Origin of the sequence: Streptomonospora nanhaiensis (assembly GCF_013410565.1) — a bacterium.
Taxonomy (GTDB): domain Bacteria; phylum Actinomycetota; class Actinomycetes; order Streptosporangiales; family Streptosporangiaceae; genus Streptomonospora; species Streptomonospora nanhaiensis.
In genome coordinates this window covers 680,963-735,352 of record NZ_JACCFO010000001.1, presented here as the reverse complement: position 1 = coordinate 735,352, position 54,390 = coordinate 680,963, and the positions used below count along the sequence as shown (strand labels likewise).

Genomic DNA, 54,390 nt, shown 5'->3' with positions numbered 1-54,390 from the left:
ACCTCTCCGCCGCCCAGTCGGCCAACACGCTGCGCGCCTACCGCTCCGACTGGACCGCCTTCAGCGCCTGGTGCGCGGCCGAGGGCCGCCGGGCCCTGCCCGCCGACCCCGTGGACGTCGCCGTCTACCTCGCCGCCGCGGCCGAGACCGTCCACCCCCACGACCCCGCCCGCTGGGCCCTGGCGCCCTCCACCCTGGAGCGCAAGGCCGCCGCCATCGCCGCCGTGCACGGCGCCCAGGGGCTGGCCTCGCCCACCCGCTCCGACGTGGTGCGCATGACCCTGCGCGGCATCCGCCGCAGCCGCCGCGCCGCCCCCCGCCGCAAGCGCCCGCTGCTCCTGGCCACCCTGGAGGAGCTGCTGGCCCACCTGCCCGCCGCCGACCACCCCGCCGGCGCCGCCCGCCGCCGCGACGCCGCGCTGCTGCTCACCGGGTTCGCCGGCGCGCTGCGCCGCAGCGAACTGGCCGCGCTCACCTTCGACGACGTCACCCTGGAGACCGACTACCGCACCGGAGAGCCCCTGCTGCTGGTGCGCCTGGGCGCCACCAAGACCGACCAGGAGGGCCGGCGCGGCGACCGGGTCGCCCTGCCACGCGGACGCCGCCCCCACACCTGCCCGCTGTGCGCCTTCGCCGACTGGGCCGACGTGCGCGAGGCCCACCGCGACGCCGGCACCCCGGGGGTGCGCGCCCTGCTCGCGGCCCCCGCGCGCGAACCCGGCCTGCACCGCTGCCACACCTACACCGGAACCGACCTGGCCGACGGCACCGGCCGCCCGTTGTTCGTGGCCGTGGACCGCCACGGCCACCTCAAGGACACCGCCCTGTCGGGCCGGGCCGTGGCCGAACTCGTCAAGCGCTACGCCCGCCGCGCCGGGCTGGACCCCGACGACTTCGGCGGGCACTCCCTGCGCGCCGGATTCGCCACGCAGGCCGCCCTGGGCGGGGCGGGGGACCGGGAGATCATGCGCCAGGGGCGCTGGAGCAACGCCCAGACCGTGCACGGCTACATCCGCACCGCCAACCCCCTGGAGGACAACGCGGTGACCCGGTTGGGCCTGTGACGCGCAGGCGCCCGATATATGTCAAGATGCGTGCGTGATCGATGAGTTTCGCGCCGCGTTCCAGGAGCTGATCGACGCCTCGGTCGCGACCGACCCGCAGCGGTTCCCCGCAGCGGTCCACCAGGTCTACCACCTGGCCTCACAGGTCCCGGCCGAGGAGCGGGAGCTGGCGCTGGAGGCGCTGGGCCCCTTCCTGGGCGGCGGCCAGACGGTCCCGAGCATCACCGCCGACCTGGCCGTGGTCGCCGGGGCCCTGGTGGAGATGGGCACCGACCCCGGCTCCTGCGGCATCGAGGTCGTGCGGCTGCTGCGCAGCATGGGCCAGGGCGCCGCCGTCTTCCTCTACGCCTGGGAGCGCACCGGCTCCGGTCCGCCTCCTGAGCCCGACGAGGTGACCTCGGCCGCCGAGGAGCGCGTCAGCGCCGAACTGGGGGAGTCGGCCCCCACCGCCACGCTGTGCTGGTGGACCATCCGCCGCCACGGCCTGGCCGCCAAGACCATGCTCAGCGAGGCGTCGGTGCGCGGCGCCGTGCGCGCCGACGCCGGGCTTCGCGCCGAACTGGTGGCCATCGCCAACCAGCTCCGCTCGGCCCTGCCGGAGTTCGACGAGGTGCGCGAGCTGCTGCGCATGGCCGAGGCGACCTCGGCCCTCGTGCTGGACCGCGCCACCGGCCGGGGCTTCCGGGTGTTCTTCGACGGCATCGGCGACAACTTCCAGCTGCACACCCTGCTGGCCGACGCCCTGATCGGGCCCGAGGGCCGCGGCCTGCCCGGCCGGCGCCCCGACCCCCGCTGGACCGCCTCCTTCCGCGACTCCGCGCCCGACCCCGAGGCCCGCGTGGTCGAGGGCTGGTGGAACCTGGTGGCGCTGGACGGCTCGTGGGTGTGGAACGAGGGCGTGCCCGCCGACATCCCCACCGTCGACGGCGAACGCGTGCTGGTGCTGGAGCCCCAGCCCTACGAGCGCTCCTGGAACGCCGGACGGCGCCACCCCCACGTCCGCGGCTGGCTGGAGGTCGAGGAGGAGATCTCGGCCGAGGAGGCGGCGCGCTGGTGGGGCCGCGCGGTGCCGGGGCAGTCGATGGAGGCCGCGTTCTCCGCCGAGGGCGGCGAGCCGGAGGAGGGCGCCCCGGCGCCCGCCACGGCGGGCGGGCCCGAGGCCGCGAGCGAGCCCGGCCCCTTCGCCGGGTTCACCCCCTCCGCGGCCGAGCCCGCGCCCCTGGGCGGCCCGCTCGCGCCGCGCCACGAGGCCGCGGGCGAGGGCGGTCAGGAGCGTGCCGAGTCCGGCCTGGGCGCCAACCCGTTCGCGGGGGCGTGGCCGCCCGAGCAGCCCGAGGACGCCAACGAGGGCGCCCGGCGGCCGCAGGGGGACACCCCGTCCGCTGAGGCCGCCTCCGGCGGCTCGCGCGCCTCCGAGGAGGCCGGCGCCGGCACCACCGAGCAGGAGACCGGGGGAGGGGAGGGCCGGGTCGCCTGGGGCGAGTGGGGCGAGTGGCCGGGCCGGGCCGCCGCCGGTCCGGCGGGCGCCGACGCCGCCGGGCACGGAGAGCCCGAGGCGCCCGAGCGCGGGCCGCGGCCGTGGGCGGGCGATGACCGCGCCCAGGAGGCCGCGGAGGCGGCGCCGCAGGCGTGGCCCGGCCGCCGGGACGACCCCGACGCCCGCGACGGCGCCGAATCCGGCGCGGCGGAGGAGGACGCCGAGGACGAGGACGGGCCGGACGGCCCGGCGTCGGCGTCCGGGGAGGACGGCGCGGCGCCGACCGGCCGGCAGCCGGGCGCGGCCGCGCAGGCCGCCCCGTCCCGGGAGGGCGGTGAGCCGGTCGCGGGCGCGGCTCCCGACGCCCCTCCGGGCGCGGGCCTGCTCCCGCCGCTGCCGCCGGGGGTCTCCGACAACCGCGGCTGGGGTCCCACCTGGCTGTAGGGCCGGTTTCCGGCGCGCCGCGCGGCCTCGCGCCCGCCGGAGCCGCGGGACGCCGCCCCCCGCGCCCCCCGCGTGGCGGGGGCCGTGGCCGGTCGCCCAGCGCGGTCTGTGGGCGCTCGGGACGGAGCGGTGCTCCCCCCGGCGGCCGGCCACGCCGGACCGATCCCGCCCCCGCAACGCGGGGTACGGACGCGCCCCGCTGCGCCGTATCCCGGAACAACCCCCGTTCCCACCGTGCTCCTCTCCGGCCGCGCCGACGGATGCGGGCTGCGGCGCCGGCCCGCCGGGGCGGCACCGGGAACGCCATCCGACGACCCCTCGGCCGCGCGGGAGCGGCGCCCGTCCTGGACCGGCGCCGGGTGAGGAGGCGCTCGGCGCCCCACGACGGTCCGCATCCGAGCGCCCCGCCCGCTGCGGGCGGGGGAGGCGCCACCGACCGGCGCCGGCGGTCCTTCACCGGTGTCCGCGGTGCGTCGGCGCCGCCGACCGGGGGGTGCGGGGCCCGCGTGGGGGCGGGGGAGGTCCGGGCGCTCCTGCGGTACCCGGGGGCGCAGGCCTCCGCCGCCGCACCTGCGACGCCCCCAGCCGCCGTCCAGGCGCCCGGGGCCGCCCCCGGACGCCCCTTGCCGCCCTCCGCGCCGGAAAGGCCGGCCGGGGCCCAGAGGGGCCGCTGAGGCCGCCTCCACCGGACCCACCCACGCGGCCTCCCTCCCCGACGCCGGGCCCGGCCGGTGCGGCCGCGGACGGGGCACCGCCCTTGCGCGGCCTGTGCGCCGGGGCCGCCGCCGATCAGGCGGGAGCCGCCCCGCCCGCCGCCCGCCGGCTCACACCCGCGCCCTGGCCGCCTCAGCCCCGATCCGGGCGCCGGGCCGGGCACGGGCGCCGCCACCGGCCCGAGGCCCCCGGCGCCCGCGTCCGGCCGGCCCGCGAAGCCGACGTCGTCGCGCGCACGGGGTTCTCCGCCGGCCTTCGCCGCCGGCATCGGCTGCTCCGTCCGCGCCGGGGCTGCTTCTGGAGGCGCGGCGGGACTGCCGGGCGGGTGGCCGAAACCCCCCTCCCCGAGGGGGCACGGCGCCCGCGCGCCGTGTCGCCGCCCTGCGCGGGAGGGGCGGCGAAATGCGGCGCAACCGCGCGCATCGCCGCCTACCGCGCCATTGTGTGCCAACCCCCGGTGCGGCCCCCATTGTCGGCGGAACCCCCCCTTTTTCAACGAAGCGCCGCCGCGTTCGGGGAAAACGCCGGAGAAACGCCCGGTGCCCCCTGTCGGATTGTTCGACGAAAAGCGGCGCGGAAATCCGCGGGAAATCCCGGGGTCCGGGTGTGGCAATTCCCGGGGCGCGGGGGCGGAAATCCGCGCCCGCGCGGCGCTTGGGCCTCAGTCGGCGCCGGCGCCGCGGCGGTGGTGGCCGCCGGGTGCCGGTCCGGTGCCCGGCCGGGCGCCCCGGGGCTCCTCGTAGTCCTCGTCGTAGAGGCCGTCGAAGTACTCCTCCTCGGTGACCTCGTGGCCGCGCTCGCGGCCCGCCCAGCGCGCCGGCACCAGCATCGGCAGGAACAGCGCCAGGCCCAGCGGGAGGTAGGCGCCCAGTTCCAGCAGCGTCACCGCGCCCTCCAGGCCCGGCAGGGCGGGGGCGCGCTCGGCCAGGTCGGGGCGCAGGTGGTGGGCGGCGGTGAGCGCGACCAGGGTGAGGCCGGCCACGCCGGGCAGCAGGGGGGTGAGCCGGGGCAGCGCCAGGGCCAGGCCCACCAGCAGCGCCACCACCGCCAGCGCGCCGAGGGAGACGAGGCCGCCGGTGGTGGTGAAGGACCGCCCCGCGGCGTTGAGGTCGACGAAGCGGGGCAGGACCCAGCCGGTTCCCAGCGCGACCACCGGGGCCAGGGCCAGGCCGACGAGGAATCCCACGAGATGTCGCACGAGCTTCTCCTCAGTGTCGGCGGAGTCGGCGGTGCGCGGGCCCGGCCCTGCCGCGCGGGGCGCGGGGACCGGACGGCGCGGGGCAGCCCCCGCAGGGGTGCCCCGGGCTCGCCACTCCGGTCGGAACTGAGGAAGCACCATAGCGACATTTGTCGCCAAATGGGCAAAGCGGGCACGCTGGGTGACGTATCGCACCGTGACACCGCCAGGGCGCAGCGCCACCCGCGCCCGTCGCGCGCCCGCCGCCTCCGGTCGGCCAAAGCGGAGCCGCCCCGCGCCGCCTACCGTGCGTCACCGCACCGCCCGCCCTCCACCCGTCCTAGGGTGGGGGCGTGAGCGAAGCACAACCACCCACCGACCCGGCCGACGACCCCGAGGTCGTCGAACTGGCCACCCGCGTCTTCGACATGGCCCGGCGCGGCGACACCGCCGCGCTGACCGCCTACCTCGACGCCGGCGTGCCCGTCAACCTGACCAACGACAAGGGCGACACCCTGCTCATGCTCGCCGCCTACCACGGCCACGCCGCCGCCGTGGCCGCGCTGTGCGAGCGCGGCGCCGACGTGGACCGCCTCAACGACCGGGGGCAGTCGCCGCTGGCCGGCGCGGTGTTCAAGGGCGAGGACGCGGTCGTCGACGTCCTGGTCGACCACGGCGCCGACCCGCGCGCGGGCACGCCCTCGGCCCTGGAGGCCGCGCGGATGTTCAACAAGGAGCACCACCTGCGCCGCTTCGGGGAGCAGGGCCCGGCCGCGCCCTGATCCGCGCGGGGCGCCGCCCCGCCGCGCCCCGCGCGGGGCGCGGCGGGGCGGCGCCCTGTAGCCGACGCGCTCGGCCGTCCGCACAGACGCGGCGTTCCACGGCTCGAAGTAGGCCTCGATCCGGAACAGTCCCGGCACCTGCCGGCCGAAGCCCCTCAGAGCGCAGAGGGCGTCGGCCGCGCAGGAGAAGCCACCGCACGCGGCGGGGGCGCATCGCCCCCGCCCGCGGCCGTGGCGACAACCGCCTCAAGCCCAGCCAACGGGCCGACCGCCCTCCAGGTAGGCGGTGCGCCCGGCGGCGTCGGCGGCCAGCGCCGCCTCCACCCGGCGCAGGCGCCCCGGCGGCAGCAGGCCGGGCAGTTCGGCGGGGGTGGCCAGCACGGCGGCGCTCAGCTCCTCGGCGGGCAGCCGCACCCGCGCGAAGCCCTCCTCGTCCACCGCCCCGGCGAAGACGTGCACCAGAGCCGGGCGGCCGTCGGGGTGGCCCGCCCCGGGCAGCCAGTCCAGGCACACCAGCCCGCGCAGCGCCGGGACGAACCCCAGCTCCTCGCCGCACTCGCGGCGGCAGGCCGCCAGCGGCGACTCCTGCTGCTCCACGACCCCGCCCGGCAGCGACCAGCCGGGCTTGTAGGTGGGCTTGACCAGCAGCACCCGGCCGTCGCCGGTGGTCAGCAGCGCGCCGGCGGCGCTGCGCGTACGCGGCAGGGACTCGTAGAAGGCGCGCTCGGCATCCGCGTCGGAGCCGGCCGGGGCGGGGGTGTCAGCGTCGTGGGCCATGGGAGCGACCCTACGCAGACCCGCGGCGGGCGCGCCCGCCGCCCCGCGGGGCCGACCGCGCGTTGGGGCCGGGGGAGGGCTCAGGCCGAGCGGCGGCCGTGCCGGGCCTCGTACCACTTGCGGAACTCCGCGCGCAGCCGCGCCGACTCCGCGGGGTCGTCGCGGCGGTGCTCCTCGTACTCCTCGGCGGAGACGGCGTGGGCGGCGTAGAAGTCGTAGCCGGGGTCGCCGGGGGACAGCACGTCCATGCCGCAGGCGATCACCGGGCCGGCGGGGTCGGCGAAGGACGCGGGGACGTGGATGGTGCCGTCCGGGTAGCGGATGGCGTAGACGCCGCTCACTGTGTCACCCCGTAGTTGTACTCGAAGTACTCCATCACAGCGTAGGCCAGAGAGACGTCTCCGGCCAGGTGCGAGACCAGCAGGTGCTCCTTGTGCGCGGCGGTCAGCGCGAACGCCTCGGCCCACCACTCGTCGCGCTTGTGCCAGTAGGCCGCCTTGAGCAGCGGCAGGCACGCCCGGTGCAGGTCGCGCCACTCCCGCGTCTCCGACATCATGCGGTCGGCCACGTCCAGCACGTGCCCCACCTCGTGCAGCACCAGCGACACCGACTGGTGCGGGCGCCCGCCGATGGCGACGACGCCGTAGCGGTAGATGCCGGTGAAGCGGTCGAAGGTGCGCGAGGCGGGGTCGTCGGGGTCGGTGGGCCGCCCCCGCAGGTGGCCCAGCCCGTCCAGGTCCACCACCGACCCCTCGCCCACGTAGATGCCCTCGACCTCGTCGATCACCCGGTCGGCGATGTGGAAGGGCAGGTTGGCCAAAGCGTCGATGTGGCCGATGACGGTGGGGTGGGGGCGGGTGCCGGCCGCCCACTGGCGGTGCAGCACGGTCTCCATCCGGCCCAGGTGGCGCCGGCCGTCGTCGGGGATGGGGACGACCCCGGGAGGGTGGGGGCCGCATTCAACGCGAGGTCGCACGCCCGCAGAATCTACCCCCCGCCTCCACGGCCCGGGCACCCCGGGCCGCCTTCTGGGCGCCTGGGGCGCCGGGGCTATGCTCTCGGCCATGTCCCCGCTCCCCCCACCGGTCGGATCACCGGCTGCCGGCGCGTCCTGCCATGGGTGAGGCACGGGCGCGCCGCCGCGCCTCGGGCCTGGCCCTGGCCGTGGCCTCGGCCCTGTGCTTCGGCGGCTCGGGCCCGGTGGCCCGCCCGCTGCTGGAGGCGGGCCTGGACCCCCTCCACGTCACCTGGCTGCGCGTGGCCGGCGCGGCGCTGCTGCTGGTACCGCTGGCCGTGCGCCACCGCCGGGTGCTGCGCACCCACCCCGCCCTGCTGCTGGCCTTCGGCGCCCTGCCCATGGCCGGGGTGCAGGCGTTCTACTTCGCCGCCATCAACCGCATCCCGGTGGGCGTGGCGCTGCTGATCGAGTTCCTGGGCCCGGTGCTGGTCCTGGCCTGGGTGCGCCTCGTGCGGCGCCGCCCCGTCTCGCGCGCCGCCGTGGTGGGCGTGGTGCTGGCCGTAGGCGGTCTGTCCTGCCTGCTGGAGGTCTGGGCCGGGGTGCGCCTGGACGCCGCGGGCCTGCTGCTGGCGCTGGGCGCGATGGTCTGCCAGGCCGCGTACTTCCTGCTGGGCGACGCCGCCGGCGACGACGTGGACCCCATGGCGGTGGTCGCCTACGGCGCCCTCATCGGGGCGGTGCTCATCAGCGCCGTGGCCGCGCCCTGGACCCTGCCCTGGCAGCGGCTGGCCGGATCGGTGGAGGTGGCCGGGGCGACCGTCCCGGCCGCGGCCTGCGTGGTGTGGCTGGCGCTGGTGACCACCGCACTGGCCTATGCCACCGGGGTGGGGGCCATCCGCCGGCTGACGCCGATGGTGGCCGGCGCGGTGGCCTACCTGGAGGTGGTCACCGCCATCGTGCTGGCCTGGCTGCTGCTGGGCGAGGCGCTCACCCCGCCCCAGGCGCTGGGCGCCGTCATCGTGGTGGCGGGGGCGTTCGTGGCCCAGCGGGCCGTGCCCGCCCCCGCCCCGGCCCCGCCCGACCAGGGCTCAGGCCCCGCCGGCCGGGGCGGCGCCTCCGCCGGCGCCGTCCGCGGCTGAGCCGGCCGACTCGGCGGGCGCGCCGGTGCCCAGGGGCTCGCGGGTGACCGGCGTGCGGCCCAGGCGCCGGCGCAGCTCATAGGCCACCAGCGTCACCGCCAGGGCCCCCAGCGTGGCGGCCAGCGGCAGCCGCTGCTCGGGCAGCAGCGCCATGGCCGCCATCACCGACAGCAGCCCCGCCAGCACCGCCCAGCTCACGTAGGGGAACCCCCACATGCGGAAGGTCAGCCGCTCGGGCTCCTGGCGGCGCAGCCGGCGCCCCAGCACCAGCTGGGAGACCACGATCGTGATGAACAGGACGAGCAGGATCGCGCCGATGGAGGCCACCAGGAACGGGAACACGGTCGTGGGCCACACGTAGTTGCCGATGACCGAGGCGTAGCCCACGGCGGTGCCCAGCAGGATCGCGCGCGTGGGCACCCCGCGCCGGCCCACCGTGGAAAGCCCGCGCGGAGCGTCGCCCTGGCGGGTGAGCACGTGCAGCATCCGCGAGGAGGTGTAGAGGGCGGCGTTGAGGACGCTGAGCACGGCCACGAACACCACGACCTCCATGATCAGCGGCGCGCCGGGGACCCCGACCTCCTGCATCACCGACACGAACGGGCTCTCCAGCACCTCGGCAGTGTCCCAGGGCAGCACGACCACCACCACCAGGATGGAGGCGACGTAGAACAGGGCGATGCGCCAGAGCACGTTGGTGGCGGCGCGCGCGACGTTGCGCTCGGGCTCGGCGCTCTCGCCCGCGGCGATGGTCACGATCTCCACCCCGCCGAAGGAGAACAGCACGACCACGGTGGCGGCCAGCACCGCGCCCCAGCCGTTGGGGGCGAACCCGCCGTGGGCCCACAGGTTGTCCACGGTGGACCCCTCGGCGCCGGGCCACATGCCCAGGGCGAACAGCCCGCCCATGATCAGAAAAGCCACGATGGTGGCGACCTTGATCAGCGAGAACAGCGACTCGGTCTCACCGAACGCCCGCGCCGACACCAGGTTGGCCCCGGTCATCACCAGCAGCAGGAGCAGCGACAGCAGCCACCCGGGCAGCGGCACCCACCCGGCCAGGGTGGCCGCGCCGGCCACCGCCTCGGCGGCCACCAGCACGCTGTACATCCACCAGTACAGCCACCCGATGCAGAACCCCGCCCGCGGGCCCAGCGCCATGCGCGCGTAGTCGGAGAAGGAACCGGCGGCCGGGCGGGCCACCACCATCTCGCCCAGGGCGCGCAGCGTCAGCAGCACCAGGGCCCCGGCAAGGGCGTAGGACAGGATCGCGGCGGGGCCGGCGGCGTTGATCACCGCGCCCGAGCCGATGAACAGCCCGGCGCCCACCGAACCGCCGATGGCGATCATCGCCATGTGGCGTCGGCGCAGCGTGTGGGCGAGTCCGGCGGTGCGGGTGGGCGCGGGTGCGGGTGTCTGGTCGGCGGTCACGGCCACCGAGGGTATCGGCTCCCACTCCTGGTGCGTACGCGCACCCCGCCGCCGGGCGCCGGCGCCCGGGCGCGGGGGAGGGGCGCCACCCGCCGCCTCCCCCGGCCGGGGGAGGCGGCGCGCCGCGCCGGCGTGGCAGGATCGTCGCGTGGACCTGCCGCGGCGCCTGGCCGCACCCCTGCTGAGCACGGCGACCTACGCGCGCTGGGCCCACCTCGTCCTGGGCGGGGTGGTGCTGCTGCCCTACGCCGTGGCCGCCGCGGTGCTGGTGTCCCTGCTGCTCACCGGCGGTACGGCGCTCATGGACCCCCAGGACGCCGGAATGACCTCGCTGGTGCTGGGCCTGCCCCTGGCGCTGGCCGCCGTGGTCGCCACCGCCTGGATCCCCGGGGTGCGCACCATGGAGGGCCACCTGGCGCGCGCCCTGCTGGGCGGGCCCATGGCCGACCACCAGGCGGGCGAGCCCGCCACCTGGCGCGGCCGCGTGCGCACCGGCCTGTGGCTGCTGGTCCACCTGGTTGTCGGCTTCGCCGTGTGCCTGGGCACCATGGTCGGGCTCACCGAGGCGGCGGGCCTGGCGATGGCGCCGCTGGCCGCCCAGCCCGAGCAGCTGATGCCCATGGGGGCGCGGCTGCTGGGCGGCCCCCCGGTGGCGGGCGGGCGCCTGTGGGCGGCGCCGCTGCTGGGCGCCGCCGTGCTGGCGGCCGTGGTCTACGCGGTGGCGCTGACGGGTGCGGGCATGGCGCGCCTGGCGCCGGTGCTGCTGGGCCCCTCGCCCGCCGAGCGGCTGGCCGCCGCCCAGCAGCGCGTGGAGGCCCTGGCCGAGCGCAACCGCCTGGCCCGCGAGCTGCACGACTCCATCGGCCACGCCCTGTCGGTGGTGACCCTGCAGGCCGGCGCCGCCGCGCGCGTGCTCGACGCCGACCCCGCCTTCGCCCGCTCGGCGCTGGAGGCCATCGCCGAGCAGGCCCGCACCGCCGCCGCCGAACTCGACCACGTGCTGGGGCTGCTGCGCGAGGAGCGCGCCGGCACCACGCCCCAGCGCGACCTGGGCGATCTGGAGCGGCTGCTGGAGGCCACCCGCGCCACCGGCACCCGCCTGGAGGCCCGGGTCGAGGGCGACCTGGCGCGGGTGCCCGGCGTGGTTTCCCGCGAGGCCTACCGCGTCTGCCAGGAGGCCATCACCAACGCGCTGCGCCACGGCGGACAGGTGCCCGTCTCCCTGCGGCTGCGCGCCGCCGAGGGCAGCCTGGAGGTGGAGGTCGCCAACCCCGCGCCCGCGCGCTCGCGCGCTCCGCGCCGCGGCGGCGGGCGGGGCCTGCGCGGCGCCCGCGAACGGCTGCGGCTGCTGGGGGGCACCCTGTCGGCCGGCCCCGACGACGACGGCCACTGGCGGCTGCGCGCCGCCGTCACCTGGAAGGACACCCGATGATCCGGGTCGCACTGGTCGACGACGAGGACCTCATCCGCGCGGGGCTGCGCGCGCTCATCGCCGCCGAACCCGACCTTGAGGTGGTGGCCGAGGAGGCCGACGGCGCCGGGGTGGTGGACATGGCCCGCCGCCACCGGCCCGACGTGGTGCTGATGGACGTGCGCATGCCCGGCCTGGACGGCATCGAGGCCACTCGCGCGCTGCTGCGCCGGCTGGATGACCCGCCCACGGTGGTGGTGCTGACCACCTTCGAGAACGACGACTACGTCTACGGCGCGCTGCGCGCGGGGGCCAGCGGGTTCCTGCTCAAGCGCAGCCGGCCCGAGGACATCCTCGACGCGGTGCGGCTGGTGGCCCGGGGCGACTCGGTGCTGTTCCCGGCGGCCATCCGCCGGCTGGCGGCGGCCCTGGCGCCGGAGCCGGGGCCCCAGGCGGGGCGCATCCAGACCCTGACCGAGCGCGAGGCGGCCACGCTGCGGCTCATGGCCCGGGGGATGTCCAACGCCGAGATCGCGGCGGCGCTGGTGGTGGGGGTGGAGACGGTCAAGACGCACGTCTCCAACATCCTGGCCAAGCTGGGGGTGCGCGACCGCACCCAGGCGGTCGTGGCGGCTTACGACTGCGGCCTGATCCGCCCGGGCGCGGACGCGCGCTGACCGGCGTGTCCCATTTGTGAATCTACGCCGTAAAGGCGGCTATTTGACTTTACTGCCGGACATCTGCTCCGCCCTCCGCCACCGCGCCAACGGCACCCGCACCTCCTACGGCGCCCGCGCCACCGCCTCGGCGTCGACCTCGGCCGGACTCAGGCGCGGCACGTGCACCAGGGCGTCGCAGGGCGGCGCGGGCGTCCACCCCGGTGTGCTCACCCCCGAGGAGGCCGCCGACCTCGTCCTCCGCGCCGCCCTGCGCCTGATGAGGCGTTGGCGCGGGCGCGCCAGGCGCGCGGGTTGGTCCGGCGGTGTGCGGCGCCCTACGCTGGCCCTGCCCCGGTCCCGCCCCCCGCGGACCGCCCGCGGCGGGGATCCCCCTGACACGGAGGACACCCGACGATGCCCCCTCGACCCACGCAGACCGCCACCCTGCGCCTGGCCCACACGGGCCGCGGCAACGACATCTCCAACGCCTCGGCCACCCAGGTGGACCGCCCGGCCACCGGCTGGGCCACCCACCCCCTCACCTGCCACGCCTGCGGCGAGCAGTTCACCGTCGAGGTATGCAGCCTGGCCGAGCTGTCCACCGGAGTGCGCCGCCGGCGCGTCCTGCAGGGTCTGGCGGGGCTGGGCGCCGGCGCCGTCCTCCTGGTGGTCTCGCTGCTCCTGGCGCCGGTGGCCGTGCCCGCCTCGGTGATCGTGGCAATCTTGGGCGGCATGGCGCTCGTCGTGGCCGCGGTGCACCTGGCCATCACGCCCTACTACCAGGGCATCGGCCCGCTGCGGCGCGTCTCCGACGGCCGCGCCCTGCACCTGCCGGGCCTGGCCGACCACCGGGTGTTCTAGCCGCTGAGGAAGTCGGCGCGGCGGGCCAGGGGAGCGCGGCGCGGGGGATACCGCCTCCAGTGCCGGAGGTGCCTACGGCGGATGGAGAGGCGGGGGAGAGGGCGCCCGCGCCGCTCGGTGCCGCACCGGGGGAGCGGGGGGGGCTCCCGGGCAAAGGGCGGGAACGGGAGCCCGGCAGAAGGCGTCGCGGGGCCGGTCGCGTGCCGGAGTCAGCGGTGACCGGTCTCAGGCATTTACAAATCTACGCCGTAAAGCTGCCGGTTTTAGAATAAAACCCTAAAAAACAAAAACCAACCACCATCGCCAGCGCCACCGGTCCTCACACTGCGGAACTTCATCAATTCGAACCGTAGTCACCATCGCGGCGATCGGTGTGGGACCGGAGGGCCTGCTCTGCCGCGAGGCCGCGACAGCCCCTCAGCCCTGGGGGAGCAGCGCCTCCGCGGCCCGGCGGGCGGTGCGGGCGGCCTCGGGGGCGCCCAGCACGGTGAACGCGACCGTGGCGCCCTCGTGCAGGATCAGCAGAGCCTCGGCGAGCGCGTCAGGGTCGCCGGCACCGGCCTCGGCGGCCAGGTCCCGGTACAGCCCCCGGGTCCACTCCTTCTGCTCGCGCGCCACCCGGCGGCCGGGGTGGTCGGCGTCGGGCAGTTCGGCGCAGGCGTTGACCATGGCGCAGCCGCGCGTGCCGTGCTCGGCCAGCCAGGCGCCCAGGGCGTCGAAGGTGGCGAGGATGCGCTCGCGCCCTCCGCCAACCCCCGCCAGGTGACCGGTGAGGTAGGCCCGCCACCGCTCGTCGCGTTCGGTCAGGTAGGCCACGACCAGGGCGTCCTTGGAGCCGAACCGGTCGTAGACGGTCTTCTTGGTGATGCCGGCGCGTTCGGCGAGCAGGTCCATGCCGACGCTGTTGATGCCGCGCGTGTAGAACAGCTCGTGCGCGGTGTCCAGGACGCGGCGCGCGGCCGGGGTCAGAGGGCGCGCGGCGGGCGGGGTGGGCATGGGCGGCCTCGCGGTCGGTGCGGCGGGTGCGGGATGCGGTTCACCGCGAGTATACCGACCGGTGGGGTTAGGTCGGGTGGTGCCGACCCGCCGCCCCCGACCCGCGCTCAGCGCTCGTCGGCCTCGGGCGGCGGGGGAGTCCCGCGCGACAGCCGCCCCGGCGGCACCGGGCGCGCCCGGGCGTGGCGCAGCCGCAGCAGCGCCACATCAGCCGCGTCGGTGATGATCTTGGTGAAGTTCTCCGGCTGGTCCAGATTCACCATGTGCCCGGCCCGCGGCACGTTGATCAGCCGCCCGTCCGCGCACGCGTCCAGGAACCGCTTCTCGTGGATGCGGAAGTGGTCGCGCGACCCGTTGACCAGCCACACCGGCCCCGGGTAGGACCCCAGCGCCCCCAGCACGTCCATGTCGGTGATCTCGTCGATGGCGTCGCGCGCGGCCTCCATGGCCAGCCCGCCGTCCAGGACGGCCTGGGCGCCCTCGCCGCGCAGCATGAGCCGGTGGAACCGCTCGTTGACGGACTGGCCGCGGTCGGGCAGCCGGTCCAGCAGCGCGGTGGGGATCCGGTACACCTGACTGAGGGTCTGGTCGGGCCGGGCGGTGCACCCGGCCGCCACCAGCCCCGCCACCCGGTGGGGGATGGCCGCAGCGGTGGCGATGGAGACGAACCCGCCCATGCTCAACCCCACCACCAGGGCGCGCGGCCCCAGCGACTCCACGGTGTTGACGACCGCCTGCACGGCGCTGCCCAGGGTGAAGGACTCGCCGCGCCGGGTCCCGTGGCCGGGCAGGTCGCAGGCGATGGCGCGGCGCCCCTGGCGGGTCAGCTCCTCCAGTTGGGGCCGCCACATGCTGGCCGAGATCCGCAGCCCGTGGACGAGCACGATCGGCAGGTGCTCGGGCGGCTCCTCGGCGGCGGCCGAGCGCTGGGCGGCGGGTTCGGGGGCGCGGGCGGCGCGCGGGTCGGCGGTGCTCATGGCGCGTAGGTGACGGTGACGGGGGCGTGGTCGGACCAGCGCCGGTCGTAGGAGGGGGCGCGCTCCACGCGGGCCGCGGCGGCGGTGGCGGCCAGGGCGGGGGTGGCCAGGTGGTAGTCGATGCGCCATCCGGTGTCGTTGTCGAAGGCGCGGCCGCGGTAGGACCACCAGGAGTAGGGGCCGTCGGTGTCGGGGTGCAGGGCGCGGACGACGTCGACGTAGCCGGCCTCGTCGAGGAGGCGGTCGAACCAGGCGCGTTCGGCGGGCAGGAAGCCGGAGTGGGTGCGGTTGTTGCGCCAGTTTTTGAGGTCGGCCTGGCGGTGGGCGATGTTGAAGTCGCCGCAGACCAGGAGGTGGCGGCCCTGGGCGGTGAGGTCGCGGGCGCGCTGGGCCAGGTAGGGCAGGAAGGCGTCCATGAACCGGTGCTTCTCGTCCTGGCGGGGGGTTCCGGCGTCGCCGGAGGGCAGGTAGAGGCTGGCGAGGGTGAGGGGGCCCAGGTCGGCTTCGAGGTAGCGGCCGGAGTGGGTGAACTCGGGGGCGTCGAATCCGATGCGGTGGGTGCGGGGCCGGTGGCGGGTGTAGAGGGCGACTCCGGCGCGGCCGCGGTCGGCGGCGGGGGCGAGCAGGAGATGCCAGCCGGGCGGGTCGGCGAGGTCGGGGGGGAGTTGGTCGGGGGTGGCCCGGGTCTCCTGCAGGCACACGGCGTCGGCGTCGGTGGCGGCCAGCCAGGCGGTGAAGCCTTTCTTGGCGGCGGCGCGCAACCCGTTCACGTTGACCGTGGAGATCGTCATCGTCGCGGACACGTCGGCAAGGGTAGCCAATGGGGGCGGTGGGGCGGTGGTCAGCGGAGGGCGGGGTCGGTCTGGGTGGGGGCGGCGGGCTGGGTGAGCCGGCGCAGGGCGGTGTAGGTGCGGTTGGCGCGGGCGGCTTCGCGCTGGGCGGCGGCGGTGGTGTCGATGTAGGTCTGGGAGGAGGTGATGGAGGTGTGGCCGAGCAGGTGCATGATCTCGGTGACCGAGGCGCCGTCTTCGGCCAGTCGGGTGGCGAAGGTGTGGCGCAGGGCGTGGACGAGGGTGCCGCGGGCGACGCGGTCGTGGATGCCGGCGTGCTTGTAGCACTGGCGGACGAGGTATTGCAGGCCGCCGCGTTGGAGGGCGTTGCCGCGGTTGTCGACGAGGAGGGGGTCGGAGCCGCGCAGTCGGGTGGAGAAGCGCTGGGTGCGGGTGGCGAGGTAGTCGTCGATGAGGGCTTCGAGAGGGGGTTCGATGGGCAGGGATCGGGTGGTTCCGCCTTTGCCGTGGACGCGGATGCGGCGTTCGCCGGGGCGTCCGGAGATGGAGTCGATGCGCAGGCTGAGCATTTCGGCGGAGCGCAGGCCGGTGAGCAGGGCGAGGGCCAGGACGGCGAAGTCGCGCTGGGGCCAGGGGTCGCGGGCGCGGCGGCATCCGGCGGCAAGGGCGGCGAGGAGTTGTTCGGGGGTGTCTTCGCCCATGAGGGGTTTGGGCTGGTGGGGTTTGAGGCGGGGGCGGTCGACGGCGGGCATGGGGTTGCCGTCGACGGTGCCTTGGGCGACGAGGTGGCCGAAGAACCCGTTCCAGGTGGACCAGGCGCGGACGACGCTGGAGGGGGCGCGGTCGGCGGCGAAGGCGGCGAAGGCGCGGCGCAGGAGGGGGGCGGTGAGGTCGGTGAGGAGGAGTTGGTCGGGTGGGGTGTTGTGGGTGTGTGCGGCCAGGCGCAGGACGGTGGTGAGGTCGCGGCGGTAGGCGGCGAGGGTGTGGGGGGAGGGCTTGGCGGGTTGGCGGGCGATGAGGTAGTCCTCGACGGCCTCGGCCGCGGTGGTGGCGGGGTGGGGGCTGGCGGTCATGTGGCCCAGCATTCCCGATGGGGGCGGGGGGTTCACGTGTGGCGTGCCGGTGGTGGCGAAGATCGCGTGGGGCGGGTCAGGGGATGCGGGTGGCGGCCCAGGTGGAGATGGCGTGGAGGGGGCGTTCGAGGGGGCCGCGGCCCAGGAGGAGCCGCCAGAGGGTGGACAGGATGAGGGAGCCCCACAGGACGGTGGCGGCCAGGTCGGCGGTGAGGAAGGCGAGGGGGGTGGCGTCGAGGAGGGCGGTTTCGGCGGCCCACAGCAGCAGGACGTGGGCGACGTAGACGGTGAGGGCGAGGGCGCCGACGGCGGCGATGGGGTAGCAGACGATGCGCAGCAGGTCGCCGAGGAGCAGGCACAGGCCCAGGACGGCGATGGCGGTGCCGCCGGCGCCGAGGATCTCCAGGGGGGTGCCGCTGTGGGGGAGCGCGGTGAGCAGCCATACCCAGTCGTGGGTGGGGATGGTGCCGGTGAATCCGGTGGCGAAGGCGGAGGCGGTGTCGGGGTGGCCGCCGTGGTCGGCCATGGCGGCGGCGTTGTAGGTGGCGTCGAGGCGTTGGCGCCCGCCCATGAGGTCCATGGCGGCCCAGGAGGCGGTGTAGGCGAGGGCGGCCAGGGCGGTGCCGGTGGCGGTGAGGGCGGCGCGCACGCGTGTGGAGCGCAGGTCGAGGCGGCCGATGGCCAGGCCGGCCAGGACGTAGGGCAGCCAGGTGAGGGCGGGGTAGGAGCCGGTGAGCAGGAGGTCGATGACGCCGCTGCCGGAGAGGGCGACGAGGGGGTCGTAGGTGTTGACGGCGGCCGCGGCGTCGCGGAGGGGGCCTTGGTCGATCATGCGGCGCAGCCAGAAGGAGGCGAGGGGGCCGGCGAGGGCGAGGGCGGCGGCGCATCCGGCGACGATGCGCCAGCGCTCGTCGATGAGGGGGACGGCGAGGACGAAGTAGACGGCGTAGTAGGCGAGGATGACGGCGATGGGGGTGTCGAGCATGGTGAGGGCGACGCCCAGGGGGAGCATGGCCAGGCCGCGGATGAGGACGCGCCACAGGGCGATGCCCATGGTGTGGCCGGTGGCGGGGGTGGAGCCGCCGGAGATGAGGGCGATGGAGACGCCGGCGAGGAGGGCGAAGAGGGCGGCGGCGCGGCCGGAGACGAGGTCGGTGAGGGGGTTGGTGCCGTCGGCCAGTGTCCAGCCGATGCCGACGTGGATGACGAACATGCCCAGTACGGCGAGGCCGCGGGCGAGGTCGATGCCGTGCAGCCGCGGGGGCGCGGGGCGGGTGGGCGTGGTGGCGGGTGGGGTGCGGGTGGGCGTGGTCCGCCGGGGCGGGGGTTGGGGTCGGGGCTGCGCCGGCGGGGGTGCTGTGTTGTGGGGGGTGGTGGCGCCGGGTGCGGGGGGCAGGGGCGCGGCGGTGGGGACGTCCTGGTCAGCGGGGGAGTGGCCGTGGGGCGGGGTGTCGTCGGCGGCGCGGTCGCCCGGCGAGGTGCTGGTGCTGTTGGACACTCCTTGAGGATCCCCCGGTGGGGCGGGCATTACTGGGTTTTGGCCGAGTCGTGACCGGTTGTGGCCGATACGTGGTGGTGTGGGGGTGGGGGGTCAACGCGGGAGGGGGAGTGGACGTCGGCGGGGCCGGGTGCGGGTGCGGGTGCGGGTGCGGGTGTGGTGCGGGGGCCGGGTGGGTGCACGAGGGCGGGGGTTGAGGGGCGGCGTCGGGTGGCGGGTGCGAGGTGTCGGAGTCGGCCGACAAATCCCCGCGAACTCCCCCAAATGATGCATAACGCATTTTATGCATCAAATATGGGCAAGGTGCCGGTCAAGGGCGGGTGGTCGCGGGCCCGGTCGGGGACCGCCGCGCGCGCGGGCCCGCCTGGCCGCGGGAAGGGCGTGTGGCGGGCGGGGCGGAGGCGGTGGCGGACCCGGATCGGCGCGGCCGGACGGAGGGCCGGCCAGGCCGGCGGCGGAGCCTCGGACCGGATCGGCCTTGGGCATCCAGGGAGATCCAGGAACCCGCCGGAGTCCGCGTTCGGTCCGCCGGTGGCTCTGGGTGTTCTCAGGGCGTCGGCGGTTGGCGTTTTCGTGCCGTGCGGACGGCGGCGCGGCGGACCGGCGCCGCCGGGTACGCGGGCGGGTGTCGGAGGCTCGCGTGAACCCCTCTCCGCACAGCTGTCCAAAACGCCGATAATGTACATTATGTCAAGTAGCGGTCTTTTCCGGGGCCTTCCGTCCTCCCCCGACCACGCCTGCCGGTGCCGAGTTTGCGGCGGGCCGGAGCGCGAGCCGGGCGCCCGCGCCGTCCATCTCTCCGGGCGCGCCTGGCCGGTGTCCTCGACGCTGCTGCGGCGCCGGCGGTCATGGACCGCCCCGGCCCCCCGCGGCGTACCGCCGTGTGCCGCGCCGCGCCGCATCGTCGCGGCTGGGACGATGCGGCGCGCGACCCTGCCACGGGCGCGGTCGTCCGCGCCGGTTCGGCTCCGTGCGTCCCCGACCCCGGCACGGGTGAACCGGGGCGGATCCTTCGCCGGTGGTCCGCCCGGCCCGCGTCCCACAACCGGCGGCGCCTCGCGCCCGCCGGGATGGGGGAAGACCGCGCGGCCGCTCCCCCGCCGTCGCGTGCCCGGTGGCGGTCGTGCGCCAGTGCGCGCGGCCCTCGTGGGAATCGTGGTACTCCCCCGCGTCCCGCCGGGCCCGGACCTCGCCCCCGCGGCCGGCCGCGCCCACCGCTCCCCTCTATTCCGCATAACGGAAAACCGGTGGTCCCCTGTCGCCTCTTACCCGCCCGGCGGCCCGCCGGGTCGGGGCCGCCCCTCCCGGCCACGGCCCGCTCCGGGGTGCCTCTCCCCCGGCGGACTCAGCGGCCTCAGACGCGGGGCACGTGCACGCTGAGCACCGCCGAGCGGCCCGAGCGCACCGCCTCCAGGGCCTCCTTCAGGGCGCCGGGCAGCTCCTCGGCGCGGGTGAGGGTGCGGGCGTGGGCGCCGCCGGCGGCCGCGGCGATGCCGGGCAGGTCGGCCTCGGGTTCGAAGGAGACGTTGAAGTCGTCCTCGCGGGCGGCGACGCCGTCGGGGTGGACGCCCAGCGTGGAGAGCTTGGGCGACTTCCAGCCGCGGTTGTCGAAGATGACGGTGAGGGTGGGGGTGTTGTAGCGGCGGGCCACCCACTGGGCGGAGGCGGGCACGCCGAACAGGTAGGAGCCGTCGCCGACGAGGCTGACGACCAGGGCGTCGGGTCGGGCGAGTTTGGCGCCGATGGCGGCGCCGGCGTGCCAGCCCAGGGAGCCGCCGCCCGAGCCGATGAGGGAGCCGGGGCGGTTGGCGCGCAGGTGCTCGTTGACGGTGAGGTAGTTGGAGATGGCCTCGGTGAGGACGATGGCCTCCTCCTGCTCGTCGGCGAGGAGGTCGCGCAGCTGGGCGACGAGGGCGGCGGGGTTGATCGCGCCGTCGGGTGCGTCCTGCTGCTCGCGGGCGGTGAGTTCGGCGCGGCGGGCGCGGTGTTCGGCGGCCAGGGCGGTGCGCCGCTGGTGGAGGGCGTCGGTGTCGGGGGTGTGGTGGCGGGTGAGGTGGTCGGTGATCTGGTCCAGGGCGGTGGCGGCGTCGGCGCGGGCGAAGACCTCGGCGGGGATGTGCCAGAGGGGCATCTGCTCTTTGAGGGGGTCGGTGTCGATGGAGAAGACGCGGGCGTTGGGGTGGGGGGCGTTGTTGAGGGGGATCCAGGGGACGTCGGTGTCGATGGCGAGGATGGTGTCGGCGCGGGCCAGGACGGGGTTGGGGGCCTGGGTGTTCCACTGGTAGCCGGCGTGGAGGGGGTGGTCGGCGGGGAAGTTGAGCCGCATGGGGACCGATTCCAGGACCGGGACGGCGAGGTGTTCGGCGAGGCGGACCAGGGCGGGGACGGCGTCGGGGTTGCGGCCGAGGTAGGAGGTGACGATGAGGGGGTTGTGGGCGGTGGCCAGGGCGTCGGCGATGGTGCGGGTGGTGGCGGGGTCCAGGGCGGCGGGTGCGGTGGGGCTGTAGCGGTTGAGGTGGTAGGCGGGGTTGTCGGCGGTGGCGGGGTCGAGGGGGGCTTCCATGACCTCGCGGGCGCCGACGAGGTAGACGGGGCCGGCGGGGTGGCTGGTGGCGATCTGCATGGCGCGGTGGACGATCTGCTTGACGTTGGCGCCGGTGCGGATCTCGTTGTCGTACTTGGTGTAGCCGCGGACGATGCCGCGCTGGTCGTGGACGTCTTGGATCCACTGGATGAACTCGTTGCGGCTGCCGGTGTGCTCGCCGTGCTGGGTGGCGGGTGAGGCGCCGGCGAAGACGAGGACGGGGACGCGGCCTTTGGCGGCGTTGTGGATCATGCCGCCGATGTTCTGGGTGCCGCATTCGACGTGGACGATGACGGCCTGGGGGCGTCCGCTGATCTGGGCGTGGCCTTGGGCGGCGGAGAAGGCGACGCTTTCGTGGGGGCAGATGACCAGGCGGGGGAAGCGGTCTTCGGTGCCTTCGGCGCGGGCGCGGGCGTAGGCCTCGACGAGGCCGGGGTGGTCGCTGCCGAGGTTGGCGAAGACGTATTGGACGCCGGTCTGGGTGAGGGCTTCGAGGAAGGCGGTGCTGGTGGTGTAGGAGGGGTGGTTCATGGGGGTAAGTGAAGCATCCGCCTGGTGGGGGTGCTGGTGGCGGGGGCCGCGGGTGGTGGGCGGCCCCCGCCGGGGTGTTATCGGGTGGTGGCGGTGGGTGCGGGGTGGGTGGCGGGTGCGGGGGGTGGGGTGGTGCGGCGGCGGAGGAGGTCGGGGATGAGGGTGGCGATTCCGGTGAGGGCGAGGGCGGCGCCCAGCCAGAGGGGGCCGCGCAGGCCGTGGGCGGTGATGGCGATGCCGCCGGCGGCGGAGCCGATGATGACGCCCAGGGTGATGAAGGAGGAGTGGACGGTGGTGACGAGTGGGCGGTCGTTGGCGGTGCGCTGGACGCGGGTGATCATGGCGGGGTTCATGGTGACGCCGACCAGGCCGATGCCGATCATGGCGGTGATGGCGGGGAGGGGGTGGTGGGCCAGGAGGGCGAAGGCGGTGAGGAAGAGGGTGTTGGCGGCCAGTCCGGTGAGCAGGACGGGCAGGGTGTGGCGGTCGGCGAGGCGGCCGACGACGGTGTTGCCGATGACGGTGGCGGCGCCGTAGGCGACCAGGAGCCAGGGGACGGTGGCGGGGGGCAGGCCGGTGGTCTGGGTGAGGATGGGGTTGAGGTAGCTGAAGGCGGAGAAGGTGGCGCCGATGATGAGGGTGCTGGTGGAAAGGGCGAGCCACAGGCGGGGGTTGGTGAAGGCGCGCAGTTCGGTGCGCAGGCCGCCGGCGGGGGTGGTGCGCTGTCCGCGGGGGACGAGGGCGAGGGTGGCGGCTGCGGCGGTGAGGGTGAGGGCGGCGATGGCCCAGAAGGCGGCGCGCCAGCCGTAGTGCTCGCCGATGAGGGTGGAGGCGGGCAGGCCCAGGAAGGTGCCGAGCATGAGGCCGTTCATGACGACGGCGATGGCGCGGCCGCGCAGGTGGGTGGGGGCGAGTTGGGCGCCCAGGGAGAGGGCGACGCCGAAGAAGGCCTGGGAGGCGGCGCCGGTGATGATGCGGGCGGCGGCCATGGCGGTGTAGCCGGTGGCGGTGGCGGCGAGGATGTTGCCGGTGAGGAAGACGGCGAAGAGGGTGAGGAGCGCGGTGCGGGGGTGCAGGCGCAGGAGGGTGACGCTGAGGAGGGGGCCGCCCAGGGCCATGGCCAGGGCGAAGACGGTGATGAGGTAGCCGATCTGGGGGATGGTGGCGTCCAGGCCGCGGGCGATCTGGGGCATGAGTCCGGCGACGACGAACTCGCTGGTGACCATGGCGAAGATGCCCAGGGCCAGGATGTAGACGGCGCGTGGCATGGTGCTCCTTTGCGGGGGTGGGGCCGGGTGGGCCGCACCGGTTTTGGACTGTTCGGTACAGAATTGGGGCATGGGCGGGCGCGGTCCGTCGGCGCGGGGATGCGCGCGGCGGGCCGGGTGCGGGGCGGTGGGGGCGGGCGGGGCCCGGCGGGTCAGGGGGCCAGGGCCCGCAGGGCGGTGGCGGCGATGGACTCCAGCGCGGCGCGGTCGGCGCCGCCCTGGCCGGCCACCCGCATGCCGCCGATGACCGTGTTGAGGAACAGGGCGAGGTCGGCGGCGCCGGGCTGGGCGGTGATCTCGCCGGCGCGCTGGCCGGCGCTGATGGCGGTGCGCAGCAGTTCCAGGCGCCGCTGCTGGTCGCGTTGCAGCATGGCGTCGGTGGGGGCGTCGCGTCCGGCCAGTTCGACGGTGGTGTTGACGGTCAGGCAGCCCAGGCTGCGGCCCTGGGGGCGGTTGCCGGCCTCGGCGTCGACGATCATGGCCAGCAGGGTGCGCAGGCGCTCCAGTGCGGGGCGCTGCTCGTCCTCCAGGACGGCGGCCTGGGTGGTGGTCTTGTCCTGGATGTAGCGGGCCAGGGCGCGGCGGAAGAGGTCGGGTTTGCTGGTGAAGGTGTTGTAGATGCTGCTGCGGCCCAGGCCGGTGGCCTCGCACAGGTCCTGGGTGGTGGTGGCCTCGTAGCCGTTGGCCCAGAAGGTGCGCATGGCCGCGTCCAGGGCGCGGTCCTCGTCGAAGGTCTTGGGTCTGGCCATGGCCGGCACCCTAGCATGTTCTGTACCAGACGTTCCAAAACGGCCCGGACACACCGCCCGGCTTGAACCGGCCGGGGCGCCCGCCGAGGGACCCGCGCCCGGCGGGGCGCCCTCAGCGGGGGGTCTGCTGGTGGAAGACCAGCCGCCAGGCGCCGCCGCGGCGCACATAGTGGCTGCTGACGAGCGCGGAGTACTCCGGGGCGCCCGCGCGGTGGGCGACCACGCCGTAGGCGACCACGGCGGTGTCGGGGGCCGGGCGCAGCACGGCCACCTCCTCCAGGCGGTAGCGGCTCCAGGGCTGCCCGCCCATGGAGGCGATGATCTGCTCGCGGTCGGCCAGGCGCAGGCCGCCGGGCAGCAGCATCACCGGGTCGGTGTCGAGGACCTCGCGGTAGAAGGCGGTGGCCGCCGCGGCGCTGTCGGCCAGGGCCCGCCACCCGCGCTCCTCCAGTTCGGCTACCTCCTCGGGCGTGCAATCCATGCGTGCTCTCCTTCCCCGGGTCGGGCGCCCCGTGCGGTGCGGTCCGTCTCCACCTCTACCAGTCCCCCGCCCGCGCCCGGGCCCCTCCCCCGGCCGTGCGGTGCCGCGGGGTCAGCGGCGCGGGGGCAGGGGGATGCGGTCCAGGTCGGCGGCCAGGTGGAGGGGGCCGGAGAAGTGGGCGGCGGCCTCGGCGAGGAAGCGGGCGTCGTCGGCGGCCTCGTAGCGTTCGGAGATGTGGGTGAGCACCAGGCTGCGCACGCCCGCCTGGGCGGCGATGCGGCCGGCCTGGGCGGCGGTGAGGTGGCCGTAGGCGCGGGCCAGTTCGGCCTCGGTCTCCAGGTAGGTGGACTCGATGACGAGCAGGTCGGCGCCGCGGGCCAGGTCGACGGCCTGGGGGCAGGGGGCGGTGTCCATGACGAAGGCGACGGCCTGCCCGCGCCGGGGCCGGGCGCAGTCGGCCAGTTCCACGCGCCCGCGGGGGGTGTCCAGGTGGCCCTGGGCCTTGAGGCGGCCCACGTCGGGGCCGGTGACGCCGTGGTGGGCCAGGCGCTCGGGCAGCATGGTCCAGCCGTCGGGTTCGGCGACGCGGTAGCCGTAGCAGGGCACCGAGTGGCGCAGCGGGCGGGCGGTGATGGTGAGGTCGTGCTCGCCCTCCAGGCGGGGGTGCTCCCCGGCCAGCGGCTGGGCGATGACGGTGGGCCGCCCGGTGTAGGGGGTGGCGTGGCGCAGCCGGTGGAAGTAGCGGGCGCCCTCGGCGGGGAAGGCGACGCGCACGGGGTGGGGCACCTGGTCGCGGGCGATGCGCTGGATGAGGCCGGGCACGCCCAGGCAGTGGTCGCCGTGGAAGTGGGTCAGGCAGATGCGGGTGAGGGCGTGGGCGCTGAGCCCGGCCAGGCGCATCTGGCGCTGGGTGCCCTCGCCGGGGTCGAACACGATGCCGTGGGTGTCGAACCGCAGCACGTAGCCGTTGTGGTTGCGGCGCGGGGTGGGCACCGCGCCGGCGGTGCCCAGGACCAGGAGTTCACGCAGCGACACAGCACCCCATGATCGCAGACGGGGCTCTCTCAGGGGGCCAGGCCGCCGTTGCTGTGCAGGAGTTGGCCGTTGATCCAGCCGCCCTGGGGCGAGCACAGGAACGTGACGAGGTTGGCGCAGTCGGCGGGGGTGCCCAGGCGGCCCAGCGGGGTGGCCGCGCGCATGCGCTCGGCCAGTTCGGGGCTCATCCAGCCGGTGTCGACGGGGCCGGGGTTGACGACGTTGGCGCACACCCCCAGGTGGGCCAGTTCGCGGGCGGCGGCCAGGGTGATGCGGTCCAGGGCGCCCTTGCTGGCGCCGTAGGGCAGGTTGTGGGCGGTGTGGTCGCTGGTGAGGGCGATGATGCGGCCGGTGCCGTGGGGTCCGGGGAAGGCGCGGGCGAAGGCGCGGATGAGCAGCCAGGCGGCGCGGGCGTTGACGGCCATGTGGCGGTCGAAGCTTTCGGGGGTGGTGGTGTCGATGGCGGAGTCGACCGATTCGCAGTGGGCCATGACCAGGGCGGTGACCGGTCCCAGGTGCCGGGTGGTCTGGGTGATGAGGCGGTGGGGGGTGTCGGGGTCGGCGAGGTCGGCCTCCAGGGACAGGGCGCGGGCGCCGGCGGCGGTGATGTCGGCGGTGATGGCGGAGGCGGCGTCGGGTTGGGCGCCCCAGGGCATGCGGGCGTCGTAGGCGCTCCAGTGGGTGAAGGCGATGTCGAAGCCGTGGGCGGCCAGGTCGCGGGCGATGGCGGCACCGATGCCGCGGGTGCGTCCGGCGCCGGTGACCAGGGCGATGGGGCGGGGAGCCGAGGGTGTGGCGGGCATGGGGGACATCCTGGCCCGCGGGCGGGCGCGGGCGCACCCGGTTTTCGCCCGCCCGCGTGGGGGCGCGGGTTCAGCGGGTGAGGAAGTCCAGCAGGAGGGCGGTGAGCTGGGCGGGGGCGTCGAACTGCACGAGGTGGCCGGCGCCGTCGATCTCCTCCAGGCGGGCGCGGGGCAGGGCGCGGGCCAGGCGGTGGCCGTGTTCGGGGGGCAGCCAGGTGTCCTGGCGGCCCCAGACCACGGTGGCGGGGCAGTCCAGGCGGCCCAGGAGGGGTTCGATCTGGCGGGTGTGCCGCTCGTCGGCCTGGGCGATCTGGCGGTAGAACGCGGCGCGGCCGGGCTCGTCGAGCCAGGGGGCGGCCAGGGTGTCGGCGGTGCGGGGGTGCAGGCCGCGGTGGGAGGCGCCGGCGATGTAGGCGCGGACGAGTGCTTCGTGCATGGGGGCGGGCAGGGCGGTGAAGGTGTCGGTGTGGGCGCGGACGAGGCGGAACAGGTCGGTGCCCCAGGTGCCGGTGGCGACGGCGTCGATGAGGGCGAGGCGCTCGTAGGCGGCGCCGTCGAGCAGGGCGGTGCGCAGGGCGACGGCGCCGCCGATGTCGTGGGCGATGACGGCGGGCGGGGCGGGCAGGTCCCAGTGGGCGAGCAGGCGGGTGAGGGCGGCCTGGCCGGCGGCCAGGGAGACGTCGCGGCCGGGGTGCTTGTCGGAGGCGCCGAAGCCGGGCAGGTCCCACAGGTAGACGGTGCGGGTGCGGGCCAGGGCGGGGGCGATGTCGTGCCAGACGGCGGAGGAGAAGGGGGTGCCGTGGACGAGGACGACGGCGGGGCCCCGGCCCAGGCGGGTCCAGCGGAGGGTGCCCTGGGGGGTGTCCAGGGCGCGGTCGAGGGTGGTGGGGGCGGCCATGGGGTCCCGCCTTTCGTTACCGGCTGTGTGGCTATGCCGGTAACGTTACCAGTTGACTGGCGGAGGCGGTAACGTGGGGGGATGGCCGCCTACACCCGCCCGCCCGCCCCCGACGCCGACCTGCGCCGCGTGGAGGAGCTGTGCAACACCGCGGCGTTCCTGCACGGCACCGACGCCCTGGCCGAGGCCGGGTCCGCCGCGGCGTGGCTGGCCGCGCGCTCCCCCGGCGCCCCCCGCCCCGACGAGGCCGAACTGGCGCTGCTGGTGGCGGTGCGCGAGGACGTGCGCGCCTACCTCGCCGACCCCCACGACGCCGGCGCGCGCGCCGCCCTGACCCGCCACGCCCGCGGCCTGCTGGGCCCGCCCCGCTGGGAGGGCGCCGGGCAGGTGGGGCTGGGCGCCGGCGCGGGCGGCGCCGCGGCGGCCGCCGCCGCCCGCGCGCTGGAGGGCCTGGCCCACGCCGACCTCACCGGGCGCCGCGCCCGCCTCAAGGTCTGCCGCGCCCCGGAGTGCCGCTACGTCTTCTACGACCGCTCCCCCGCCAACAACGGCGCCTGGTGCTCCATGGAGATCTGCGGGGCCCGCCACAAGATGCGCTCCTACCGGACCCGCCGGCGCCCCTGAGAGCGCCCGCGGGCGGGCGCGGCCACGCAGGGTCAAGGATCGGTAGCGATTGGCCCCCGCCAGGCGTGGCGGGGGTGGGGGGCAGGGAAGGCAGCAGGGCAACCCGGCGCAGCGGGCTCAGGAGCCCCTCGCGCCCCGGACAGGCGTCTTGCACCCCCACCCAGGAAGGCGACCATGACCCCCTCCCCCGCACCGCCCGCCGCCGGCCCCGCCCCCCAGCGCCGCTCGCTGTGGCGGCGCTACCTGGACGTCCCCCTCATCTGGAAGATGGCCGCGGCCCTGGTGGCCGGCGCCGCGACCGGGCTGGCCGTGGGTGAGCCCGTCACCGTGATCCAACCGCTGGGCGAGGTGTTCCTGCGGCTGCTGCAGATGCTGGTGATGCCGCTGATCCTGCTCACCCTCATCGCCGGGGTGTCCTCGCTGACCCCGGCCCGCCTGGGCCGCATCGGCGCCAAGATCATGGTGTACTACCTGCTCACCTCGGCGCTGGCGGTCACCGTGGGCGTGGCGCTGGCCCTGGCGGTGGCGCCGGGGGCGGGGCTGGAGCCGCCCCAGGGCGGTGCCGACCCCGAGCCCGCCCCGCCGGTCACCGAGACCCTGCTCAACATCGTCCCCGACAACCCTTTCGCCGCCCTGGCCGAGGGCAACGTGCTGGCGGTGATGTTCGCGGCGGTCACCGCGGGCCTGGCGCTGGCGTTCATGCGCTCCAGCGGCGAGGAGCCGGTGCGGGCCATGGGCGAGCTGCTGGCCCGCGCCGTGGAGGCGGGGGTGGAGCTGGTCAACCGGGTGGTGCGCGGCGTGCTGGAGTACGCCCCGGTGGGCGTGTTCGCGCTGATCGCGGTGGTGCTGGGCCAGACCGGTCCCCAGGCGCTGCTGCCGCTGCTGGAGCTGACCGGGGTGGTCTACGGCGGGGTGGGGGCGCAGCTGGTGCTCTACGCCGCGCTGCTGGCGGTGTTGCGGGTGCCGGTGCTGCGGTTCTTCGCCCACGCCCGCGACGCCATGGTGATGGCGTTTGTCACCCGCTCCAGCAACGGCACCCTGCCGGTGACCACCCGCTGCGCGCGGCGCATGGGCGTCGACGACGGCGTCTCCAGCTTCACCCTGCCCCTGGGCGCCACCGTCAACATGGACGGCACCGCCATCTACGTGGGGGCGGCCACGGTGTTCGTCGCCAACGTGGCGGGGGTGCAGCTGGGCCTGGAGCAGCTGGCGATGGTGGTGCTGGTGGGCGTGGTGGCCTCCGTGGGCACCGCCGGGGTGCCCGGCGCCGGGCTGATCATGCTCTCGCTGACCGTCTCCCAGGCCGGGCTGCCGTTCGCGGCGGTGGCGCTGGTGGCCGGCATCGACGCGGTGCTGGACATGGTCCGCACCATGTGCAACGTCACCGGCGACCTGGTGGGCACCCGTGTCGTGGCCCGCACCGAGCCGGGCATGGTGCACACCCCCGCCCGCGGCGAGCAGGCAAAGGACGCGCAGGAGCAGGCCGGCCCGGCGGGCGGGGCGGGGCCCGCGGCGACCGCGCCCTGAGCGCGCCCTAGCCCTCCTGCCGCGCCGGCGCGGGCAGGTGCGCGGTGATGAGGGTGGGGCCCCCGGCGGGGCTGGAGACCTCCAGGCGGCCGTCCAGGGCGGCCACCCGCCGGGCCAGCCCCACCAGGCCGCCGCCGCCCGCGTCGGCCCCGCCGACCCCGTCGTCGCGCACCGACAGCTCCACCCCCGCCGCCGTGGTGCGCACCGCGACCTCCACGCGGTGGGCGCGGGCGTGCTTGGCGGCGTTGGTGATGGCCTCGCGCGCCACGAAGTACACCGCCGTCTCCACCTCCGGCGCCAGGTCGCGCTCCACCGCGTAGTGCAGGGCCACCGGCAGCGCCGAGCGCTCGGCCACCCCGCGCAGCGCCGCGTGCAGGCCCAGCTCGTCCAGGGCGGTGGGGTAGACCTTCCAGGCCACCTCGCGCAGTTCGGCGGCCACCCGCTGGGACTCCCGGTGGGCCTGCTCCAGCAGGTGGGCCGCGCGCTCGGTGTCGCCGGCGCGCCGGGCCCGGGCCAGCAGCATCGCCAGGGCCACCACCCGCTGCTGCACGCCGTCGTGCAGGTCGCGCTCGATGCGGCGGCGCTCGGCGTCGATGGCGCGCAGCACCCCAGCGCGGGTGGCCGTCAGCTCGGCCACCCGCAGGGCCAGCAGGTCGGCGGTGCTGGGGCCCAGCAGGCGGCGCGCCGCCACCCGGTCCAGGGCCGCCAGCCCGGCCGCCGCGGCGGCGGCGGCCAGGAGCAGCAGCAGGCTCACCGCCAGGCCCATGGTGATGCTGGGGGTGCTTACGCTCACCCAGGGCAGCGCCAGGCTGACGGTGGTGACGGTGCCGGTGGCGGCCTCGAACAGCGAGCCGCCCAGCAGCAGCCCCGCCACGCCCAGCACCGAGGCCAGCAGCGGTGCCGCCAGCGCGGTGACGGCGGCGCGCAGGCCCAGGTAGGCCAGGCCGCGGCCGGTGCGGGGGGCGGGGTCCACCGTGCAGCCCAGCAGCGACTCCAGGCGCAGCCGCTCCCAGGAGATGAGGCGGGCGGTGCCCGCGGCCAGCCAGGCGCGGGCGGCGGGGCGGGTGCGCGGCCAGGCCAGGCCCGCGCTCAGGGGCAGGGCCGCGGCCAGCCACAGCGCCCCCGCGGCGGCGGTGGCCGCGCCCGCCAGCACGCCGGCGCCCGCGCGGGCGGCGCGCGCCGCCGTGCCGCGCCCGGTGCCGGTCCGCTGTGCCACCGCCCCGCCTCTCGTGTGCGCCGCCCCGCGCGCCGCCGCGGCCGCGGGCCCGTGGACAGCCATGATGCCCGATCAGCGGGGGTGGATCCGACACCGGCGGGGTGCGGCGTCCACCGTTTGGTGGATGCCGCGCCTCCACCGCGCATGGCGCGCAACGGGGCCGGGCGGGCGATCCGCGGGCGGGGTGCGCCCGGCCAGGCTGGGGGCATGGCGATCATCGAGGTCACAGAGCTGCGCAAGGGCTACGGCGGGCAGGCGGTGCTGGAGGGGGTCTCCTTCTCCGTGGAGGAGGGGGAGGTCTTCGGGATCCTGGGCCCCAACGGGGCCGGCAAGACCACCACGGTGGAGTGCGTGGAGGGCCTGCGCCGGCCCGACTCGGGGAGGGTGCGGGTACTGGGGGCCGACCCGGTGCGCCAGGCCGCGCGGGTGCGCCGCCACATCGGCGTCCAGCTCCAGGACACCCGCCTGCCCGACAACATCAAGGTGTGGGAGGCGCTGGACCTCTACGCCTCCTTCTATGCGGCCCCCCGCGACTGGCGGGAGCTGCTGGAGCGCTGGGGCCTGGCCGACAAGCGCGACGCGCGGTTCTGCAGGCTCTCGGGCGGCCAGCGCCAGCGCCTGTTCATCGCCCTGGCCCTGGTCGGCGACCCCAAGGTGGCGTTTTTGGACGAGCTGACCACCGGGCTGGACCCGCAGGCGCGGCGGGCCACCTGGGAGCTGGTCAAGCGCGTGCGCGCCGAGGGGGTCACCGTGGTGCTGGTCAGCCACTTCATGGACGAGGTGGAGGAGTTGTGCGACCGGGTCGCGGTGTTGGACCGGGGCCGCGTCGTGGCCCTGGACACCCCGGCGGGCCTGATCGAGGGCGCCGACACCGAGTACCGGATGAGCTTTCGGCTGATGGCGGGCGAGTCCGCCGATCCCCAGCGCCTGCTGGGCGGCCTGGAGCAGGTGGCCTCGGTGGCGCGCAGCGGCGACCGGGTGGTGGTGGCCGGGCGCGGCGACTTCGCCACCGCCGTCACCGCCGCCCTGGCCCGCGAGCACGTGGTGGTCGCCGACCTGCGCATCGGCAGGCGCACGCTGGACGACGCCTTCGTGGCGCTGACCGGGCGCTCCCTGGAGGCCTGAGGCGCCCGGACCGCCCGGCGCGCGGCCGCACGCCGCTCCCCTGCCCCGCCCCGCTCCGCCAACGGAAGGCATTGCCGTGAGAACCCTGACCAAGCTCGCCGCCGTCGAGACCAAGCTGCTGGTGCGCGAACCCGGAGCCGTGTTCGCGCTGCTCATCCCCCTGTTCATCCTCGTGGCCTTCGGCGGGGGGATCTCCCGGGGCGACACCGTCCTGGTGCCGATGGCCACCACCATGGCGGTGGGGCTGGTGGGGCTGTACCTGCTGCCCACCACGCTGGCCACCTACCGGGAGCGGGGCATCCTGCGCCGGCTCTCGCTGACCCCGGTGCGCCCGGGCAGTCTGCTGGCCGTGCAGCTGCTGCTCCAGGTGGTCCTGGCCGCGGTGGCGGTGGGGCTGCTGCTGGGGGTGGGCGTGGGCGTGCTGGGGGCGCGGCCGCCCGCGGTCCTGCACGCGGCCGCGGCGCTGATGCTGGGTACGGCGGCGCTGTTTTCGGTGGGGCTGGTCATCGCGGCGCTGGCGCCCAACGGGCGGGCGGCCAACGGCGTGGGCGTGCTGGCGTTCTTCCCGCTGGCCTACCTGGGCGGACTCATGCAGCCGCCCGAGCACATGCCCGCTATCCTGGCGGCGGCGGGCGGCTACACCCCGATGGGCGCGCTGCGGCTGAGCCTGCACGAGGCGTGGAGCGGGGCGGCCGTGGCGCCGCTGCCGCTGGTGGTCTTGGCGCTCTACGCCGTCGCGCTCAGCCTGGTGGCGGCGTGGTCCTTCCGCTGGGAGTGAGCATGGAGTCGGTGTTCGAGGGCGACCTGGACCGGCAGGAGGAGCGGCTGCGCCGCCTGACGGCCGCGGTGCCCGCCTTCCTTCTGGCGGCCTCCACCGTTTTGGCGCTGCTCACCGGCGACCTCCCTCGGGCCCGGCTGGCGGAGGTGCTGGGCCTGGTGGCGCTGGCGGCGGCGCTGGTGTGGGCGGTGGGCGGCCCCTTCGCCGCGCGGGCGGCCCGGCCGTGGCCGGGTGCGGCGTTCGTGGCGGCCCTGGTCGTGCTGATCGCCGCGCTCAGCGCCCACAGCGCCTGGTTCGCCGGGTTCTTCGGGTTCTCCGGGTACGTGTACTCCTGGCAGTTCCTGCGGGGCCGGTGGCGGCTGGCGGGGGTGGCCGCCACCGCCGCGGTCATCGTCGCCGCCTACATGGGCGGGCTGCCCGACCCCGCCCCCGGGCCGATCCTGCTGTATGTGCTGTTCGTGGCCGCGGTGGTGGCCCTGGTGGCGGTGTTCAGCCACTTCGGCGAGGTCACCGCCCTGCGCAGCGACGAGCGCCGGCGGATGGTGGAGCGGCTGCGCGCGACCATCCGCGAGAACGAGGGCCTGCACGCCCAGCTGCTGGTGCAGGCCCGCGAGGCCGGGGTGCACGACGAGCGCCGGCGCATGGCCCGGGAGATCCACGACACCCTGGCCCAGGGGTTCGTGGGCATCATCACCCAGCTGCAGGCCGCCCAGCGCGCCCCGGAGGCGCCGGGCGAGGGCGCCGAGTGGCGCCAGCGGGTGGCCCACGCCCTGCGCCTGGCGCGGGAGAACCTGGCCGAGGCGCGCAGGTCGGTGCACGCCCTGGGCCCGGCGCCCCTGGAGGAGGCGCCGCTGCCCGAGGCCCTGGCCGGCCTCACCGCCGAGTGGTCGGCGCTGACCGGGGTGCGCGCCGACTTCGCCGCGACCGGGCCGGTGCGGCCGCTGCACACCGAGGTCGAGGCCGCGCTGCTGCGCACCGTCCAGGAGTCGCTGTCCAACGTGGCCCGCCACGCCGGGGCCACCCGGGTGGGTGTCACCCTGTCCTACATGGAGGACGTGGTGGTGGTGGACGTGCGCGACGACGGCGCGGGCTTCGCGCCGGGCGGCGGGGGTTGGGGGGCGGGCGCCGGGTTCGGCCTGCGGTCGATGCGCCAGCGGGCGGCCGGGCTGGCCGGGACCGTGGAGATCGAGTCGGCGCCCGGCGCGGGCACGGCGGTGTCGGTGGCCGTGCCGGCCTTGGCGCGGGAGGCCGCGGGTGGGTGAGGCCGCGGTCCGCGTGCTGGTCGCCGACGACCACCCCGTCGTGCGCGACGGTATCCGCGGCATGCTCGCCGGCGACCCGGGGTTCGCGGTGGTGGGCGAGGCCGGCGACGGCGCCCGCGCCGTGGAGCTGGCGCGGGCGCTGGTCCCCGACGTGGTCCTGATGGACCTGCGCATGCCCGGGATGGGCGGCGTGGCGGCCATCCGCGAGCTGGTGCGGCTGGACGTCGCCTCCCGCGTGCTGGTCTTGACCACCTACGCCACCGACAGCGAGGTGGGGGCCGCCATCGAGGCCGGGGCCACCGGCTACCTCCTCAAGGACGCCTTGCCCGAGGAGCTGACGCGGGCGGTGGGACTGGCCGCGCGCGGGCAGACCGTGCTGTCGCCCTCGGTGGCGACCCGGCTGGTGGGGCGGGTGCGCGAGCCCCGCCCCCGGTTGAGTGAGCGGGAGCTGGAGATCCTGCGGCTCATCGCCGCCGGCTCCACCAACCGGGAGGCCGCGGCCCGGCTGTTCATCAGCGAGGCCACGGTCAAGACCCACGTCCTGCACATCTACGCCAAGCTGGGCGTCAACGACCGGGCGGCCGCGGTCGCGGCGGGCTTCCGGCGCGGCCTGCTGGACCTGGGCGAGGGCCCGCCCCGGTGACACCCGCCCCCAGGATGCGGCCCGGTGCGGCGGCCGCGTCAGTCCAGGCAGAACTCGTTGCCCTCGGGGTCGGCCATCACGATGAACCCGGCGCTGAGCGGGGGCTGGGGTTCGGCGCGGCGCAGGCGGGCGGCCCCCAGCGCCACCAGCCGCGCGCACTCGGCCTCCAGCGCCGCCATGCGCTCCTGGCCCCGCAGGCCCGGCGCGCAGCGCACGTCCAGGTGGACGCGGTTCTTGGCGGTCTTGCCCTCGGGCACCCGCTGGAAGAACAGCCGGGGCCCCTGCCCCTGGGGGTCCTCGGCGGCCGCCTTGGCGTTGCGCTCCTGCTCGGGCACGCCCACCCGCTCCAGGAACGCGTCCCAGGCGGCGCGGGCGTCGGCGCCCTCGGGCAGTTCGGTGCCGGGCGGGGCCGGGTGGGCATAGCCCAGCACCTCACACCAGAAGGTGGACAGGCCCCACGGGTCGTGGGCGTCGAAGGTGATCTGGATGTGGCGGGTCATCGGTCGCTCCGTGGTCGGTGGTGGTGCGGGTGTCGCGGGCAGAGGCCGGCCGGCGGGCGGGCCTCGCAGACATGGTGGATCAGTGCGCGGTGGACGTGCCGGATGCGGTCGGCCATGGGCGCGTCGGGGTGGGGATCGGCCGGTCCCCCCGGTGCCGCCGGCGCGGTGCCGGGTCTTGGGGGCCCGCTGCTCGCCCGGCCCGCGGGTGCCCGCCGGGTTGGTCTGCCTCCATGACCGCAGCCTGGCACCCCTGGCGGACAGGATCGGTCCGCTTTGTGGCAGGGTGGGCGCCATGGACGGTGAGGGGGGCGGGCAGCGGGGGACGGCCGAGCGGGTGCTTGTGCTGCTGGGGCTGCTGCAGCGGCGCCGGGTGTGGTCGGGGCCCGAACTGGCCGAGCGGCTGGGGGTGACCCCGCGGACGGTGCGGCGCGATGTGGAGCGGCTGCGGTCGCTGGGCTATCCGGTGCACGCCGGGCAGGGGGCGGGCGGCGGCTACCGGCTGGGGCGCGGCCAGGACCTGCCGCCGCTGCTGCTGGACGACGAGGAGGCAATCGCCACCGTGGCCGCGTTGCTGGCCGGCGCGGGCGGCGGGGCGGGCGACGCCGCGCTGCGGGCGCTGGCCAAGCTCGACCAGGTGCTGCCCGCCCGGCTGCGCGCCCAGGTGCGGGCGCTCTCCGACGCGGTGGAGCCCTTCGGGGCGGGCCCGCCGGTGGACGCCGAGGCGCTGATGGTGCTGGCCCGCGCCTGCCGTGAGGAGGTGGAGGCCGGCTTCGACTACCCCTCGGGCGGGCGGGTGGGGCCGCGGCGGGTGGAGCCCTACCGGCTGGTGCCCTCCGACCGGCGCTGGTGCGGGAGCGCTCCGCCCGTCAGGCGGCGGCGGTGCGGGCGGCCGTGGCGGCCTGGGCGGTGTAGTCCACGGTGAACGCGCCGCCCGCCTCGTCGATGACCGCGCCGATGCCCTCCAGGACCGGCCGGCGGGCCTGCTCGGGCAGTCTGCCAGTTCGGGGTGGACGACCTTGACGGCGATGCGCAGCCCGCCCGGGGAGCGGCCCAGGTAGACGCGGCCCATGCCGCCGCCGCCCAGGCGGCCCTCCAGCCGGTAGGGGCCCACCTGGGCGGGGTCGTGCTCGTGCAGGGGTTCGGCCATGCGCAACCTCCGCCCGCCCGGGGTGGCCGATCGCCGCCCATGATGGCAGAGGCCCGCACGCCCGCACCGCCGGGGACGCCGGCGGGCGGTCAGTAGCGGTAGGGGGTGTAGGTGAGGTAGCCGGTGTCCCCGCCCTCGTAGAAGGTGGCCGGGTCGGCCTCGGCCAGGGGCAGGCCGATGCGCAGGCGCTCCACCAGGTCGGGGTTGGCCAGGAACGCGCGGCCGAAGGAGATCAGGTCGGCGCCCAGGCCCAGCCAGTGCCCGGCGCTCTTGGGGCCGGCGGGTACCGGCGCCGAGGGTGCGGAGGGGTTGACGATCAGCGGGCCCGACCAGGCGCGCCGCAGGCCCAGCAGGGTCTGCTCGTCGGTGGTGGCTTCGAGGTGGAGGTAGGCCAGGCCCAGGGGGTCCAGTTCGGCCAGCAGCGCGCCGTAGAGTTCGGGGATCTCGGTGTCGTGGGCGTCCCACAGGCCGGCGCCCGGGGACAGGCGGATGCCGACCCGCTGGGGGCCGATGGCGGCGGCGGCCGCGGTGGCGGCCTCCACGGCGAAGCGGATCCGCCCCGATACCGGGCCGCCGTAGCGGTCGGTGCGCAGGTTGGCGCTGCTGGAGAGGAACTGGGCGATCAGGTAGCCGTTGGCGCCGTGGAGTTCCACGCCGTCGAAGCCCGCGGCGACCGCGCGCCGGGCCGCGTGGGCGAAGGCCGCCGCCTGGGCCCCGGCCTCCTCGGTGGTGAGTGCGCGGGGGACGGGCACCTGCTGGGGGCCGCTGGGGGTGAAGACGCGGGAGTCGCGGGCGGCCACGGCGGAGGGCCCGACCGGCTGGAGGCCGGTGGTGTCGGGGTGGCTGATGCGCCCTCCGTGCATGAGCTGGGCGAAGATCCGCCCGCCGTTGGCGTGGACGGCGGTGGTGACCTGGCGCCAGGACGCGGTCTGCTCGTCGGTGTGCAGGCCGGGGGTGAGGGGGTTGGACTGTCCCACGCGGTTGGGGTGGACGCCCTCGGTCACGATCAGTCCGGCCGAGGCGCGCTGGGCGTAGTAGGCGGCCATGGCGGCGGTGGCCAGCCCCTCGGGGGTGGAGCGCACCCGTGACATGGGCGCCATGACGACGCGGTTGGGAAGGCGGAGTCCGCCCAGGTCGACGCTGGTGAAGAGGCGTTCGGTGCTGTCGCTCATGGCGCTACCGTAGGATCTGACATTGACGTCAGAGGCAAGGGTTGGGGCTGTGGTGCGCGCCACGGCCGGCGGGTGCGGGAAGGCGGGGGTTGTGCGCATCGGCGAACTCGCGGCGCGGACCGGGGCGAGCGTGCGGTCCCTGCGCTACTACGAGGAGCAGGGCCTGCTCAGCAGCGGCCGCAGCCCCAGCGGCCAGCGGCTCTACACCGCCTCCGACGTCGACCGCGTGCTGCTGGTGCGGCGGCTGTTCGCCGCGGGGCTGTCCAGCCGCAGCATCGTGCGCCTGCTGCCGTGCGTGGACTCCCCCAGCGCCGAGACCTCCGAGGAGACCTGGCACCTGCTGCTGCGCGAGCGCGACCGCCTCAACGACCACATCGCCGCCCTGACGCGCACCCGCGAGTCCCTGGACGAGGTGATCGCCGCCCACGAGCGCTACCGCCACGCCACCGCCGCGTCGGCCGGGTAGCGGCCCCCCGGTTACCCCGGGGGTAATCGACGCGGCGCGGCGGCGTCGGCCATGCTGGTCGGCGCGCGGTCCGCACGGGTGCGCGCACGGCGACGAGGGAAGGGGCGGCGGTGACGACCACGGTCGACCAGCGGCACAGCACCATCGGGGCGCTGCTGCGCCAGTGGCGAGAGCGGCGGCGCATCAGCCAGCTGGACCTGTCCATCGCCGCCGACATCTCCGCGCGCCACCTCAGCTTCGTGGAGACCGGCCGCTCGCGGCCCAGCCGGCAGATGGTGCTGCGGCTGAGCGCCTGCATGGACGTCCCGCTGCGCGAGCGCAACCACCTGCTGCTGGCCGCCGGGTACGCCCCCGTCTACTCCGCCCAGCCGCTGGAGGGCGCGTCGATGGCGCCGGTGCGCGAGGCGCTGGGGGTCATCCTCAAGGGGCACGAGCCCTCCCCGGCGGTGGTGGTCGACCGCGCCTGGACCCTGCTGGAGGCCAACGCCAGCACGGCCCTGCTGCTGGAGGGGGTGGCGCCCGAGCTGCTGGAGCCGCCCGTCAACGTGCTGCGGCTGAGCCTGCACCCGCGCGGCGTCGCGCCCCGCATCGCCAACCTCGGCGAGTGGCGCGCCCACCTGCTGCACCGCCTGCACCGCCAGATCGACCACACGGGCGACGAGGACCTGCGCGCGCTGTACCGGGAACTGGCCGGCTATCCCGGCGCCGAGCCCGAGGCACCCGTGGAGGCGCCGGCCGCCGGCGAGGTCGCCCTGCCGCTGCGCCTGCGCACCCGCGGCCGCGAACTGCGGTTCCTCAGCACGGTGGCGACGTTCGGCACCCCGCTGGACGTCACCGTCTCCGAGCTGGTCATCGAGTCGTTCTTCCCCGCCGACGAGGCCACCGCCGCCGCCCTGCGCGCCGCCCAGGCCGGGCGGGCCTCCGGCTGAAGGGGGCGGGCGCAGGCGGTGCCCACGACGGTGTCCGATTCCCGCCAGCGCCCGGCCCGGGAGGGGGCCACAATGCCGGACATGCGCATGCGAGACACCGGGTGCAGCCCGCGCGCCCACACCGTCGTGGACAGCCCGCTGGGCCCGCTCACCCTCGTGGCCTCCGGCGAGGCGCTGGCCGGCCTCTACATGGCCGGCCAGCGCCACCACCCGCCCCAGGAGTCCTTCGGGCCGCGCCGGGCGGGCCTGCTGGCGCCGGTGGCGGCGTGGCTGGAGGCCTACTTCGCCGGTCAGCGGCCCGCCTTCACCGCGCCCCTGGCGCTGGAGGGCACCCCCTTCCAGCGCGCGGTGTGGCAGGCGCTGCGCGACGTGCCCTACGGCGCCACGCTGACCTACGCCCAACTGGCCGAGCGGGTGGGCCGCCCGGCGGCGGTGCGGGCGGTGGGCGCGGCCAACGGGCGCAACCCCGTGGGCGTGGTCGTGCCCTGCCACCGGGTGGTGGGCAGCGACGGCTCCCTGACCGGCCACGGCGGCGGGCTGGAGCGCAAGCGGTTCCTGCTGGAACTGGAGGGGGCGCTGGCCCCCGCGCTCACTCCCGCGGCCCCAGGACCTCCACCAGCCGGGTGAGGCTGTCGGCGCCGTGGCCCGCCTCCACGCCCCGGCGGAACGCCGCCAGCACCGCCTCGGGCAGCCCGGTGTCGACTCCGGAATCGGCGGCGGTGTGGACGACGTGGGCCATGCTGGCCGCGCCCATCGTGAGGCGGTCCACGTCGCCGGCGTGGTCGCCGGCGTCGATGCGGGGGGCGTAGAAGTCCAGGAAGTAGCCCAGGTCGAGGGTCTTGCGGGCGCGGGGCAGGAAGTCGGCGGCGCTGATGCCGTTGGCGCGGGCCACCGCCTGGGCGTGGAGGTAGCTCAGCATCGACGTCCAGAACATGTCCATGCCGATCTGGTAGTAGAGGGCGGCCAGGCCCGGGTCCGCGCCCAGGTAGTCCACCTCGGTCAGCACCTCCAGGGCCGCGCGGTGGGCCTCCACCGCCTCGGCCGGTCCGCTGTAGTAGGTGGCGGCGCCGGGGGTGGCGATGAGGGGCGGGGGCACCTGCACGCCGCCGGTGATGTGGGCGGCGCCGCGCTCGGCGAGGCGGCGCGCCGCCTCGCGGGCCCGCCGGGGGTGTCGGAGGTGAGGTTGGCCACGGTGCGCCCGGCCAGGTCGGCGCCGCCGGCCTGCTCCAGCACGGCGTCCAGGGCGTCGTAGTCGGTGAGGCTGACCACGGCCAGCCGGTTGGCCTCCAGGGCCGCGGCGGGGGTGGCGGCGCGGCGGGCGCCGCGGGCGACCAGGTCGTCGGCGCGCGCGGGGGTGCGGTTCCACACGGTCACGGCGTAGCCGCGCTCCAGGTAGGCCGCTGCCATGGCGCGGCCCATGGGGCCCAGGCCGATGACGGTCACCGCGGGGGTGTCCATGACTCCTCCTAGAAAGAACGTTCTAATCAAACGGGAGGACGCTAGCACACGTCTGGAGTGAACGTTCTATTCAGTAGGATGGCGGTATGACTCCCCCGCACGCCGCCGGCACCCGCGAGCGCATCGTCCGGGCCACCTCCCGGCTGCTGCAGCGCCAGGGCTACACCGCCACCGGCCTCAAGGAGATCTCCCAGGCCTCCCAGGCCACGCTCGGGTCGGTCTACCACTTCTTCCCCGGCGGCAAGCGCGAGCTGGCGGTGGCCGCCATCCGCCACGGCGACGCCGAGTTCGCCGACCAGCTGCGCGAGGCCCTGGGCCGCGACGACGACCCCGCCGCGGCCGTGGCCGCCTGCGCCGAGGAGCTGGCGCGCGGGCTGCGCGAGTCCGACTGGCTGGACGGCTGCCCGGTCACCACCGCCGCCCTGGAGAGCGCCGGGCACCTGCCCGACATCCAGCGCGCCGCCGCCGAGGCGTTCGCCCACTGGCGCGGCCTGGTCCGCGACCGGCTCACCGACTGCGGGCTGGCCCCCGAGCACGCCGCCGACCTCGCCCACACCGTCATCAACACCCTGGAGGGTGCCGAGATGGCGGCCCAGGTCTCGCGCAGCGAGGAGCCGCTGCTCATCGCCGGGCGCCACCTGGCCCGCCTCATCGACTCCTACCGCTAGCCGGCGCCGGCCGGTATCAGTCCAGGAAGCCGGCCAGCGCCGCCAGCACCTCCCGCGGCCGCTCCTCGGGCAGGTAGTGGCCGCAGTCCTCCACGGCCGCCACGCGCACGTCGGTGCCCGCGCCCGGCGCCCACCGCGCCAGGTCGGCGTGGTTGCCCAGGCGCCCGCCCAGCGCCAGCAGCGGCGCGCGCACCGGGGCGTGGTCGCCGGCGTCGGCGATGTCGGCGGCAAACGCCTGGTACCAGGCGTTTCCGGCGCGTACGGCCTCGGGGTCGGCGTAGGCGCGGGCGTAGACCCGGCGCGCCTGCTCGTCCAGGGCCCGGGGGTCGGCGGCCAGGTAGTCGGCCAGCCAGTCGACGACGGGGCGCATGCCGCCTGATGAGGCCAGCAGGCGCTCGGGCAGGCCGCGCACCTGGTTGAGGGCGAACCACCACAGGAAGGTGGCCGAGCGCTCGCCCGCGGGGGCGTTGGCGTCGGCGGGGTCGGCCGGCAGCAGGCGCATCTCCCGCCAGCCGGCGTGGGGGTGGGGCACGTCCAGCAGGGCCAGGCGCGCCACGGTGCCGGGGTGGTGCACGGCGGTGGCGTAGGCGACCATGGCGCCGATGTCGTGGCCCACCAGGTGGACCGGGCCCAGGTCCAGCGCCTCGCACAGGGCGCGGATGTCGCCGGCCATCGTCTTCTTGTCGTAGCCGCCGGCGGGTTTGGCCGAGGCGCCCATGCCGCGCAGGTCCACGGCAAGGACGCGGTGGCGCCGGGCCAGGGCGGGCATGATCCGGCGCCACTGCCACCAGGTCTGGGGCCAGCCCCCCAGCAGGAGCACGGGGGTGCCCGTGCCGCCCTCGACGTAGTGCAGGCGCACGGGGCCGGCGTCGGCGTGGCGGCTGGCGAAGCCGCCCTCCAGTGAGGCGGCCAGGGCGGAGTCGGAGAGCGGGTCGGATGCGGGAGGGGTCATGGCCGTCCTCGGTGTCGGGCGGTCCGGCGCGGACCGCAAAGTTCGATTGTACGAACTTCTCGTACATTTGCTGGTTCGAGATCCTCGTACAGCGGGACGGGGGTGTCAACCGCGCACCCCGGCCGCCCCGCGCCCTCGGCGTAGAGTTGGCACCATGGCCGCGCTCCACCACCCCGACACCGCCGACATCGAACTGGTCGACGTGCTCGCCGCCCTGGGCCACCCCGTGCGCCTGCGCATCGCCCGCGCCCTGGCCTCCGGCCAGGAGCGCTTCTGCGGCGAGGTGGTGCCCGACGTCCCCAAGTCCTCGATGACCCACCACTGGCGCACCCTGCGCGAGAGCGGCGTCATCCGCCAGCGCCGCGACGGCCGCCGCCTCTACATCACCCTGCGCCGGGCCGACCTGGAGGCCCGCTTCCCCGGCCTGCTCGACACCGTCCTGGCCGAGCCCGCCCGCGCCGCCCACCGCTGAAGGCGCGCCCCTCAAGGAGCCAGGTCGACCATGCCCCGCGCCCCCGGCCGCCGCACCCCGGGCGGCACCCCGCGCCTGCACCGCGGCCTGTCGGTCCCCCTGCCCGAGGGCGGCCGGCTGCGCGCCGACCGCGCCCACCCCGCCGGAGACCCCCGCGCCCCCCTCGTCCTGCTGCGCACCCCCTACGGCCGGCGCCCCCTCACCTGGCTCATGCGGCTGCTGGCCGAGCGCGGCTACCAGTCCCTGGCCGTCAGCCTGCGCGGCACCGGCGGCTCCAGCGGCCGCTTCACCGGCTGGCGGCTGCACCCCGGCGACACCGACGCCCTGCTGGCGTGGCTGCGCGCCCAGCCCTGGTTCCCCGGCGCCTTCGCCACCTGGGGCGCCAGCTTCCTGGGCTACGCCCAGTGGGAGATGGCCCGCCGCCCGGTGCCCGAGTGGCGCGCCGCCCTCATCCAGGACGCCCCGCCCGAGTTCTACGCCGGCGTGCTCTACCGCGGCGGGGCCTTCGCCCTGGGCGACTGGCTGCGCTGGGCCGACCAGACCCGCCGCATCACCGGCGGGCGCACCGACACCGGCGCCTGGCGGGCCCTGCGCGCCACCCGCGCGGCCGCTCGCCGCGCGCCCCGCGCCGCCGCGCACCTGCCCCTGCACCGCGCCGACCGCGCCGCCGCCCACCGCCCCATCGCCCTCTACCAGGAGTGGGTGCGCAACGCCGAGCCCGGCCCCGCCTGGGGGGCCTGCGACCACCGCGCCAACGCCGCCCACCTGCCGCCCCTGGTGCACCTGGCCGGCGGCTGGCACGACGTGTTCCTGCCGGGCGTGCTGGAGGGCTACGCGGCGCTGCGCGGCGCCGGGCGCGACGTGCGGCTGCTGGTGGGGCCCTGGCCCCACGGGTGGGGCCTGTTCACCCCCGACTACCACCGGGCGGCCTTCGCCGTGCTCGACCACGCCCTGCGCGGCGCACCGGCCCCCGCGGACCCGCCGGTGCGGCTGTTCGTCACCGGCGCCGGGCACTGGGCCGACCTGCCCGGCTGGCCCCCGCCCGGCACCGGCGAGCAGTCCTGGTACGCCCACCCCGGCGGGGTGCTCGCCACCGCGCCGCCCGCCTGCGCCCCGCCCTCGCGCCTGCGCTACGACCCCGCCGACCCCACCCCCGCCCTGGGCGGCCCGCTCCTCTACGGCGGCGGCGCCCCCGACAGCCGCCCCCTGGCCGCCCGCCCCGACGTGCTCGCCTTCACCGGCCCCCGCCTGGAGCACGGCCTCACCGCCGCGGGCCCCCTCAGCGCCGAGGTCGCGGTGCGCCTGGACGGCCCCAGCGCCGACGTCTACGCGCGGCTGTGCGACGTGGACCCCCAGGGCGCCATGACCCACGTCAGCGACGGCCTGGTGCGCCTGGCCCCCGCGGAGCCCGGCCGGGTGCGCACCGCCCGGGTGGACCTGTGGCCCCTGGCCCACCGCTTCGCCGCCGGGCACCGCCTCGCCCTGCTCCTGGCCGGTGGCGCCTTCCCCCGCTACGACCGCAACCTGGGCACCGGGCGGCGCCTGGGCACGGCGATGCGGCCCGTGCGGGTGGAGGTCCTGCACGACCCCGAGCACCCCTCGGTGCTGCGGCTGCCCCTCAGCGGCTCAGGCTGAGCGCCCGGGCCTGCGCCCCCGCGCCGGTCGCCGACGCGGGGGCGCCGTCCTGGGCCGCGCGCCGCTCCAGCACGGTGTCGCAGAAGGCGCGCACCCGCGCGGTGCGGCCCCGGCGCGGCCACACCAGCCCGTACTCCACCGGCGGCGCGCCGCGCATCGGCACGAACGCCAGGCACGGGCGCGAGTGGTACTGGGCGCCGCGCAGCGCCGCGGGCGAGACGCCGTGCCCGGTGGCCACCAGCGCCAGCACCTCGGCCCAGGACTCCGCGGCGGTGCCGTGGACCACGGTGCGCCCCTGGGGCGTGCGCGAGGGGTAGTGGTACTCGCGCCAGTAGTCGGGGGCGGCGCCCGAGAGGGTCACCAGCGGGGTGTGGGCCAGGTCCTCCAGGCACACCCACGCCCGCCGGGCGAAGGGGTGGCGGTGGGGCACCAGCAGGGCGCGCGGCTCGGAGAACACCACCGGGCCGGCCTCCAGGTCGGGTTCGACCACGGGGAACTCGGTGAGCTGCAGGTCCACCTGGCCGGCCCGCAGCGCGGCGAAGGGGTCGGTCACCGGCACCTCGTGGACGCGCACCGCGCACTCGGGATGGGCCCGGGTGAAGACCTCGGCGGCCTGGTACAGCAGGTCGCCGGCCCACTGGGAGGAGAAGCCCACGTGCAGCTCCCCGGTGAAGCCCTTGCCGGCGGCCACCGCCCGCGCCACCGCCCGGCGGATCTGCGCATAGGCCGGGGCGAGGTCGTCGCGCAGCCGCGCGCCGGCCGGGGTCAGCGCCACCCGGCGGCTGGTGCGCTCGAACAGCTGCACGCCAAGGCGGCCCTCCAGCTTCTTGATGGTCTGGCTCACCCGCCCCTGGGCCAGCCCGAGCCGCTCGGCGGTGCGCCGGAAGTGCAGCTCCTCGGCCAGGACCAGGAACGCCTCGATCTCGTGCCGCTCCACACCACACTCCCGGCGTGATCGGTGAACGGGGCGCACCGATCATAGAGCAGGTCGATCTTGCTCCCCCCGCGGCCCCCGACCAGCATGAAGCCATGGCACACGACAACGCCCTCTTCGACTACAGCCCCATCACCGAGCGCCCGCCGCTGAGCTGGCCGGGCGACGCCAAGGTGGCCGTCTACATCGGCCTCAACATCGAGCACTTCCTCATCGACCGCCCCTCCACCAGCATCTGGCCCGGCACCGCCGACCTGGTGCCCGACGCCCTCAACTACGGCTGGCGCGACTACGGCGCCCGGGTGGGGGTCTGGCGCATCACCGAGATCCTGGACCGCCACGGCATGCGCGCCAGCGCCCTGCTCAACTCCGACGTCGTCCACCACAACCCCCAGATCGTCAAGGCCGGGCTGGAGCGCGGCTGGGCCTGGCTGGCGCACGGGCGCACCAACTCCATCCTGCAGACGGGCATGGACCCCGAGCAGGAGCGCGCCTACCTCACCGAGGTGGTCGACACCATCGCCGGCGCCACCGGGCGCCGCCCGCGCGGGTGGATGGGCCCCGGCCTCACCGAGACCTTCCAGACCCCCGGCCTGCTCGCCGAACTGGGACTGGACTACGTGCTGGACTGGACCAACGACGACCAGCCCTACCCGCTGAAGGTCCCCGGGCTGATCAGCGTCCCCTACAGCGTCGAACTCAACGACCTCATGCTCTTTCCCAGCGGCCTGACCGGACCGGGGTTCGTCCAGGTCGTCAAGGACCAGTTCGACCAGCTGCGCGCCGACGCGCGCACCGGCGGGCGGGTGATGGCGCTGGCGCTGCACCCCTTCGTCACCGGCCAGGCGTTCCGCGCCAAGTACCTGGACCAGGCGCTGGCCTACCTCGCCGCCCAGCCCGAGGCCTGGATTACCACCAGCGACGAGATCGCCGACCACTACAACCGCACCGCCAGCCCCGCCGCCTGAGCGCCCTGCGGGCGCCCGCGCGCGGCACCCGCAGGGCGGCACCCCGCCCGGGGCGGGCGCTAGGCGGCCATGGCCGCCGCCAGGCAGGCCACGGCCAGGGCCGAGGCGGCGGTGCGCAGGGCGTTCCAGCGCACCCACGGGCCGGCGAAGCGGCGGCGCGCCGCCGCGTGCCCGGCGTCGTCCGCGGCGGCGGCGCCCTCGCGCTCCAGGGCGTCGTTCAGGGGGACGTTGCGGGTCATCGTGACCACCACGACCAGGACCACCAGGACGAACGCCGCCGCGATCCACACCAGCGCCGGGCGGTGGGCCGGTGCCAGGTGCGCGAGCGCGGCACCCGCCAGGGACAGCGGCGAGCCGACGAACGCCACGGCGAACAGCGGGTTGAGGATCGCGGTGTTCATCGCCCGCATCGCCGCCGTGAAGACCCGGTCCTCGCAGCGGGCCAGGCCCGGCATGACCGCGATCTGGAAGGTGAAGAACAGCCCGGCGAACCAGCCGGTGGCCACCATCGCCGCCACCAGCAGGCCGGTGCGCACCAGGTCAGCCACGGGCCGGCTCCGCGGCCTGGGCCGGGCGCGGCCACGCGCCGGCGGCGGCCCGGGCGACGTAGTCGGCGAAGTCGCGCGGCTCGCGCCCCAGCGCCTCCTGGACGCCGCGCCCCAGGTGGGCGTTGCGCCCGTCCAGGATCTCGGTGAACACCTCGGCCAGCGGGCGGGCCAGTTCTGCGGGGGCGCCGCCGGCGACCATGGCCGCCACGTACTCACCCGGCTCCAGTGCCCGGTAGGCCACGGGGCGGCCGGTGGCGGCGGTGATCTCGGCCAGGGCCTGGGTGAAGGTGAGCAGGCGCGGCCCGGTCACCTCGTAGACGCGGCCGTCGTGTCCCTCGTCCAGCAGGGCGGCGGCGGCCACCTCGGCCACGTCGTCGGCGTCGACGAAGGGCTCGGGCACGTCGGCGGCGGGCATCGCGAGTTCGCCCGCGCGCACCTGCTCCACCATGAAGTCCTCGCTGAAGTTCTGCGCGAAGAACGCCGCGCGCACCACCGTCCATCGGGTCCCGGCCGCGCGCAAAGCCTCCTCGCTGCGCAGGGCGCCCTCCTCGTTGCGCCCGGTCAGCAGCACCAGGCGGTCCACGCCGGTGTCGGCGGCGCGGCGGGCGAAGCGGCCGATGACCTCGGCGGCTCCGGGGAACCCGGCGTCCGGGGAGTAGGCGACGTAGGCGGAGCCGACCCCGGCCAGCACCGCCGGCCAGGTGGACTCGTCGGTCCAGTCGAAGGGCGGGGTGGCCGAGCGCGAGCCGATGGCCACGGCGCGCCCGGCCGCCCGCAGGGCCGCCGCCACGCGGCGCCCCGTCTTGCCGGTGCCGCCCAGGACCAGGGTGGTGTGCGCCGGGGCGCGCCCGGCGGTGGTGTCGGTGGTGTCGGTCGTCGTCATGGCAACCAGTCAAGCAACTGGGGGCGTCGGTCGGACATGGCCTGCCCGCTCAGAGCCATACGCAGGCGTCTCAGCCGGGGGGGCCTGGCCCCGCGGCGGTGCGCGCAGCCGTGCGGGGCGGCGCCGATCCGGCCGAAGCCGCCGGACCGCGCCCGCCCGGCCCGCGTTCCGGGCCCTACCGCCCCCTCCCCACCTGCTCCGCGTCGCTCCCCGGCGGCCGCGGGGGTCCTAAGCTTTCGGGCATGGATCCCTTGGCCGGGCTGCTCGACGGCCCCCGCGCGCGCGGCGCCTTCCTGCTGCGGGTGGCGGTGGACCCGCCCTGGTCCATCCGCGTGGAGGACCGCGCGCCGCTGTCGCTGGTGGCGGTCGTGCACGGCGAGGCCCACCTCAGCGCCGCCGGCACCGGCCCCCAGCGGCTGGGGCCCGGCGACGTCGCGCTGCTGCGCGGCCCCCAGCCCTACACCTTCGCCGACTCCCCCGCCACCCCCGTGCAGGTGGTCATCGGCCCCGAGCGGCCCGGCACGCCGGGCCAGCACTGCTCCACCGTCGACGGCCGCCCGCTGGCCGACTCCATGCGGCTGGGGGTGCGCACCTGGGGCACCAACCCCCAGGGGTCGGTGCGGCTGCTGGTGGGCACCTACTGCCTGGGCACCGAGGTGGGCCGGCGCATCCTCTCGGCGCTGCCGCCGGCGGTGGTGCTCACGGCCGGCATGTGGCGCTCGCCGCTGGTGGGGGTCCTCGACGAGGAGATCGACCGCGACGAGCCCGGGCAGGAGGTCGTGCTGGACCGGCTGCTGGACCTGCTGCTGATCTCGGCGGTGCGCGCCTGGTTCTCCCGCCCCGACCCCGACGCCCCGGCGTGGTACCGTGCCCAGGGCGACCCCGTGGTCGGCCCGGCGCTGCGGCTGCTGCACGAGGAGCCCGCCCGCCCCTGGACGGTGGCCGACCTGGCCGAGCGCACCGGGGTCTCGCGCGCCACCCTGGCCCGCCGCTTCGCCGAGGTGGTGGGCGAGCCGCCGATGGCCTACCTCACCGGGTGGCGCCTGGCCCTGGCCGCCGACCTGCTGCGCGAACCCGAGGTCACCGTCACCGCCGCCGCGCGCCGCGTGGGCTATGCCACCCCCTTCGCGCTGAGTGCGGCGTTCAAGCGCCGCTACGGGGTCAGCCCCCAGCAGCACCGCCGCGCCCATGTGCCCGCCCCCGACCCCGTCCCCCAGCCGGTGCCCTGACCGTCCCCCGCGCGTCGGCGGGCGGGGCGCCTGCGCGCTCCACCGGGGACCGTGGCATCCTGGCCGCCATGCGCTCCCACGTGGTGACCGGCGGGGCCGGCGGCATCGGGCGGGCCGTGGCCGAGCGGCTGCTGGCCGACGGCCACGCCGTCACCGTCATCGACCTCGACGAACACGCCCTGTCCTGGACGCGGACCCACCCCGCCGCCGCGCGGCTGAGCGCGGTCGCCGGCGACGCCGCGCAGGAGGCCGTGGCGCTGCGCGCCGCCGACCTGGCCGAGCGCGCGGGCACGCTGGCCGGCTGGGTCAACAACGCCGCCGTCTTCCGCGACGCCGACCTGCTGGGGGCCTCCCCCGCCGAGGTCACCGCGCTCATCGCCGCCAACCTCGCACCCGTCGTCACCGGCTGCGCGGTGGCGGTGCGCCGGTTCGTTGCCGCCGGCACCGGCGGCGCCATCGTCAACGTCTCCTCCCACCAGGCGCGGCGCCCGGTGCCCGGCGCGCTGCCCTACGCCACCGCCAAGGCCGCCGTCGAAGGGCTGACGCGGGCGGTGGCCGTGGACCACGGCCCCCAGGGGGTCCGCGCCAACGCCCTGGCCCTGGGCACCGTGGCCACCGCCCGCTATGAGGCCCAGGTGGCCGGCGCCGCGCCGGAGGCCGCGGCCGCGCTGCAGCGCGAGATGGCGGCCCTGCACCCCCTGGGGCGGGTGGGCCGCCCCGAGGAGGCCGCCGCCGCGACCGCCTTCCTGCTCTCGGAGGCCGCCGCCTTCGTCACCGGGGCGGTGCTGCCGCTGGACGGCGGCCGCGCGGTCCTGGGCCGCGACCCCGAGGCCCGCCCGCCCGGCGGCGCGGTCGGCGGCTAGGCGCGCTCGCCGGGGTAGGCCACGCCCACGCGTTCGCGCACCGCGTCCAGCACCCGGGCGATGCGCAGGCTCTCATCCCAGCTCATCAGCGGGCTTTCCAGGTCGCCCGCGCGCAGCCGCGCCTGCACCTCGGCGGCCTCGTACTCGAACCCGTTGGCGGTGTGGGGGAACTCCAACTCCTCCGGCCGCGCGCCGGCGCGGTGCAGCACCAGGCCCGTGGGGCAGTACCAGTCGGCCAGTTCGATGCTGCCGGCCGTGCCCACCACGGCGGCGCGGCGGGGGATGTGGGCCTCCACCGAGCAGCCCAGCAGTCCCAGCGCCCCGGTGGCGCCGGTGAGGACCACGGCCGCCTGGGAGTCCACCCCGGTGGGCGCCAGCGCGGCGCGCGCCTGCACGTCGGTGATCTCGCCGAGGAACTCGCTGGCCAGGGCCACCGGGTAGACGCCGACGTCCAGCAGCGCGCCCCCGGCCAGGGCGGGGGCGAACAGCCGGCCGCGGGGGTCGTAGGGCACGTGCCCGCCGATGGTGGCGGTGACCATGCGCACCTCGCCGATGGCGCCCTCGGCGACCAGTTCGCGCACCCGCGCCATGGCCGGGGCGAAGCGGGTCCACATCGCCTCCATCAGGAAGCGCCGGGCCCTCCGGGCGGCTTGCACCATCTGCTCGGCCTGGGCGGCGTTGACGGCCAGCGGCTTTTCGCACAGCACGTGCCGGCCGGCCTCCAGGCACAGCACGGCGGCGTCGCGGTGGACGCTGTGGGGGGTGGCGACGTAGACGACGTCGACCTGGGGGTCGGCGGCCAGGTCGGCGTAGGAGGCGTGGGCGCGGGGGATGTCCCAGGTCCGGGCGAACTCCTCGGCGGTGGCGGCGCCGCGCGAGCCCACCGCGGCCACGTGGGCGTCGGGCAGGGCGCGCAGCCCGGTCATGAACCGGTGGGCGATGGCGCCGGTGCCCAGGACGCCCCAGCGCACGGGGGCGGCGGGGCGGGCGCCGGGTGCCGGGGATGCGGGGGTGGTGTCGTGTGTCACCGCAGCAGCCTAGGACACCCCCCGTTCGCCGGTGCGGGGTGGAGCCCGCACCACCCCGGGTCGAGGGGTGCGGGCCCCTGCGCCGGCGCCCGCGCGGTGGAAGCCTTGAGGCCATGAACGCACTGCTGCGGCGCCTGGGCGCCGAGACCCGCTACACCCTGCTGTCGCTGCCGTTGTCGGTGGTGGCCTTCTGCCTGGTGGTGACCGGCCTGTCGCTGGGGGCGGGCACCCTGGTGGTGGTGCTGGGGCTGTTCGTGCTGGCGCTGACCCTGCTGATGGCGCGCGGGATGGCGGGGGTGGACCGCGCCCTGGCCGCCGAGGCGCTGGAGCGTCCGCTGCCGGTGGTCGGCTACCGCCCGGCCCCGGCCGGCGCCGGGCCCTGGCGGCGCCTGCTGGCGCCGCTGTTCTGCGGGCAGAGCTGGCTGGACGCGCTGGGCACCCTGCTGCGGTTTCCGGTGGCGGTGGCGACCTTCGCGGTGACCGTGGCCTGGTGGTCGGTGGCCCTGGCCGGGCTCGCCTTCCCGCTGTACTCCTGGACGCTGCCCGACACCCCGGGCAACATCGGCCTGGCGGAGCTGGCGGGCCTGGGCTCGGGCGACGCGGTGGAGATGGCCGTCAACGCCGGCCTGGGCGCCTTCGCGGCGGTGACGCTGCCGGCGGTCATGCGCGTCCTGGCCCACTTCACGGCCGCCTTCGGGCGGGCGCTGGTGCTGCCGCGCCCGGCGGCGCCCGCGCGGCCGGACGCGTGGGTGGGGCCCCAGGGGGCGCCCGCGCCGGTCTTCACCGCCACGCGGTGAGCGGCGTGCCCGCGCGGGCCGGGCGGGCGCCGGGCCGCCGCGCCCCCTCCGCGGGCCCGCCGCGCCGGCTCACCCGGTGAAGGGCTCGGCGGCCAGGCGGCCCCACGCAACGAAGGCGAGCAGGGCGAAGTAGACGAAGTTGCCCGCGGCGAGCCGGGGCTCCCCGCGCCGCAGGTGCACGGCCATGGCGCCTGCCATCACGGCCATCAGCCCGATGGCGGCCAGCGGGACCAGCACCGGGGCGATTCCCAGAAGGGCGGGCAGGACCAGGCCGAGGGCGCCGGCGGCCTCCAGGGCCCCCATGGCCTTGAGGGAGCCGGGCCTGAAGTCGTCGGCCCAGCCGCCGTGCCGGTAGGCGGCCACCTTCTCCTTGGGCAGTAAAATCTTTCCCGCCCCGCTGAACAGGTAGGCGGCGGCCAGCAGTCCGGCGGCGGTCCACAGCGCGATGTCCACGGCGTCTCTCCTTTGATCGCCCCCGCGGGCGGTCCCGCGGGTGGCCGGCGACCATGGGATGCCGCCGGGCCGGGCGCTGTGACAGGGCCCCGGGGTGAGGTGCGGCACCCGCGGGCCGGTGCCCTTCCGCGGACGCCGGCGGCAGCGGCGCCCCTCCTCGGCGGCTCAGGCGTCGTGGACGACCGTGTTCTGGCAGGCCGTGAGCAGCCAGCGGCCGTCCTCCTTGGTCATCACGAACAGCGGCGTGCCCTCGCCGTCCGGTTCGAGTTCGCCCTCGCGCATCGTGTAGTAGCGCTGGCGGACCTTGACGGCGGCCACGTCGGGGCGCAGGAACAGCACGTGGACCACCTCGAAGGTGACCGATCCGCCCTGGGCGAAGGCGCCGGGCAGGACCTGGCGGGTGAAGGCGGCGATGGCGTCGCGGCCCACCAGGAGCCTGCCGTGGCCGGTGGTCCACACCGCGTCGGCGCGGAACAGGCCGATGAACTCCTCGGGGAGCTCGTTGTTCTGGGCGTGCTCGACGGTGGCGACGACCTCGGTGAGCGCGGCGATGTCGGCGTCGTGGGCGGCGGGGGCGGTGGTGGTGTCCATGGCCGCCAGCCTTCCGCCTCAACCAAGGTTGAGGTCAACCGGTGTCCGGTGTGGCGCACGGCACCCCGGCCCGGGCGCGTCCGCCGCCCCGGCTCAGCCGGGGTGCCGCGGACGCGCGGCGTCGGCCACCAGGGCGGCCAGGCGGCGCCCGGTCTCGGCGTCCAGGGGCGCGTGGCCCACCAGCATGCGGTACCACAGGGTGCCGTAGACGACGTCGACGAGCAGGTCGAGGTCGGCGCCGGGGTCGACCTCGCCGCGCGCGCGGGCGCGCTCCAGCAGGCCGCGCAGCGCGGCGCGGCGGCCGGCCAGGAACCGCTCGCCGAAGGCCTGGGCGAAGGCCGGGTCCAGCACCGACTGCGCCATCAGCCCGGTCAGCACGGCCCGCTGGCCCTCCTGGCGGAAGGTGGCCGCGAGGAAGGCGTCCAGGTCGGCCGCCAGCGAGCCCTCGTCGGGCACGGGCACGCGCTCGGCGGCGGTGTCCAGCAGGGCGTCCAGGACGACGTCGGCCTTGGAGGGCCACCAGCGGTAGATGGTCTGCTTGCCCGCGCCGGCCCGCGCGGCGATACCCTCGACGGTCAGCGCGGCATAGCCCCGCTCCTCCAGTTCGGCCAGCGCCGCCCGCAGGATGGCCGCGCGCACCGCCTGGCTGCGCGGCCGCCCCGGCCCCGCCCGCCGCTGCTGTTCCATGGGCCGAGCCTACCGGTTTCCGAGACGCGGCGTCTCCGTTTGGGGCGGGCCTCGCCGGTTCAGCGCAGGGCGCGCAGGGCCGCCCCGACCGCCGCCACCCCCTCGGCGATCTCGCCGGGCGGCCGGGCGCCGTAGCCCAGCACCAGCCCCGGCGGCTGGGGCCGCTGGGCGTGCCAGGACAGCGGCTGAACCTTCACCCCCCGCTCCAGGCAGGCCGCGGCCAGCGCGGTGTCGCCCACCCCGGGCGGCAGGGTCACCAGCAGGTGCAGGCCCGCCGCCGCACCGTGCACGGCCGCGCCGGGCAGGTGCTCGGCCAGCGCGGCGACCATGGCGTCGCGGCGGTGCCGGTGGCGGCGCCGCACCGCGCGCAGGTGGCGCTCCAGTTCGCCGGAGTCCATCAGGCGGGCCAGCACCAGTTGCGGCAGCACCGCGCTGCCCAGGTCGGCGAACCGCTTGGCGGCCACCGCCGCCGCGTGCAGCCGGCGCGGCACCAGCAGCCAGCCCAGGCGCAGCGCCGGGGCCAGCAGCTTGGAGACGCTGCCGGTGTAGCAGGTGCTCTCGGGCAGCAGCGAGCGCAGCGCCGGAACCGGCGGGCGGCCGTAGCGGTGCTCGGCGTCGTAGTCGTCCTCCACCACGATCCCGCCGGCGCGCGCCCACTCCGCCAGCGCGCGGCGCCGCTCGCCGCTGAGCACGACCCCGGTGGGGAACTGGTGGGCCGGGGTGAGGAGCGCCGCCTCCACCCCCGACTCCGCCAGCGCGGCCACCGACACCCCCTCGGCGTCCACCGGCAGGGCCGGGGTCGCCATGCCCGCGCGGGCCAGGTGCTGGCGGGCCCCCAGGGATCCGGGGTCCTCCACGCCCACCCGCGCCACACCCTGCTCCCCCAGCACCTGGGCGACCAGGGCCAGCGCCTGGGCGACCCCCGAGACCACGATGACCTCGCCGGGATCGGCGCGCACCCCCCGGTTGCGGGCCAGCCAGCGCACCACGGCCGCGCGCAGCGCCGGTGCGCCGCGCGGGTCGCCGTAGCCCAGGTCGGCCGCCGAGAGCCGCGCCAGCACCGCCCGCTCGGCGCGCAGCCAGGCCGCGCGCGGAAAGGCGGTCAGGTCGGGCACCCCCGGGGTGAGGTCGATGCGCGCCCGTGCGGCGCGCAGCCGCTCGAACACCGCGCCGTCGGGGGCCGCCGCGAAGGGGTCGGGCGCCGGCTCGGGCGGCGGGGCGGGCGCCCCGCCCGCGGGCGGCGGCACCGCCACCACGACCGTGCCCGCCCGGCCGCGCCCGGCGACGTGGCCGTCCTCCACGAGCCGCTCGTAGGCCGTGGTGACCACGCCGCGCGAGACCCGCAGTTCGGCGGCGAGCACCCGGGTGGCCGGCAGCCTGCTGCCCACCGGCAGCCGGCCGTCGCCGATGGCCTCCCTCAGCCGGTCGGCCAGCCAGTCGGCGCGCCCGCCCCGGGGCGCCTGGGTCAGGTCGAGCTGGAGGAAGTCGGCCCCCGCCGGTTTGGACCCCTCATCCGGTGCGCGATTGGACCTGTTCACCGGTCCATAGTGCCAGCAGAGTGGTGAGCGCCCGGCCGGCGGGCACCGGCCGACCGGCCACGACGCAGACGACGAAGGGGGCGATCGCGATGGCGGTCGACTACGTGCACGGCTACTCCGACCACGAGGCCCGGCGGCTGGGCGACCAGGCCGACACCCTGGCCGACCTGCTCCACGAGGGCACCGCTTATGCCCCGGGCAGCCGGGTGCTGGAGGCGGGCTGCGGGGTGGGCGCCCAGACCGTCCACCTGCTCGCCCGCAGCCCCGAAATCGACCTCACCGCCGTGGACCGCGCCGCCGACTCCCTGGCCCGGGCGCGCGAGCGCGTGGCGGAGGCGGCCCCCGGCGCGCGCGTGCGCTGGCACCAAGCCGACCTCTTCGACCTGCCCTTCCCCGACGCCGCCTTCGACCACGTCTTCGTCTGCTTCGTCCTGGAGCACGTGGCCGACCCCGCCGGCGCGCTGCGGGAACTGGGCCGGGTGCTGCGCCCCGGCGGCACGCTCACCGTGGTCGAGGGCGACCACGGCTCGGCGCTCTTCCACCCGGCCAGCCCCTACGCCGAGGCGGTCGTGGCCGAGCAGGTGCGCCTGCAGGCGGCGGCCGGCGGCGACGCGCTGATCGGGCGCCGGCTGCAACCGCTGCTGTCCGGCGCCGGCTTCCGCGACGTGGCGGTGCGCCCGCGCACCGTCTACGCCGACGCCACCCGGCCCGCCCTGGTC

Annotated in this window: 55 protein-coding genes and 1 pseudogene (2 of these 56 only partly in view); 25 read left to right on the top strand and 31 right to left on the bottom strand. The window is 76.6% G+C overall.

Going from position 1 to position 54,390, the window contains the following annotated elements; genetic code table 11:
• Together HNR12_RS03185 and HNR12_RS03180 are read left to right on the top strand one after the other, a co-directional pair.
• Positions 1 to 1,064, top strand: the 3' portion of a protein-coding gene (locus HNR12_RS03185; RefSeq protein ID WP_179770369.1) for a tyrosine-type recombinase/integrase. It extends 109 nt beyond the left edge of the window; the window shows 1,064 of its 1,173 coding nt (coding positions 110–1,173); its start codon lies beyond the left edge, outside the window; its stop codon occupies positions 1,062 to 1,064.
• Positions 1,065 to 1,098: 34 nt separating this feature from the next.
• A complete protein-coding gene (locus tag HNR12_RS03180; protein WP_179766030.1) occupies positions 1,099 to 2,985 on the top strand; it encodes a hypothetical protein in 1,887 nt (628 codons plus the stop codon).
• Between the two features lie 1,375 nt (positions 2,986 to 4,360).
• Here HNR12_RS03180 and HNR12_RS03175 read toward each other — a convergent pair.
• Positions 4,361 to 4,897 carry a hypothetical protein gene (locus HNR12_RS03175; RefSeq protein ID WP_179766029.1) on the bottom strand — a complete coding sequence of 179 codons (537 nt, stop codon included), beginning with the start codon at positions 4,895 to 4,897 and terminating at the stop codon, positions 4,361 to 4,363.
• Between the two features lie 407 nt (positions 4,898 to 5,304).
• Here HNR12_RS03175 and HNR12_RS03170 point away from each other — a divergent pair, with 407 nt between their 5' ends.
• On the top strand, positions 5,305 to 5,658 hold the full coding sequence (locus HNR12_RS03170; RefSeq protein WP_179770368.1) for an ankyrin repeat domain-containing protein: 354 nt from the start codon (positions 5,305 to 5,307) through the stop codon (positions 5,656 to 5,658).
• Between the two features lie 246 nt (positions 5,659 to 5,904).
• On the opposite strand, the gene HNR12_RS03165 is transcribed toward HNR12_RS03170, so the two are convergent.
• From HNR12_RS03165 to HNR12_RS03155, 3 genes are all read right to left on the bottom strand, one after another.
• Positions 5,905 to 6,435 (bottom strand): NUDIX domain-containing protein, encoded by a 531-nt coding sequence (locus tag HNR12_RS03165; RefSeq protein WP_179766028.1) that lies wholly within the window; start codon positions 6,433 to 6,435, stop codon positions 5,905 to 5,907.
• Positions 6,436 to 6,515: 80 nt separating this feature from the next.
• Positions 6,516 to 6,776, bottom strand: a complete 261-nt coding sequence (locus HNR12_RS03160) for a hypothetical protein (RefSeq protein WP_179766027.1) — start codon at positions 6,774 to 6,776, stop codon at positions 6,516 to 6,518.
• The gene (locus HNR12_RS03155) at positions 6,773 to 7,411 is read right to left on the bottom strand and encodes an anthrax toxin lethal factor-related metalloendopeptidase (protein ID WP_179766026.1); all 639 of its coding nucleotides are present in this window, start codon (positions 7,409 to 7,411) and stop codon (positions 6,773 to 6,775) included. Before HNR12_RS03155 ends, HNR12_RS03160 begins: the two co-directional genes overlap by 4 nt.
• A gap of 140 nt (positions 7,412 to 7,551) precedes the next feature.
• Here HNR12_RS03155 and HNR12_RS03150 point away from each other — a divergent pair, with 140 nt between their 5' ends.
• Positions 7,552 to 8,532, top strand: a complete 981-nt coding sequence (locus HNR12_RS03150; protein WP_179766025.1) for an EamA family transporter — start codon at positions 7,552 to 7,554, stop codon at positions 8,530 to 8,532.
• Here the strand turns inward: HNR12_RS03150 and HNR12_RS03145 are convergent.
• Positions 8,482 to 9,888 carry an amino acid permease gene (locus HNR12_RS03145; RefSeq protein ID WP_179770367.1) on the bottom strand — a complete coding sequence of 469 codons (1,407 nt, stop codon included), beginning with the start codon at positions 9,886 to 9,888 and terminating at the stop codon, positions 8,482 to 8,484. The genes HNR12_RS03150 and HNR12_RS03145 overlap by 51 nt on opposite strands.
• Positions 9,889 to 10,111: 223 nt before the next feature.
• On the opposite strand from HNR12_RS03145, the gene HNR12_RS03140 reads away from it, so the two are divergent.
• The 3 genes from HNR12_RS03140 (at position 10,112) to HNR12_RS03130 (ending at position 12,894) form a co-directional block, all read left to right on the top strand.
• A complete protein-coding gene (locus tag HNR12_RS03140; protein ID WP_179766024.1) occupies positions 10,112 to 11,395 on the top strand; it encodes a histidine kinase in 1,284 nt (427 codons plus the stop codon).
• Positions 11,392 to 12,051, top strand: coding sequence for a response regulator (locus HNR12_RS03135; protein ID WP_179766023.1), 660 nt, complete (start codon positions 11,392 to 11,394; stop codon positions 12,049 to 12,051). Before HNR12_RS03140 ends, HNR12_RS03135 begins: the two co-directional genes overlap by 4 nt.
• A 396-nt stretch (positions 12,052 to 12,447) precedes the next feature.
• Positions 12,448 to 12,894 carry a hypothetical protein gene (locus HNR12_RS03130; RefSeq protein ID WP_179766022.1) on the top strand — a complete coding sequence of 149 codons (447 nt, stop codon included), beginning with the start codon at positions 12,448 to 12,450 and terminating at the stop codon, positions 12,892 to 12,894.
• Positions 12,895 to 13,311: 417 nt separating this feature from the next.
• On the opposite strand, the gene HNR12_RS03125 is transcribed toward HNR12_RS03130, so the two are convergent.
• The 12 genes from HNR12_RS03125 to HNR12_RS03070 form a co-directional block, all read right to left on the bottom strand.
• A complete protein-coding gene (locus HNR12_RS03125; protein WP_179766021.1) occupies positions 13,312 to 13,890 on the bottom strand; it encodes a TetR/AcrR family transcriptional regulator in 579 nt (192 codons plus the stop codon).
• 107 nt (positions 13,891 to 13,997) lie between these two features.
• A complete protein-coding gene (locus HNR12_RS03120) occupies positions 13,998 to 14,741 on the bottom strand; it encodes an alpha/beta fold hydrolase (protein WP_246425266.1) in 744 nt (247 codons plus the stop codon).
• A gap of 122 nt (positions 14,742 to 14,863) precedes the next feature.
• Positions 14,864 to 15,658: an exodeoxyribonuclease III gene (locus HNR12_RS03115; protein ID WP_179770366.1), complete on the bottom strand. Its 795-nt coding sequence runs from the start codon at positions 15,656 to 15,658 to the stop codon at positions 14,864 to 14,866.
• Between the two features lie 50 nt (positions 15,659 to 15,708).
• The gene (locus tag HNR12_RS03110) at positions 15,709 to 16,731 is read right to left on the bottom strand and encodes a tyrosine-type recombinase/integrase (protein WP_179766019.1); all 1,023 of its coding nucleotides are present in this window, start codon (positions 16,729 to 16,731) and stop codon (positions 15,709 to 15,711) included.
• A gap of 76 nt (positions 16,732 to 16,807) precedes the next feature.
• Positions 16,808 to 18,229, bottom strand: coding sequence for a heparan-alpha-glucosaminide N-acetyltransferase domain-containing protein (locus HNR12_RS29025; protein WP_179766018.1), 1,422 nt, complete (start codon positions 18,227 to 18,229; stop codon positions 16,808 to 16,810).
• Positions 18,230 to 19,583: 1,354 nt separating this feature from the next.
• Positions 19,584 to 21,344 (bottom strand): thiamine pyrophosphate-requiring protein, encoded by a 1,761-nt coding sequence (locus tag HNR12_RS03100; RefSeq protein ID WP_179766017.1) that lies wholly within the window; start codon positions 21,342 to 21,344, stop codon positions 19,584 to 19,586.
• A gap of 77 nt (positions 21,345 to 21,421) precedes the next feature.
• Complete coding sequence (locus tag HNR12_RS03095; protein ID WP_179766016.1) at positions 21,422 to 22,612, bottom strand: MFS transporter; 1,191 nt, start codon at positions 22,610 to 22,612, stop codon at positions 21,422 to 21,424.
• A 152-nt stretch (positions 22,613 to 22,764) separates the two neighbouring features.
• Entirely contained in the window at positions 22,765 to 23,361 is a 597-nt protein-coding gene (locus tag HNR12_RS03090; protein WP_179766015.1) for a TetR/AcrR family transcriptional regulator, read from the bottom strand.
• A 112-nt stretch (positions 23,362 to 23,473) separates the two neighbouring features.
• Positions 23,474 to 23,842 (bottom strand): nuclear transport factor 2 family protein, encoded by a 369-nt coding sequence (locus HNR12_RS03085; protein WP_179766014.1) that lies wholly within the window; start codon positions 23,840 to 23,842, stop codon positions 23,474 to 23,476.
• 111 nt (positions 23,843 to 23,953) lie between these two features.
• Positions 23,954 to 24,877: a ribonuclease Z gene (locus HNR12_RS03080; RefSeq protein WP_179766013.1), complete on the bottom strand. Its 924-nt coding sequence runs from the start codon at positions 24,875 to 24,877 to the stop codon at positions 23,954 to 23,956.
• 29 nt (positions 24,878 to 24,906) lie between these two features.
• A complete protein-coding gene (locus tag HNR12_RS03075) occupies positions 24,907 to 25,680 on the bottom strand; it encodes an SDR family oxidoreductase (protein WP_217781605.1) in 774 nt (257 codons plus the stop codon).
• Between the two features lie 70 nt (positions 25,681 to 25,750).
• A complete protein-coding gene (locus HNR12_RS03070; RefSeq protein ID WP_179766011.1) occupies positions 25,751 to 26,578 on the bottom strand; it encodes an alpha/beta fold hydrolase in 828 nt (275 codons plus the stop codon).
• Positions 26,579 to 26,659: 81 nt separating this feature from the next.
• On the opposite strand from HNR12_RS03070, the gene HNR12_RS03065 reads away from it, so the two are divergent.
• Together HNR12_RS03065 and HNR12_RS03060 are read left to right on the top strand one after the other, a co-directional pair.
• Positions 26,660 to 27,202 (top strand): CGNR zinc finger domain-containing protein, encoded by a 543-nt coding sequence (locus HNR12_RS03065; RefSeq protein WP_179766010.1) that lies wholly within the window; start codon positions 26,660 to 26,662, stop codon positions 27,200 to 27,202.
• A 174-nt stretch (positions 27,203 to 27,376) separates the two neighbouring features.
• Positions 27,377 to 28,729: a dicarboxylate/amino acid:cation symporter gene (locus tag HNR12_RS03060; RefSeq protein ID WP_179766009.1), complete on the top strand. Its 1,353-nt coding sequence runs from the start codon at positions 27,377 to 27,379 to the stop codon at positions 28,727 to 28,729.
• Between the two features lie 7 nt (positions 28,730 to 28,736).
• Here the strand turns inward: HNR12_RS03060 and HNR12_RS03055 are convergent, their stop codons facing one another.
• Positions 28,737 to 29,945, bottom strand: a complete 1,209-nt coding sequence (locus HNR12_RS03055) for a sensor histidine kinase (protein WP_308251238.1) — start codon at positions 29,943 to 29,945, stop codon at positions 28,737 to 28,739.
• 207 nt (positions 29,946 to 30,152) lie between these two features.
• Between HNR12_RS03055 and HNR12_RS03050 the strand changes: the two genes are divergently transcribed.
• The 4 genes from HNR12_RS03050 (at position 30,153) to HNR12_RS03035 (ending at position 33,753) form a co-directional block, all read left to right on the top strand.
• A complete protein-coding gene (locus tag HNR12_RS03050; RefSeq protein ID WP_179766007.1) occupies positions 30,153 to 31,070 on the top strand; it encodes an ABC transporter ATP-binding protein in 918 nt (305 codons plus the stop codon).
• Between the two features lie 76 nt (positions 31,071 to 31,146).
• A complete protein-coding gene (locus HNR12_RS03045; protein WP_338119713.1) occupies positions 31,147 to 31,848 on the top strand; it encodes an ABC transporter permease in 702 nt (233 codons plus the stop codon).
• Complete coding sequence (locus HNR12_RS03040; RefSeq protein ID WP_338119712.1) at positions 31,827 to 33,110, top strand: sensor histidine kinase; 1,284 nt, start codon at positions 31,827 to 31,829, stop codon at positions 33,108 to 33,110. The genes HNR12_RS03045 and HNR12_RS03040 overlap by 22 nt, the downstream gene beginning before the upstream one ends.
• A complete protein-coding gene (locus HNR12_RS03035; RefSeq protein WP_179766006.1) occupies positions 33,103 to 33,753 on the top strand; it encodes a response regulator in 651 nt (216 codons plus the stop codon). The genes HNR12_RS03040 and HNR12_RS03035 overlap by 8 nt, the downstream gene beginning before the upstream one ends.
• Positions 33,754 to 33,791: 38 nt before the next feature.
• Here HNR12_RS03035 and HNR12_RS03030 read toward each other — a convergent pair whose 3' ends face one another.
• Positions 33,792 to 34,253 (bottom strand): VOC family protein, encoded by a 462-nt coding sequence (locus HNR12_RS03030; RefSeq protein ID WP_179766005.1) that lies wholly within the window; start codon positions 34,251 to 34,253, stop codon positions 33,792 to 33,794.
• Positions 34,254 to 34,545: 292 nt separating this feature from the next.
• On the opposite strand from HNR12_RS03030, the pseudogene HNR12_RS03025 reads away from it, so the two are divergent.
• Positions 34,546 to 35,100: pseudogene (locus HNR12_RS03025) on the top strand (helix-turn-helix transcriptional regulator); the annotation flags it as partial.
• A 389-nt stretch (positions 35,101 to 35,489) separates the two neighbouring features.
• On the opposite strand, the gene HNR12_RS03020 reads toward HNR12_RS03025, so the two are convergent.
• Entirely contained in the window at positions 35,490 to 36,572 is a 1,083-nt protein-coding gene (locus tag HNR12_RS03020; protein WP_179766004.1) for an oxidoreductase, read from the bottom strand.
• A gap of 91 nt (positions 36,573 to 36,663) precedes the next feature.
• Between HNR12_RS03020 and HNR12_RS03015 the strand changes: the two genes are divergently transcribed.
• From HNR12_RS03015 to HNR12_RS03005, 3 genes are all read left to right on the top strand, one after another.
• Positions 36,664 to 37,038 (top strand): MerR family transcriptional regulator, encoded by a 375-nt coding sequence (locus HNR12_RS03015; RefSeq protein ID WP_179766003.1) that lies wholly within the window; start codon positions 36,664 to 36,666, stop codon positions 37,036 to 37,038.
• 110 nt (positions 37,039 to 37,148) lie between these two features.
• Positions 37,149 to 37,967, top strand: a complete 819-nt coding sequence (locus HNR12_RS03010) for a helix-turn-helix domain-containing protein (RefSeq protein WP_308118435.1) — start codon at positions 37,149 to 37,151, stop codon at positions 37,965 to 37,967.
• 81 nt (positions 37,968 to 38,048) lie between these two features.
• Complete coding sequence (locus HNR12_RS03005; protein WP_179766002.1) at positions 38,049 to 38,594, top strand: methylated-DNA--[protein]-cysteine S-methyltransferase; 546 nt, start codon at positions 38,049 to 38,051, stop codon at positions 38,592 to 38,594.
• Here the strand turns inward: HNR12_RS03005 and HNR12_RS28180 are convergent.
• Complete coding sequence (locus HNR12_RS28180; protein WP_246424991.1) at positions 38,557 to 39,069, bottom strand: imine reductase family protein; 513 nt, start codon at positions 39,067 to 39,069, stop codon at positions 38,557 to 38,559. The two genes, HNR12_RS03005 and HNR12_RS28180, sit on opposite strands and share 38 nt — an antisense overlap.
• Complete coding sequence (locus HNR12_RS28175) at positions 38,967 to 39,425, bottom strand: NAD(P)-binding domain-containing protein (protein ID WP_246424990.1); 459 nt, start codon at positions 39,423 to 39,425, stop codon at positions 38,967 to 38,969. The genes HNR12_RS28180 and HNR12_RS28175 overlap by 103 nt, the downstream gene beginning before the upstream one ends.
• An 86-nt stretch (positions 39,426 to 39,511) precedes the next feature.
• On the opposite strand from HNR12_RS28175, the gene HNR12_RS29020 reads away from it, so the two are divergent.
• Positions 39,512 to 40,093: a TetR/AcrR family transcriptional regulator gene (locus HNR12_RS29020; RefSeq protein ID WP_179766001.1), complete on the top strand. Its 582-nt coding sequence runs from the start codon at positions 39,512 to 39,514 to the stop codon at positions 40,091 to 40,093.
• A 16-nt stretch (positions 40,094 to 40,109) separates the two neighbouring features.
• Here HNR12_RS29020 and HNR12_RS02990 read toward each other — a convergent pair whose 3' ends face one another.
• Complete coding sequence (locus HNR12_RS02990) at positions 40,110 to 41,045, bottom strand: alpha/beta fold hydrolase (RefSeq protein WP_179766000.1); 936 nt, start codon at positions 41,043 to 41,045, stop codon at positions 40,110 to 40,112.
• A gap of 154 nt (positions 41,046 to 41,199) precedes the next feature.
• On the opposite strand from HNR12_RS02990, the gene HNR12_RS02985 reads away from it, so the two are divergent.
• Together HNR12_RS02985 and HNR12_RS02980 are read left to right on the top strand one after the other, a co-directional pair.
• Positions 41,200 to 41,517, top strand: a complete 318-nt coding sequence (locus HNR12_RS02985) for an ArsR/SmtB family transcription factor (protein ID WP_179765999.1) — start codon at positions 41,200 to 41,202, stop codon at positions 41,515 to 41,517.
• Between the two features lie 30 nt (positions 41,518 to 41,547).
• Complete coding sequence (locus HNR12_RS02980) at positions 41,548 to 43,152, top strand: CocE/NonD family hydrolase (protein ID WP_179765998.1); 1,605 nt, start codon at positions 41,548 to 41,550, stop codon at positions 43,150 to 43,152.
• Here the strand turns inward: HNR12_RS02980 and HNR12_RS02975 are convergent.
• A complete protein-coding gene (locus HNR12_RS02975) occupies positions 43,136 to 44,089 on the bottom strand; it encodes a LysR family transcriptional regulator (RefSeq protein ID WP_179765997.1) in 954 nt (317 codons plus the stop codon). The genes HNR12_RS02980 and HNR12_RS02975 overlap by 17 nt on opposite strands.
• Positions 44,090 to 44,181: 92 nt before the next feature.
• On the opposite strand from HNR12_RS02975, the gene HNR12_RS02970 reads away from it, so the two are divergent.
• Positions 44,182 to 45,054 (top strand): polysaccharide deacetylase family protein, encoded by an 873-nt coding sequence (locus tag HNR12_RS02970; RefSeq protein ID WP_179765996.1) that lies wholly within the window; start codon positions 44,182 to 44,184, stop codon positions 45,052 to 45,054.
• Positions 45,055 to 45,113: 59 nt separating this feature from the next.
• On the opposite strand, the gene HNR12_RS02965 is transcribed toward HNR12_RS02970, so the two are convergent.
• Positions 45,114 to 45,602 carry an anthrone oxygenase family protein gene (locus HNR12_RS02965; protein ID WP_179765995.1) on the bottom strand — a complete coding sequence of 163 codons (489 nt, stop codon included), beginning with the start codon at positions 45,600 to 45,602 and terminating at the stop codon, positions 45,114 to 45,116.
• Positions 45,595 to 46,485 (bottom strand): NmrA family NAD(P)-binding protein, encoded by an 891-nt coding sequence (locus HNR12_RS02960; RefSeq protein WP_179765994.1) that lies wholly within the window; start codon positions 46,483 to 46,485, stop codon positions 45,595 to 45,597. Before HNR12_RS02960 ends, HNR12_RS02965 begins: the two co-directional genes overlap by 8 nt.
• Positions 46,486 to 46,727: 242 nt before the next feature.
• Here HNR12_RS02960 and HNR12_RS02955 point away from each other — a divergent pair, with 242 nt between their 5' ends.
• Together HNR12_RS02955 and HNR12_RS02950 are read left to right on the top strand one after the other, a co-directional pair.
• A complete protein-coding gene (locus HNR12_RS02955; RefSeq protein ID WP_179765993.1) occupies positions 46,728 to 47,714 on the top strand; it encodes an AraC family transcriptional regulator in 987 nt (328 codons plus the stop codon).
• A gap of 68 nt (positions 47,715 to 47,782) precedes the next feature.
• Positions 47,783 to 48,577 carry an SDR family NAD(P)-dependent oxidoreductase gene (locus tag HNR12_RS02950; RefSeq protein ID WP_179765992.1) on the top strand — a complete coding sequence of 265 codons (795 nt, stop codon included), beginning with the start codon at positions 47,783 to 47,785 and terminating at the stop codon, positions 48,575 to 48,577.
• Here the strand turns inward: HNR12_RS02950 and HNR12_RS02945 are convergent.
• Entirely contained in the window at positions 48,574 to 49,605 is a 1,032-nt protein-coding gene (locus HNR12_RS02945; RefSeq protein ID WP_308251240.1) for a Gfo/Idh/MocA family protein, read from the bottom strand. The two genes, HNR12_RS02950 and HNR12_RS02945, sit on opposite strands and share 4 nt — an antisense overlap.
• A 113-nt stretch (positions 49,606 to 49,718) precedes the next feature.
• On the opposite strand from HNR12_RS02945, the gene HNR12_RS02940 reads away from it, so the two are divergent.
• Positions 49,719 to 50,402, top strand: a complete 684-nt coding sequence (locus HNR12_RS02940; RefSeq protein WP_179765991.1) for a sensor domain-containing protein — start codon at positions 49,719 to 49,721, stop codon at positions 50,400 to 50,402.
• Positions 50,403 to 50,471: 69 nt separating this feature from the next.
• On the opposite strand, the gene HNR12_RS02935 is transcribed toward HNR12_RS02940, so the two are convergent.
• The 4 genes from HNR12_RS02935 to pdxR form a co-directional block, all read right to left on the bottom strand.
• A complete protein-coding gene (locus HNR12_RS02935; RefSeq protein ID WP_179765990.1) occupies positions 50,472 to 50,855 on the bottom strand; it encodes a DoxX family protein in 384 nt (127 codons plus the stop codon).
• Positions 50,856 to 51,020: 165 nt separating this feature from the next.
• Positions 51,021 to 51,446, bottom strand: a complete 426-nt coding sequence (locus tag HNR12_RS02930) for an SgcJ/EcaC family oxidoreductase (RefSeq protein ID WP_179765989.1) — start codon at positions 51,444 to 51,446, stop codon at positions 51,021 to 51,023.
• 93 nt (positions 51,447 to 51,539) lie between these two features.
• Positions 51,540 to 52,133 (bottom strand): TetR/AcrR family transcriptional regulator, encoded by a 594-nt coding sequence (locus tag HNR12_RS02925; protein ID WP_179765988.1) that lies wholly within the window; start codon positions 52,131 to 52,133, stop codon positions 51,540 to 51,542.
• Between the two features lie 59 nt (positions 52,134 to 52,192).
• On the bottom strand, positions 52,193 to 53,671 hold the full coding sequence (pdxR, locus tag HNR12_RS02920; protein WP_179765987.1) for a MocR-like pyridoxine biosynthesis transcription factor PdxR: 1,479 nt from the start codon (positions 53,669 to 53,671) through the stop codon (positions 52,193 to 52,195).
• An 89-nt stretch (positions 53,672 to 53,760) separates the two neighbouring features.
• On the opposite strand from pdxR, the gene HNR12_RS02915 reads away from it, so the two are divergent.
• On the top strand, positions 53,761 to 54,390 hold the 5' portion of the coding sequence (locus HNR12_RS02915) for a methyltransferase domain-containing protein (protein WP_179765986.1). 189 nt of this gene lie beyond the right edge of the window; only the first 630 of its 819 coding nucleotides appear in the window; its start codon is at positions 53,761 to 53,763; the stop codon falls past the right edge of the window.

Bases quoted from the DNA above. Each gene is read 5' to 3' on its own strand.
- HNR12_RS03100 (WP_179766017.1), bottom strand. From the start codon at position 21,344: ATGAACCACCCCTCCTACACCACCAGCACCGCCTTCCTCGAAGCCCTC.
- HNR12_RS03110 (WP_179766019.1), bottom strand. From the start codon at position 16,731: ATGACCGCCAGCCCCCACCCCGCCACCACCGCGGCCGAGGCCGTCGAG.
- HNR12_RS03095 (WP_179766016.1), bottom strand. From the start codon at position 22,612: ATGCCACGCGCCGTCTACATCCTGGCCCTGGGCATCTTCGCCATGGTC.
- HNR12_RS03060 (WP_179766009.1), top strand. From the start codon at position 27,377: ATGACCCCCTCCCCCGCACCGCCCGCCGCCGGCCCCGCCCCCCAGCGC.
- HNR12_RS03115 (WP_179770366.1), bottom strand. From the start codon at position 15,658: ATGACGATCTCCACGGTCAACGTGAACGGGTTGCGCGCCGCCGCCAAG.
- HNR12_RS28175 (WP_246424990.1), bottom strand. From the start codon at position 39,425: ATGGACACCCCCGCGGTGACCGTCATCGGCCTGGGCCCCATGGGCCGC.
- HNR12_RS03065 (WP_179766010.1), top strand. From the start codon at position 26,660: ATGGCCGCCTACACCCGCCCGCCCGCCCCCGACGCCGACCTGCGCCGC.
- HNR12_RS03020 (WP_179766004.1), bottom strand. From the start codon at position 36,572: ATGAGCGACAGCACCGAACGCCTCTTCACCAGCGTCGACCTGGGCGGA.
- HNR12_RS03120 (WP_246425266.1), bottom strand. From the start codon at position 14,741: ATGTGGCGGCCCCAACTGGAGGAGCTGACCCGCCAGGGGCGCCGCGCC.
- HNR12_RS02955 (WP_179765993.1), top strand. From the start codon at position 46,728: ATGGATCCCTTGGCCGGGCTGCTCGACGGCCCCCGCGCGCGCGGCGCC.
- HNR12_RS29020 (WP_179766001.1), top strand. From the start codon at position 39,512: ATGACTCCCCCGCACGCCGCCGGCACCCGCGAGCGCATCGTCCGGGCC.
- HNR12_RS03050 (WP_179766007.1), top strand. From the start codon at position 30,153: ATGGCGATCATCGAGGTCACAGAGCTGCGCAAGGGCTACGGCGGGCAG.
- HNR12_RS02980 (WP_179765998.1), top strand. From the start codon at position 41,548: ATGCCCCGCGCCCCCGGCCGCCGCACCCCGGGCGGCACCCCGCGCCTG.
- HNR12_RS03145 (WP_179770367.1), bottom strand. From the start codon at position 9,888: ATGGCGATGATCGCCATCGGCGGTTCGGTGGGCGCCGGGCTGTTCATC.
- HNR12_RS02930 (WP_179765989.1), bottom strand. From the start codon at position 51,446: ATGGACACCACCACCGCCCCCGCCGCCCACGACGCCGACATCGCCGCG.
- HNR12_RS03170 (WP_179770368.1), top strand. From the start codon at position 5,305: ATGGCCCGGCGCGGCGACACCGCCGCGCTGACCGCCTACCTCGACGCC.
- HNR12_RS03030 (WP_179766005.1), bottom strand. From the start codon at position 34,253: ATGACCCGCCACATCCAGATCACCTTCGACGCCCACGACCCGTGGGGC.
- HNR12_RS02970 (WP_179765996.1), top strand. From the start codon at position 44,182: ATGGCACACGACAACGCCCTCTTCGACTACAGCCCCATCACCGAGCGC.
- HNR12_RS03070 (WP_179766011.1), bottom strand. From the start codon at position 26,578: ATGGCCGCCCCCACCACCCTCGACCGCGCCCTGGACACCCCCCAGGGC.
- HNR12_RS02925 (WP_179765988.1), bottom strand. From the start codon at position 52,133: ATGGAACAGCAGCGGCGGGCGGGGCCGGGGCGGCCGCGCAGCCAGGCG.
- HNR12_RS03150 (WP_179766025.1), top strand. From the start codon at position 7,552: ATGGGTGAGGCACGGGCGCGCCGCCGCGCCTCGGGCCTGGCCCTGGCC.
- HNR12_RS03125 (WP_179766021.1), bottom strand. From the start codon at position 13,890: ATGCCCACCCCGCCCGCCGCGCGCCCTCTGACCCCGGCCGCGCGCCGC.
- HNR12_RS03135 (WP_179766023.1), top strand. From the start codon at position 11,392: ATGATCCGGGTCGCACTGGTCGACGACGAGGACCTCATCCGCGCGGGG.
- HNR12_RS03130 (WP_179766022.1), top strand. From the start codon at position 12,448: ATGCCCCCTCGACCCACGCAGACCGCCACCCTGCGCCTGGCCCACACG.
- HNR12_RS03085 (WP_179766014.1), bottom strand. From the start codon at position 23,842: ATGGATTGCACGCCCGAGGAGGTAGCCGAACTGGAGGAGCGCGGGTGG.
- HNR12_RS02985 (WP_179765999.1), top strand. From the start codon at position 41,200: ATGGCCGCGCTCCACCACCCCGACACCGCCGACATCGAACTGGTCGAC.
- HNR12_RS03075 (WP_217781605.1), bottom strand. From the start codon at position 25,680: ATGCCCGCCACACCCTCGGCTCCCCGCCCCATCGCCCTGGTCACCGGC.
- HNR12_RS02960 (WP_179765994.1), bottom strand. From the start codon at position 46,485: ATGACGACGACCGACACCACCGACACCACCGCCGGGCGCGCCCCGGCG.
- HNR12_RS02940 (WP_179765991.1), top strand. From the start codon at position 49,719: ATGAACGCACTGCTGCGGCGCCTGGGCGCCGAGACCCGCTACACCCTG.
- HNR12_RS02990 (WP_179766000.1), bottom strand. From the start codon at position 41,045: ATGACCCCTCCCGCATCCGACCCGCTCTCCGACTCCGCCCTGGCCGCC.
- HNR12_RS03005 (WP_179766002.1), top strand. From the start codon at position 38,049: ATGCGCATGCGAGACACCGGGTGCAGCCCGCGCGCCCACACCGTCGTG.
- HNR12_RS02950 (WP_179765992.1), top strand. From the start codon at position 47,783: ATGCGCTCCCACGTGGTGACCGGCGGGGCCGGCGGCATCGGGCGGGCC.
- HNR12_RS03165 (WP_179766028.1), bottom strand. From the start codon at position 6,435: ATGGCCCACGACGCTGACACCCCCGCCCCGGCCGGCTCCGACGCGGAT.
- HNR12_RS03090 (WP_179766015.1), bottom strand. From the start codon at position 23,361: ATGGCCAGACCCAAGACCTTCGACGAGGACCGCGCCCTGGACGCGGCC.